This window comes from Streptosporangium sp. NPDC023825, assembly GCF_040639575.1.
Taxonomy (GTDB): Bacteria; Actinomycetota; Actinomycetes; order Streptosporangiales; family Streptosporangiaceae; genus Streptosporangium.
On the sequence record NZ_JBFAAE010000030.1, the window covers coordinates 57,672 to 102,881 of the forward strand.

The 45,210-nt window shown below is 71.1% G+C and carries 39 protein-coding genes and 2 pseudogenes (1 of these 41 cut by a window edge); 26 read left to right on the forward strand and 15 right to left on the reverse strand.

Annotated elements, in window-relative coordinates; all coding sequences use genetic code 11:
• On the forward strand, nt 1–1,254 hold the 3' portion of the coding sequence (locus tag AB0G15_RS24820; protein ID WP_362844023.1) for a serine hydrolase. 177 nt of this gene lie to the left of the window's left edge; only the last 1,254 of its 1,431 coding nucleotides appear in the window; its start codon lies beyond the left edge, outside the window; its stop codon occupies nt 1,252–1,254.
• Between the two features lie 104 nt (nt 1,255–1,358).
• Nucleotides 1,359–2,480: a hypothetical protein gene (locus AB0G15_RS24825; RefSeq protein ID WP_362844026.1), complete on the forward strand. Its 1,122-nt coding sequence runs from the start codon at nt 1,359–1,361 to the stop codon at nt 2,478–2,480.
• Nucleotides 2,481–2,625: 145 nt separating this feature from the next.
• Here AB0G15_RS24825 and AB0G15_RS24830 read toward each other — a convergent pair whose 3' ends face one another.
• Nucleotides 2,626–2,985 (reverse strand): HD domain-containing protein, encoded by a 360-nt coding sequence (locus AB0G15_RS24830; protein ID WP_362844118.1) that lies wholly within the window; start codon nt 2,983–2,985, stop codon nt 2,626–2,628.
• A 50-nt stretch (nt 2,986–3,035) separates the two neighbouring features.
• On the opposite strand from AB0G15_RS24830, the gene AB0G15_RS24835 reads away from it, so the two are divergent.
• The 6 genes and pseudogenes from AB0G15_RS24835 (at nt 3,036) to AB0G15_RS24860 (ending at nt 9,530) form a co-directional block, all read left to right on the forward strand.
• Nucleotides 3,036–3,644, forward strand: a complete 609-nt coding sequence (locus AB0G15_RS24835; protein WP_362844033.1) for an aminoglycoside adenylyltransferase domain-containing protein — start codon at nt 3,036–3,038, stop codon at nt 3,642–3,644.
• A 462-nt stretch (nt 3,645–4,106) separates the two neighbouring features.
• Entirely contained in the window at nt 4,107–5,615 is a 1,509-nt protein-coding gene (locus tag AB0G15_RS24840; RefSeq protein ID WP_362844036.1) for an alpha-N-arabinofuranosidase, read from the forward strand.
• 65 nt (nt 5,616–5,680) lie between these two features.
• Nucleotides 5,681–7,042, forward strand: coding sequence for an extracellular solute-binding protein (locus tag AB0G15_RS24845; RefSeq protein WP_362844039.1), 1,362 nt, complete (start codon nt 5,681–5,683; stop codon nt 7,040–7,042).
• Nucleotides 7,043–7,281: 239 nt separating this feature from the next.
• A pseudogene (locus AB0G15_RS24850) lies at nt 7,282–7,926 on the forward strand (sugar ABC transporter permease); the annotation flags it as partial.
• Between the two features lie 32 nt (nt 7,927–7,958).
• Nucleotides 7,959–8,801, forward strand: a complete 843-nt coding sequence (locus AB0G15_RS24855; protein WP_362684277.1) for a carbohydrate ABC transporter permease — start codon at nt 7,959–7,961, stop codon at nt 8,799–8,801.
• Between the two features lie 237 nt (nt 8,802–9,038).
• Nucleotides 9,039–9,530, forward strand: coding sequence for a DUF5946 family protein (locus tag AB0G15_RS24860; RefSeq protein WP_362844043.1), 492 nt, complete (start codon nt 9,039–9,041; stop codon nt 9,528–9,530).
• Nucleotides 9,531–9,785: 255 nt separating this feature from the next.
• On the opposite strand, the gene AB0G15_RS24865 is transcribed toward AB0G15_RS24860, so the two are convergent.
• From AB0G15_RS24865 to AB0G15_RS24875, 3 genes are read right to left on the reverse strand one after another with little or no spacing between them, the layout of a single operon-like run.
• Entirely contained in the window at nt 9,786–10,715 is a 930-nt protein-coding gene (locus AB0G15_RS24865; protein WP_362844046.1) for a carbohydrate ABC transporter permease, read from the reverse strand.
• A 1-nt stretch (nt 10,716) separates the two neighbouring features.
• Nucleotides 10,717–11,643: a sugar ABC transporter permease gene (locus AB0G15_RS24870; RefSeq protein ID WP_362844049.1), complete on the reverse strand. Its 927-nt coding sequence runs from the start codon at nt 11,641–11,643 to the stop codon at nt 10,717–10,719.
• The gene (locus tag AB0G15_RS24875) at nt 11,640–12,995 is read right to left on the reverse strand and encodes an extracellular solute-binding protein (RefSeq protein ID WP_362844052.1); all 1,356 of its coding nucleotides are present in this window, start codon (nt 12,993–12,995) and stop codon (nt 11,640–11,642) included. The genes AB0G15_RS24870 and AB0G15_RS24875 overlap by 4 nt, the downstream gene beginning before the upstream one ends.
• A 350-nt stretch (nt 12,996–13,345) precedes the next feature.
• Here AB0G15_RS24875 and AB0G15_RS24880 point away from each other — a divergent pair, with 350 nt between their 5' ends.
• Nucleotides 13,346–15,802: a glycoside hydrolase family 3 N-terminal domain-containing protein gene (locus AB0G15_RS24880; RefSeq protein WP_362844055.1), complete on the forward strand. Its 2,457-nt coding sequence runs from the start codon at nt 13,346–13,348 to the stop codon at nt 15,800–15,802.
• Nucleotides 15,786–16,835 (forward strand): LacI family DNA-binding transcriptional regulator, encoded by a 1,050-nt coding sequence (locus AB0G15_RS24885; RefSeq protein ID WP_362844058.1) that lies wholly within the window; start codon nt 15,786–15,788, stop codon nt 16,833–16,835. Before AB0G15_RS24880 ends, AB0G15_RS24885 begins: the two co-directional genes overlap by 17 nt.
• Here the strand turns inward: AB0G15_RS24885 and AB0G15_RS24890 are convergent.
• The 3 genes from AB0G15_RS24890 to AB0G15_RS24900 form a co-directional block, all read right to left on the reverse strand.
• Nucleotides 16,818–18,008 (reverse strand): N(5)-(carboxyethyl)ornithine synthase, encoded by a 1,191-nt coding sequence (locus AB0G15_RS24890; RefSeq protein WP_362844060.1) that lies wholly within the window; start codon nt 18,006–18,008, stop codon nt 16,818–16,820. The genes AB0G15_RS24885 and AB0G15_RS24890 overlap by 18 nt on opposite strands.
• Before the next feature lie 111 nt (nt 18,009–18,119).
• Complete coding sequence (locus AB0G15_RS24895) at nt 18,120–18,680, reverse strand: DUF4142 domain-containing protein (RefSeq protein WP_362844063.1); 561 nt, start codon at nt 18,678–18,680, stop codon at nt 18,120–18,122.
• A 201-nt stretch (nt 18,681–18,881) separates the two neighbouring features.
• Entirely contained in the window at nt 18,882–20,024 is a 1,143-nt protein-coding gene (locus AB0G15_RS24900; protein WP_362844066.1) for an ROK family protein, read from the reverse strand.
• 105 nt (nt 20,025–20,129) lie between these two features.
• Between AB0G15_RS24900 and AB0G15_RS24905 the strand changes: the two genes are divergently transcribed.
• From AB0G15_RS24905 to AB0G15_RS24945, 9 genes are all read left to right on the forward strand, one after another.
• A complete protein-coding gene (locus AB0G15_RS24905) occupies nt 20,130–20,858 on the forward strand; it encodes an amino acid ABC transporter ATP-binding protein (protein ID WP_362684246.1) in 729 nt (242 codons plus the stop codon).
• Between the two features lie 30 nt (nt 20,859–20,888).
• Nucleotides 20,889–21,806, forward strand: a complete 918-nt coding sequence (locus AB0G15_RS24910) for a glutamate ABC transporter substrate-binding protein (RefSeq protein WP_362684243.1) — start codon at nt 20,889–20,891, stop codon at nt 21,804–21,806.
• Nucleotides 21,806–22,450: an amino acid ABC transporter permease gene (locus tag AB0G15_RS24915; RefSeq protein ID WP_362684240.1), complete on the forward strand. Its 645-nt coding sequence runs from the start codon at nt 21,806–21,808 to the stop codon at nt 22,448–22,450. Before AB0G15_RS24910 ends, AB0G15_RS24915 begins: the two co-directional genes overlap by 1 nt.
• Before the next feature lie 40 nt (nt 22,451–22,490).
• On the forward strand, nt 22,491–23,318 hold the full coding sequence (locus tag AB0G15_RS24920; RefSeq protein ID WP_362844068.1) for an amino acid ABC transporter permease: 828 nt from the start codon (nt 22,491–22,493) through the stop codon (nt 23,316–23,318).
• Nucleotides 23,311–24,261: an asparaginase gene (locus tag AB0G15_RS24925; RefSeq protein WP_362844071.1), complete on the forward strand. Its 951-nt coding sequence runs from the start codon at nt 23,311–23,313 to the stop codon at nt 24,259–24,261. The genes AB0G15_RS24920 and AB0G15_RS24925 overlap by 8 nt, the downstream gene beginning before the upstream one ends.
• Nucleotides 24,258–25,004, forward strand: a complete 747-nt coding sequence (locus AB0G15_RS24930; RefSeq protein ID WP_362844074.1) for a copper homeostasis protein CutC — start codon at nt 24,258–24,260, stop codon at nt 25,002–25,004. Before AB0G15_RS24925 ends, AB0G15_RS24930 begins: the two co-directional genes overlap by 4 nt.
• A 149-nt stretch (nt 25,005–25,153) precedes the next feature.
• Nucleotides 25,154–25,753, forward strand: a complete 600-nt coding sequence (locus tag AB0G15_RS24935) for a sulfite oxidase-like oxidoreductase (RefSeq protein WP_362844121.1) — start codon at nt 25,154–25,156, stop codon at nt 25,751–25,753.
• Complete coding sequence (locus tag AB0G15_RS24940; RefSeq protein WP_362844076.1) at nt 25,723–26,481, forward strand: ferredoxin reductase; 759 nt, start codon at nt 25,723–25,725, stop codon at nt 26,479–26,481. The genes AB0G15_RS24935 and AB0G15_RS24940 overlap by 31 nt, the downstream gene beginning before the upstream one ends.
• A complete protein-coding gene (locus AB0G15_RS24945; RefSeq protein WP_362844079.1) occupies nt 26,478–26,750 on the forward strand; it encodes a DUF6510 family protein in 273 nt (90 codons plus the stop codon). Before AB0G15_RS24940 ends, AB0G15_RS24945 begins: the two co-directional genes overlap by 4 nt.
• A 175-nt stretch (nt 26,751–26,925) precedes the next feature.
• Here the strand turns inward: AB0G15_RS24945 and AB0G15_RS24950 are convergent, their stop codons facing one another.
• Nucleotides 26,926–27,900 carry an aldo/keto reductase gene (locus AB0G15_RS24950; protein WP_362844082.1) on the reverse strand — a complete coding sequence of 325 codons (975 nt, stop codon included), beginning with the start codon at nt 27,898–27,900 and terminating at the stop codon, nt 26,926–26,928.
• A gap of 984 nt (nt 27,901–28,884) precedes the next feature.
• On the opposite strand from AB0G15_RS24950, the gene AB0G15_RS24955 reads away from it, so the two are divergent.
• Complete coding sequence (locus AB0G15_RS24955) at nt 28,885–30,498, forward strand: SpoIIE family protein phosphatase (RefSeq protein ID WP_362844084.1); 1,614 nt, start codon at nt 28,885–28,887, stop codon at nt 30,496–30,498.
• Between the two features lie 504 nt (nt 30,499–31,002).
• Here the strand turns inward: AB0G15_RS24955 and AB0G15_RS24960 are convergent.
• Nucleotides 31,003–31,782 carry an aminotransferase class IV family protein gene (locus tag AB0G15_RS24960; RefSeq protein ID WP_362844087.1) on the reverse strand — a complete coding sequence of 260 codons (780 nt, stop codon included), beginning with the start codon at nt 31,780–31,782 and terminating at the stop codon, nt 31,003–31,005.
• A gap of 260 nt (nt 31,783–32,042) precedes the next feature.
• Between AB0G15_RS24960 and AB0G15_RS24965 the strand changes: the two genes are divergently transcribed.
• The 3 genes from AB0G15_RS24965 to AB0G15_RS24975 all read left to right on the forward strand — a co-directional run bounded on the left by AB0G15_RS24965 (nt 32,043) and on the right by AB0G15_RS24975 (nt 34,105).
• Entirely contained in the window at nt 32,043–32,543 is a 501-nt protein-coding gene (locus AB0G15_RS24965; protein WP_362844089.1) for a hypothetical protein, read from the forward strand.
• Between the two features lie 268 nt (nt 32,544–32,811).
• Entirely contained in the window at nt 32,812–33,003 is a 192-nt protein-coding gene (locus AB0G15_RS24970) for a hypothetical protein (RefSeq protein WP_362844091.1), read from the forward strand.
• A 163-nt stretch (nt 33,004–33,166) separates the two neighbouring features.
• A complete protein-coding gene (locus AB0G15_RS24975) occupies nt 33,167–34,105 on the forward strand; it encodes an MBL fold metallo-hydrolase (protein WP_362844094.1) in 939 nt (312 codons plus the stop codon).
• Between the two features lie 96 nt (nt 34,106–34,201).
• On the opposite strand, the gene AB0G15_RS24980 is transcribed toward AB0G15_RS24975, so the two are convergent.
• Complete coding sequence (locus AB0G15_RS24980; RefSeq protein WP_362844097.1) at nt 34,202–36,136, reverse strand: S9 family peptidase; 1,935 nt, start codon at nt 36,134–36,136, stop codon at nt 34,202–34,204.
• Between the two features lie 239 nt (nt 36,137–36,375).
• Here AB0G15_RS24980 and AB0G15_RS24985 point away from each other — a divergent pair, with 239 nt between their 5' ends.
• Nucleotides 36,376–37,449, forward strand: a complete 1,074-nt coding sequence (locus AB0G15_RS24985; protein ID WP_362844099.1) for a class I SAM-dependent methyltransferase — start codon at nt 36,376–36,378, stop codon at nt 37,447–37,449.
• Between the two features lie 32 nt (nt 37,450–37,481).
• Here the strand turns inward: AB0G15_RS24985 and AB0G15_RS24990 are convergent, their stop codons facing one another.
• Nucleotides 37,482–38,519 (reverse strand): alcohol dehydrogenase catalytic domain-containing protein, encoded by a 1,038-nt coding sequence (locus tag AB0G15_RS24990; RefSeq protein WP_362844102.1) that lies wholly within the window; start codon nt 38,517–38,519, stop codon nt 37,482–37,484.
• A 433-nt stretch (nt 38,520–38,952) separates the two neighbouring features.
• Between AB0G15_RS24990 and AB0G15_RS24995 the strand changes: the two genes are divergently transcribed.
• On the forward strand, nt 38,953–40,386 hold the full coding sequence (locus tag AB0G15_RS24995) for a glutamate--cysteine ligase (RefSeq protein WP_362844105.1): 1,434 nt from the start codon (nt 38,953–38,955) through the stop codon (nt 40,384–40,386).
• Nucleotides 40,387–40,475: 89 nt separating this feature from the next.
• Nucleotides 40,476–41,522: a hypothetical protein gene (locus AB0G15_RS25000; protein WP_362844108.1), complete on the forward strand. Its 1,047-nt coding sequence runs from the start codon at nt 40,476–40,478 to the stop codon at nt 41,520–41,522.
• A gap of 147 nt (nt 41,523–41,669) precedes the next feature.
• Here the strand turns inward: AB0G15_RS25000 and pcp are convergent, their stop codons facing one another.
• The 4 genes and pseudogenes from pcp to AB0G15_RS25020 all read right to left on the reverse strand — a co-directional run.
• On the reverse strand, nt 41,670–42,296 hold the full coding sequence (gene pcp, locus AB0G15_RS25005) for a pyroglutamyl-peptidase I (RefSeq protein WP_362683702.1): 627 nt from the start codon (nt 42,294–42,296) through the stop codon (nt 41,670–41,672).
• The gene (locus tag AB0G15_RS25010) at nt 42,293–42,754 is read right to left on the reverse strand and encodes a DUF393 domain-containing protein (protein ID WP_362844110.1); all 462 of its coding nucleotides are present in this window, start codon (nt 42,752–42,754) and stop codon (nt 42,293–42,295) included. Before AB0G15_RS25010 ends, pcp begins: the two co-directional genes overlap by 4 nt.
• A gap of 28 nt (nt 42,755–42,782) precedes the next feature.
• A complete protein-coding gene (locus AB0G15_RS25015) occupies nt 42,783–44,636 on the reverse strand; it encodes an endonuclease/exonuclease/phosphatase family protein (protein ID WP_362844112.1) in 1,854 nt (617 codons plus the stop codon).
• 106 nt (nt 44,637–44,742) lie between these two features.
• Nucleotides 44,743–45,210 (reverse strand): annotated as a pseudogene (locus tag AB0G15_RS25020) (hypothetical protein); the annotation flags it as partial.

Consider the following 45,210-nt stretch of genomic DNA (forward strand, 5'->3'; position numbering starts at 1 on the left):
GAGCGCCCGCACCTTCTCTACTCGCTGACCAAGTCGTTCACCTCGGTCGCCGTGGGGCTCGCGATCGCCGACGGGCTGCTCTCGCTGGACGATCGGGTGGTGGACGTGTTGCCCGACCACGTTCCGGCCGGCATCTCGGAGCGGGGACGCCGCCTCACCGTTCACCACCTGCTGTCCATGACGACCGGACACCGCACGGACAGCCTCGCCGAGGCCTGGCGCCTGGAACCGGGCGACCTGGTGAAGGGCTTTTTGCGCGTCCCGTTTCCCGAGGCCGAGGGAACACGGCACGCCTACGACAATCCGACCACCTTCGTCCTGGCCCGGATGGTGGAACGGGTCACGGGCCGCGGCCTGCCGGAACTGCTCGACGAGCGCCTCTTCACGCCGATGGGCGTCGACCACGCCGAATGGGACCGGGTGGCGAGCGGCGCCGCCTTCGGATTCCACGGACTGCACCTCACGACCGAGGCCGTCGCCGCCTTCGGCGAACTGCTGCTGCGCGGCGGCCTGTGGGGCGACCGGCGGCTCGTCCCGCGCGAATGGGTGCGGCTCGCGACCGGACGGCACATCGAGACCCTGCCACTCGAGGACGGATCCGCGGGCGCCGACTACCTCTGCGGTTACGGCTACCAGTTCTGGATGTCGCGCCACGGCTACCACGGCAACGGCGCCTTCGGCCAGCATTGCGTGGTCGTCCCCTCGCACGATCTCGTGGTCGCCGTGACCAGCGCCAACACGCGGGAACAGTCGATGCTCGACGCGATGTGGGAGTGCCTGCTGCCCGGCGTGGACCGCGCGGACAGCCCCCGGGACGACGAGATCCTCGCCGATCGGCTGCGGCGGCTGTCGTTGGCGCCGGTGCGGGGTTCGGCCGCCCCGGAGCGTTCCGCCAAGGCGAGACTCGACGCCTCCGCCGAGGATTCGGCCCTGCCCGACGGAACCACGGTGATCGTCGATCCCGTGGACGGCGGATGGCTGCTGCGACTCGGGTCGTCCCTCGACGTCGAGGCCGGCCACGGCGAATGGCGGGAAGGCTCACCGCTCGGCCGCCCCGTCGTCGCGGCCGGCGCCTGGCGGGGCGACACGTTCGTCGCCGACCTTCACGTCATCACCACCCCGCACCGGGTCCGGCTGGTGGTCGACGCCGGCGCGGGGACAGCGGTGGCGACGTGGAACCTCGTGCCCCTGACCGGCCCCAGCCTGGTGTCGCATCTGCGGTCGCCGCTGATGACACGGCCCGACGTCGCCTAGGCGACGTCGGCCGGGCCCGCAGGGGACGTGAGCCGAGCGGCCTGCGGTCGCCGGCCGTGCGGCGTCTTTCCCGCCCTCCCGGGAGCATCATGTAGCTTCTGCCCATGACGCGGAGCCTGGCCGGGACGATCGGGAGATCTCTGGTGCCGGTCCTGGCGTGCCTGGTGGGCTGCACCGCCACACCCCGGGCCGGGTGGCCCGCCGCGGAGGCCCCGCGGGTCACGGCGAGCCCCGCGCGAAGCGGCCACGGCCCCCTCTCCGGACAGCCGCTCGGCCCCGGTAGCGGGATTCGCCTGCTCGTCGGCGGCGACGGTCAGACCGGCCTGGCCCCGGCGGTACTGGACGTCGACACCGGCGCCTCGACGCCCGTCTCGGGCCTGCCGGATCCGGACCCGCGCCTCACCCTCTCGGCCTTCGTCCACGGCAGGCACACCGTGATCGCGGTGAGCGGACCGGCGGTCGACCAGGGGCGGCTGTACCTGCTCGAGGGCGGCGAGGCGCGCAAGCTGGCCACCGGCTGGAACGCGTTCCCCGCCTTCGACGACTCCGGCTTCTGGATCACGGACCGGCCGGCCCGCGACGGTCCGTGCACGGTACGGAAGCAGGCGGAGGACGGGAGGACCCTGCACCGTCCCCGCTGGAGCCACTGCGGCGCGCTGCCGTTCCTCGACACGCCGTACGGCCTGCACGCCAGGCACGGGGACGAGTCGATCCTCCTGGCTCATGACAGCCTGCGGAAGACCGGCAGACACCCCGGGATCGTCGCGGCGACGTCCCGGGAGTTGCTGGTGAGGCGGCGGGACGAGAATTTCGCCCTGGTGATCCCCGGCACCGGGAAGGAGCGGCCGATCGGCAGGCCGGCCGGAGCGGGCGAGGTCAGGGACGGCGAGGTCAGCCCCGACGGCAGGTACATCGCCGTCCCGTTCCTCGCCCCCACCACGGGGCCGCACGAACGTCTCGACGTCTGGGTGCTGGACACGAAGACCCTGCGATGGGCGCACCTGCCGTCGACGCCCGTGCCCGTCGACGTCAAGACCCGCAGGATGCGCTGGACACCGAACGGGCGGCTGGTGCTCGCGGGCGCCTTTGTCACGACCGCGGACGCCTATCCGCGGGAGAGCGACCACGCCAGCATGATCGCCACCTGGAGGCCCGGCGAGCAGGCGCTGTCCGTCAGGCGGCTCCCCGTGGAGTGGCAGACCAACCTGGAGATCGTCGTTTCGTAGGAAACGGGGCCGGTGGGCGGGAGGCGCCGGACAGCGACCCCTTCCTCGGCACGGGGGCGCACGGCGGACCGTGGCGCCTCCTTCCTCGTCGCGGGGGGCGGGGGCGCACGGCGGACCGTCCGGCGACGCTCCCGCGTGTCCGGCGTCAGGTGTCCGGGTCCTCGTCGAGGAGACGGGTCACCCACTCCAGCGACCCCGTGCCGAGCGCCTCGTCCGCGAGGCGCCTGGCGGACGGTGTCCTCAGCGCCGCGAGTGAACCGTCGATCCACGGTTGCATGTTCCGGTAACCCTGCTCGCGGTACTCGATGGCCTGGATCAGGCATTCGAGCTTGTCGGCGTCGCGGGCGCAGACGGCCTCGAGGCTGGCCTTCTCCTCGTACTCGCCGACCGCGCCGCTCACCATCCGCGCCACCGGCCCGGGGAGGCCGCGTACCTGGTCGGCGGTGACCTCCTCGTTGGAGGGCGCGATGAGATAGCGCCTGGCGAGGTGGTGGATGTCGGTGATGCGGGTCTCCTGGGTTCGGCGCTCCCCCTGACGCGCGGATCCTGCGCAGGGTGCATGCCGAGTTGAAGAGCCGGTACGCGAAACCGTACTTCGACGGTCTCTACGTCACGTGGGACGACCTGCGCCGCGACCCCGAGCCGGCCCCGGCGAGGCCGTCCGTGCACAAATGGCGTCTTGAGGAGGAGAGCAGGTTCGAGCGGCACCTGGTGACCTGGCACGTGCTGGCCCAGGGCGGGGTGGCGGTGCGAGGGCCCGCGGTCGCGGAGCTGGGGATCCACACCGACTGGGACACCCTGGCCCAGCGGACGCGGGAGAACCTGGCCGGCTACTGGACGCGCTGGGTCGAGCGCGGCTCCCGGTCGGCGTCGCTGTGGGGGCTGGCCGCTCTCACCGGCTACCAGACCACGTGGGGGGTGCTCGGCGTCACCCGGCTCCACCACACTCTCGCGGCGGGCGAGGTGACCTCCAAGACGGCCGCGGGCGAGTACGCGCTGAAGGTGTTCGACGAACGCCGGCACCGGATCATCCGGGAGGGGCTGCGCCTGAGGGCCGGCGGCCCGCCGCTGTACCGCGATCCGTTCCGCCGCCGTGCCGACCTGCTGGCCTACATGTCCATGGTGCTGGAATCGGTGCTGGAATCGGTGCTGGAATCGCGGTGAATCCTCGCGGGCCGGCGCGCGGTGCCGGGCGCGATGAGGGCCGGGTCACGCGGTGTGCCGTTGTCCGGTGCCTGTCAGCCAAGTGGACTCCCGGTCGATAGCGCTGTCAACAGCCACCTATGGATTTCCTTAATCTGCTGGTAAGCGCTTGCCTCCACTCGGGTACAAGAGGTTCGGGACGGGTTCCGGTCACTTCACGTGTCCGGGAACGAGCGGATCGGCCGTGGCGCGCGGAGATGAAAGCAGCAGTTCGGACCGCGTGTGTGATGAGCTGGGAATCTGTCGTAGTTACCGGATCGTGATTTGACCCGCGACGATGGGAACGTTAACACTCACTCCATGTAACGGTTGGCCCTTTTTGGTGTTAACGCTCACAAATGGAGTCGCTCAATTTCCCGGTAATCCACGAGCCTGGCGATCTCGCGCCGGAAGCCGGCGCGGGCCGCGTGTGAGGAGACCTTCGTGCTGTCCGCGCACCTCACCCTTGACCCCGCGTTCAGGGTGGCCCCCGTCCACCGGCGCACCTTCGGGACGTTCGTCGAGCACCTCGGCCGGTGCGTCTACACCGGCCTCTACGAACCCGGTCACCCCACCGCCGACGAGGAGGGCCTCCGGCGCGACGTGCTGGAGCTCACCCGCGAGCTGGGCGTCACCACGGCCCGCTACCCCGGCGGGAACTTCGTGTCCGGATACCGCTGGGAGGACGGCGTCGGCCCCCGGGCCGGGCGGCCCCGGCGGCTCGACCTGGCCTGGCACAGCACGGAGACCAACGAGTTCGGCCTGGACGAGTTCGTCGCCTGGACGCGCAAGGCCGGGGTGGAACCGATGATGGCCGTCAACCTCGGCACCCGGGGCATCGCCGAGGCGCTGGACCTGCTGGAGTACTGCAACATCGAGTCCGGGACCCACCTGTCGGACCTGCGGGTCGCCCACGGCGCCAAGAGACCGCACGACGTCCGGATGTGGTGCCTGGGCAACGAGATGGACGGCCCGTGGCAGATCGGCCACATGACCGCCCGCGAGTACGGGCGGCTCGCCGCCGGGACCGCCCGTGCCATGCGCATGATCGACCCGAACCTGGAGCTCGTGGCCTGCGGGAGCTCAGGTTCCGCCATGCCGACCTTCGGCGCGTGGGAGGCCACCGTGCTGGAGGAGACCTACGACGTGGTGGACTTCATCTCCTGCCACGCCTACTACGAGGAGCACGACGGCGACCTGGCGAGCTTCCTCGCCTCGGCGGCGGACATGGACCACTTCGTCGACGCGGTGGTGGCGACGGCCGACAGCGTGGGCGCCCGGCTCAGGAGCAAGAAGAAGATCAACATCTCGTTCGACGAGTGGAACGTCTGGTACCTGTCCCGCTTCCAGAACGCCGAACCGCCGCGCGACTGGCCGGTCGCCCCGCCGCTGCTCGAGGACCACTACCACCTGGCCGACGCGGTGGCCTTCGGCGGGCTGCTGATCTCGCTGCTGCGGCACAGCGACAGGGTGACGTCCGCCTGCCTGGCCCAGCTGGTCAACGTCATCGCCCCCATCATGACCGAACCGGGCGGCAGGGCCTGGAGGCAGACCACCTTCCACCCGTTCGCCCAGGCCTCCCGGTACGCGGCGGGCCAGGTGCTGCGGGTCGAGCCGGACTCTCCCGCCCACGAGACCGCGAGGTTCGGCGAGGTCACCTCCCTCGACGCCGTCGCCACCCACGACGAGGAGACCGGCGCCACCACGCTGTTCGCCGTCAACCGCTCGACCGACCGGCCGCTCACCCTCACCGCCGACCTGCGCGCCCTCGGCCCGGTGGCGCTCGCCGGGGCCACGACGCTGTCCGGCCCCGACCCCTACGCCCGCAACACCGCCGACGCCCCGGACACGGTGACTCCCCGTACGAACACCGAGGCCCGCCTCGACGCCGGGACCCTGGAGATCACGCTGCCCGCCGTGTCGTGGAACGTGATCCGTCTCATCCGCCCGTAGGCCCATCCGGCCGCGCTCGTCGAGGGGGGCGCGGCCGCGCCCCCTGGAGACACCTGGAGACAGCAGTGGACGACATTCCAGCGACCCCACCCCGGACTCCGCCGACCCCCTCCCGGATCACCCGGAGGAACCTGCTGGGCGGAGCCCTCGCCCTCGGGCTCCTCGGCTCCGGATGCTCCCTCCCCGTGGACCTGGGCTCCTCCCGGACCCGCATCAGATACTGGCACTTCCTCGGCGCGAGCGACGGGGTCGTCATGAACGAGATGGTCGGCGCGTTCGCCAAGGAGAACCCCGATCTGTTCGTCGAGGAGAACGTCCTCGAGTGGGGCGAGGCCTTCTACACCAAGGTCGCGATGGCGGGAGCAGGAGGCCGTTCCCCCGATCTCGCGACCTTCCACCTCGCCCGGCTGCCCGGCATCGGCCCCGGCCTGATCCTGGATCCGATCAACCTCGGCCTGCTCGCCGAGAACGGCCTGCGGCCCGAGGACTTCAGCCCTCCCATCTGGGAGCGCGCCCACGTCGACGGAGTGCTGTACGCGGTGCCGTTCGACGCCCACCCCATGGTCCAGTACTACAACACCGACGTCTGCGACCGTGCCGGGCTGCTCGGCGGCGACGGCAAGCTGCTGCCCACCAAGGGCACCGACCAGTTGCTGGAGTCACTGCGCAAGGCCAAGGAGGCACTCGGCGGCAAGCCCCCGCTGGCCTTCGACGCGCTCGGCCTCGGAACGGTGGGGCCGTGGCGGTTGTGGTGGTCGCTGTACCCCCAGAGCGGCGGCACCCTCCTGTCGGACGACGGCACCCAGATCACGATCGACGACGCCAAGGCGCTGGAGGCGCTCTCCTTCATGCGCACGCTGGGCGCGGAGGGACTGTGCGACCCCACCACCGACTACGCGTCGTCGGTCGCCGCCTTCCAGAGCGGTGACGCGGCCTTCCTGTGGAACGGTGACTGGGAGATCACGACCTTCAAGCAGGCGAAGACGCCGTTCAGCATGGCGCGCTTCCCCTCGATCTTCGGCGGCGCCTCGGCCCAGGCCGACTGCCACGTCTTCGTCGTGCCCCACCAGCGCGACCGCGATCCGCGGATCGAGCGGGAGACCTACCGGTTCATCGCCCACCTGGTCAAGAACAGCGCCGACTGGGCGGTGGCCGGTCACGTGCCCGCCTACCTTCCCGCACTGGAGGAGCCCGAGTACCTGGCGCTGAATCCGCAGTCGGAGTACCGCTCGGTCATCACCGAGGTGGCGCTCGACCCGCAGGTGTGGTTCACCGGATCGGCGTCGAGGCTGTGGATCGAGTTCGGTGAGGCGTTCTCCCCGGTCATCGCCGGAACGCGCACGCCCGAGCAGGGCCTGGCCCTGGCCAAGGCCGCCCTGCGCAGGCTCATGGAGACCCCCAACCCCTTCCCCGAGGAGCCCCGATGACGACCAGCGTCGAAGCCTCCGCCGCCACCGCCGCACCGGTCGCGAAGATCGGGGCGGGACGCCGCTGGACCCAGCACGGGCTGCTGTTCGTCGTGCCCTTCCTCGTGGTCTACGTGGCCTTCCTCGTCTGGCCGCTGCTGCTGGGCCTGAGGATGAGCCTGTCCAGCGTGAACATCGCCGGGACCAACGCCGGGTTCGTCGGCTTCGCCAACTACGCCGAGGCGTTCGCCGACCCCAGGATGTGGCGCTCTCTCTGGAACACCGTGCTGTTCACCGCGCTGAGCACCGTGCCCCTGGTCGTCCTGGGACTGGTGTTCGCCCTGCTGGTGCACAACCTGCGCTTCGTGCGCTGGCTGTGGCGGCTGTCGTTCTTCGCGCCGTTCCTGCTGCCCTCCGCCGTGGTCGCGCTGCTCTGGCGGCAGATGATCTACCAGCCCGGCTTCGGCCTGCTGAACGGGACGTTCGGGACCGACATCCTCTGGCTGGGCGATCCGGACCTGGCGATGTGGTCGGTCGTGATGACCACCGTCTGGTGGACGGTCGGCTTCAACTTCCTGCTCTACCTGGCCGCCCTGCAGAGCATCCCCGAGCAGCTCTACGAGGCCGCCTCGATCGACGGCGCCTCGGCCTGGCACAAGCTGCGCTCGATCACGCTGCCGCTGCTGCGCCGCACCACCGGCCTCATCGTGGTGCTGCAGCTGCTGGCCTCGCTGAAGGTCTTCGACCAGATCTACCTGATGACCGGCGGGGGCCCGGAGAACGCCACCCGCCCGATCATCGAGTACGCCTACGACATCGGTTTCATGGGGTACCGCGTCGGCTACGCCTCGGCCGTCTCCTACATCCTCTTCGTCCTGATCGTCGCTGTGTCCCTGGTGCAGTTGCGGCTGTTCCGCAAGCGTGAGGAGTCTCTCCGATGACCAAGAGGTCCAAGAGGTTCAGCCCCGGCCAGCTGGTCCTGCTCGCCGTCACCGGGGCGCTCGCCGTGGTCTGGCTCGCGCCCCTCGCCTGGGCGGTCGCCACCTCGCTCAAGCCCGAGGCCGACACCAACAAGATCCCGCTGCAGTGGATCGGCAGCGAGATCACCCTTGACGCCTACAGGCTGGTCCTGGGCACCGGCGGCATCGTCAAGTGGGCGATCAACTCCACCGTCACCGCGGTCATCGTGACGTTCATGACCGTGCTGTTCTCGGCGATGGCGGCGTACGGCTTCGCGCGCACCCGGTTCCGGGGGCGGCGCGTGCTGCTCGCCGTGATCCTCGCGGGGATCATCGTTCCCCCGCAGGTGCTGATCGCCCCGCTGTTCGCCGAGATGGTCGCGCTGGGCCTGGTCGACACCTGGTGGGGCATCATCCTGCCGCAGGTCGCCGCGCCCGTCATCGTGTACATCCTCTACAAGTTCTTCCAGGCCGTGCCGCCGGAGCTGGAACAGGCCGCGTTCGTCGACGGGGCCGGCCGCTGGCGGGTGTTCTTCACCATCGTGCTCCCGCTCTCGCGCCCGGTGATCGCCGCGGTGGCGATCTTCACGTTCATCACGACCTGGAACAACTTCCTCTGGCCGTTCCTGGTCTCCACCGACCCGAACACGATGACCCTGCCGGTGGGACTGGCCAACGTGGTGCAGGGCACCTTCGGCGTGCGCTACGCGCAGATCATGGCCTCCGTGGTCCTGGCCGGCCTGCCGCTGCTCGTCGTCTTCGTGTTCTTCCAGCGCCAGATCATTCGCGGCGTCGCCCACACCGGCCTGGCCGGGCAGTGACGGGGGCACGGCCACAAGGGGGAGGAGGGCCCCGCCGGTCCGCGAGATCCGCGCCGTGTCCCGCTTTCGGAGGGCATGCCGGTACCGGCATGCCCTCCGAAAGCGGGATGAACAGGCGGTGATGAGACCGCGCTGGGTTCGCGACCGCACCGGCCGGGCCGCCCTTGGCCGCGACCACGGCAGACGGCGCCGAAATCCCGTCGACAAGGCTGTTGCCGGCCACCTATGGTGCAGGCCATGGCAGACAGCCCCACCATGGGTCAGTGCGACTGCGGTGCGGTCGCCGGCCCGCTGGGTGTGTGCGTGGACTATTACCACGGAATCCTGGCCGAAGAGCAGGCCGATCCTCAGATGTACAGGTGGCACGCGCCTGTGGTGTGCGCGTATCTCCTGCAGCATCCTTCCAGGGCTCATGAGAAGTACCTTGACGGTCAGTTCCGCCAGTTGCAGCTCTACGTGGACAAGGGCCTCGACGCACTGCTTCGTGTGGCGGCTCATCAGGTGGCGCGGAACAGGCACGGGGCACGGTCGAGCTACGACATGGCGCCATTTGCGGCGTACGCGCCGCTCCCGCCGGGCGGATCTCCCAAGCACTTCCGCGCCACGTTCTGCGGTCTGCCGTTCGAGGGGGGCAGCTTCGTGTCCGATGGGCATCTGGCATACGGACGCCGCATCGAAACCATTGCCGAAGCGACCGTGGAGTCCTGGAGATCTGTCCAGGACCGATGATCGAGGGCCCGCGTGACGATATCCGCGCCTGCCGCTCCATCCGCGGTTATTGATCTTTGAGTTGTCGTCGCCGGCGCATGTCCCCATCCGTCTTCATGGGCGAGAGCCGTCCTGCGGGACTTCAGGGGGCGGAGATCCGGGCGACGGTCCTTTGACCGATATCCCGGCGACGCGCGCCTCTGCCGTTCCGGCGCCGCTCGCGGACTCGGGAGTCCGGGCGGACCGCGACGCGGTGCGCCGGACGGCAGGGCGTGGTCACTTGCTGAAACCGGCCGTCAGGCCGCTGAGCAGCTGGCGGCGGCCGATCACGTACAGCAGCAGGATGGGGAGCGTGGTCAGCACCACGGAGGCGAGCACCGCCGGCACGTTCACGCTGTACTGCCCCTGGAAGGTCCACAGCGCGAGCGGCAGCGTGCGCTTGTCGGGACTCTGGGTGAGGATCAGCGGCAGCAGGAACCCGTTCCAGATCGTCAGCGCGTTGTAGATCGTCACCGTCACCACGGCCGGCATGGTGAGCGGCAACGCCAGGCGCCAGAGTGTCGCCAGCTCGCCCGCGCCGTCCAGCCGCATCGACTCGAACAGCTCCTTGGGCACGTCACGGATGAAGTTGGTCAGGACCAGCACCGACAGCGGGATCGCGAAGGCGATCGACGGGAGGATCAGTCCCGTCAGCGAGTCGTACAGACGCAGCCGGATGATGATCAGATAGACGGGGATGATGGTCGCCTGCAGCGGGATGGCCAGGCCCATGAGGAAGAGCGCGTTCACCCCGCGCAGGAAGCGGAAGGCGGTGTTGCCCCGGACGATCGCGTACGCCGCCATGAACGCGACCGCGACCGACGGGACGACCGCGCCGACGGTGACGATGAGGCTGTTGAGGAAGTACAGCGGGAAGTCGGACTCGACGACCAGCCGGTAGTTGTCGAGGGTCGGCTCGGTGGGCGGCGCGAGCGGGTTGGTGGCGTAGTAGCTGCTCTGCGCCTTGAAGCTGGTGATGAAGATCCAGTAGATCGGCACGATCACGATCACCAGCCACAGCCAGCTCACGGCCCCGCCCAGCCAGTTGGGGCGCTCGCCGAGCGAGCGCCGCTCGCCGCGGGCGGGCGGGCGGCGCTGCCGGTGCCGGCGCGGTGGCGACCCGGGCGTCTCGGTCCGCTTGACCCCCGTCGTGTGGGTCGCGCTCATGTCAGGCCCCTTCCATCTGGCTGGCGCTGGCGTCGCGGCCGCCGAGCCGGCGCAGGAGCAAGGCGAGGGCGAGGCCCACCAGGACGAGGATGACGGCGATGGCGCTGGCCGGTCCCATGAGGTTGGCCTGGAACCCGCGTTTGTACATGTCCAGGGCGAGCACCCGGGTGGCGTCGCCGGGACCGCCCGCGGTGAGTACGAAGATCAGGTCGAAGAAGGTCAGCGACCCGACGACCATGAGGGTGGAGGACGTGATGATCGTGTACTTGAGCTGCGGCAGCGTGATGCTGAAGAACTTGCGGACGCGGCCCGCGCCGTCTATCTCGGCGGCCTCGTACATGGATTGCGGGATCTGCCGCACGCCGCCCTGGTAGATCAGCGAGTGGAAGGGGACGAACTGCCACGACACCACGAAGATCACGGTGCCGAAGGCGAGGACGGGCTCGCCGAGCCAGTCCTGCACGAGCAGGTCGATGCCCAGCCCGGCGCCGAGCCCGAAGTTCGGGTCGAGCAGGGCCTTGTAGGCGATCGCGATGGCGGCCTGGCTGAGCAGCAGCGGGATGAAGTAGATCACCGCCAGCAGCGAGCGGTAGCGCTGCCTCCCGGCCAGGAACACCCCGATCAGGATGCTGATCGGGGTCTGGACCGCCCAGGAGACGACCATCACCAGCAGCGTTATCCACAGCGCGTGCAGGAGGCCGGGGTCGGCGAGCACCGCCCGCCAGCTGGTGAACCCGGACAGCTGGATCTCGCCGAGTCCGTCCCAGGACGTGAAGCTGAGGAACAGGACCCCGACCAGCGGAACGACCCCGAAGGCAACGAAGATCACCAGGGCCGGCACGGCCAGCCAGGGCAGAAGGCGGCTGTGCGTCCTCTGCCTGGCGGCCGGCGGTCTCCCTGTCCGGGCGGGGGTGGCGAGCGCGCTCAACTGCCGATGACCGCGTTCATGTTGGACACGAACTGCTCCGGCGTGATCGACAGCTGGAACAGCTTGGCGATGTTGTCCAGCAGCACCTCGGCCGCGGTGGGGCTGAGCGCCTGGTCCCAGGACTGGGCGAAGGACTTGGCGTTGCTGGCGATGCCGTAGACGAAGTTCAGGAAGTCCGCGTCCTTGGCTCCGGCGAACGCGCTGTCGGCGCCGTTGACGATCGGCACCGCGCCGGTGCCCGCCCACTCCTTGACGTCCTCGTCGTTGAGCACGGCGGTCGCGAAGAACTTCTTCGCGATCTCCTTCTGCTCGGGGGTCGCCTTGGAGGAGATCGACAGGTACTGGCCGGGGTTGCCGACGGTGTTGCCGGGGTCGCCCTTGCCGCCCTCGACCGGCGGGAAGTTCATGTAACCGAGGTTGCCGCCGGAGACGAAGTCGCCGCCGTCGGTCGACATGCTGCCGTACGTCCAGCCGCCGTGCAGCATCATCGCGGCCTTGCCGGTGTAGAGCAGGGCCTGGTCGGCGTTGGAGTCGGCCGTGATCGAGGAGAAGCCCTTGATGAACCCGTCCGCCTTGACGAGTTCCTGCATCTTGGTCAGGGCCTCGATGGCGGCGGGGTGGGACCAGGCGTCCTTCTTGGCGTCGAACACGGCCTGGAACACCTCGGGGCCGCCGATGCGGTCGAAGAGGAACTCCAGCCACATCATGTTCGTCCAGCGCGACTGGCCGCCGAGGGAGAACGGGGCGATGCCGGCGGCGTTGAACTTGGGGACCAGGGCCATGATGTCGCCCCACGACTCCGGCGGCTCCACGCCGACCTTCTCGAAGACCTTCTTGTTGTAGAACAGGATGATGGGCTGCATGGTCTCGGCCGGCATCGCGTAGATCTTGCCGTCGATCGTGGCCGCCCCGAAGGAGGAGGCGAACAGCCGGTCCTTCACCGCCGGGTTCTGCTCGAACCACGGGGTGAGGTCCTCCACCTGGCCGGCCTGCACGTACGTGCGCAGCGTCCCGCCGCCCCAGCCCCAGATGATGGTGGGCGCCTGGCCCGCCCCGATCGCCGTCTTGATCTTCGTCTTGTAGGCGTCGTTCTGCATGGCCGTGAAGGTGATCTGCCCGTTGGGGTTGGCCTTGTTGAAGCGCTCCACGGCCCTGGTGCGCACGCCCTCCTGCGGCTGGGTCGACAGGAACCAGTAGCTGGCCTTGTTCGCGGCGTTCCCGCCGCTCCCGCCGCTCGCGCCCCCGCCCGCCGGGGCGGGGCCGGACGTGCCGCAGGCCGCCAGCGCGGCGCTGAGGGGAATGCCCATCGAAAGGGCGAGGAAGGTGCGGCGGGATGGTGTCGTTGACTCCACGCTGATCTCCGTATGTCGGTGCCGAGGCGGGGCGGGGCTTCAGGTGAAACATGTGGCGGTGGCCGTCGGTCGTGGATCGGCACCTCTGCTACCAGGCGTCCGTCCCCCCAAGCCCAGCATGTCGAAACATTTCCGAAACAGGCCGCGTGGCACGTCAATTTAGATTTCAGTTACCTGCCTGTCAAGGGGTGATCCCATGTCGGCATGAGCTTGGTATGCGAGGGACCTGGGGTACTCTCATCTGGGACTTTCCTGGTCACCTCGGGTGCGTCAGGATGTGAGCAGAGCTACCGCAACTCACCGAAATGTTTCGGACAGTTGCCGGGGCGGGTTTTTCTTGAGGAGAGCAGATGACGGCGCTAGATGGGACCCCCGCGGCCGGCCGGACCCTCCGGTCGTGGCAGGACCCGGCACTTCCCGTGGCCGAGCGGGTCGACGCCCTCCTCGCGGAGATGACCCTGGAGGAGAAGATCGGCCAGCTCGGCAGCCGGTGGCCGGGCAACGCCATGCAGGCCGGCCGGGACGGGGAGCCCGAGGAGAAGTCCGAGGGCACGGCGAACGTCGCCCCGCTGCAGGACGTCTTCGCGGCCTCGGGGCAGGTGCCCTTCGAGGAGACGATCCGCCACGGGCTCGGCCACCTGACGCGGGTTTTCGGCAGCGCTCCGGTGACGGCGGCGGAGGGCGCCGCGGAGGTGGTGCGGCTGCAGTCCGAGGTGGTGCGGCACTCCCGGCTCGGCATCCCGGCGCTGGTCCACGAGGAGTGCCTGACCGGTTTCACCACCTACGGCGCGACCGTCTACCCGGCGGCCATCGCCTGGGGCGCGACGTTCGACCCGGACCTGGTGGAGCGGATGGCCGCCGCCATCGGGCGGGACATGCGCGCCGTGGGCGTCCACCAGGGCCTGTCGCCGGTGCTGGACGTGGTGCGCGACTACCGCTGGGGCCGGGTCGAGGAGACCATGGGCGAGGATCCGTACCTCGTCGCGATGCTCGGCGCCGCCTACGTGCGCGGCCTGGAGGGCGCCGGGGTCATCGCCACGCTCAAGCACTTCGCCGGCTACTCCGCCTCCCGGGCGGCCCGCAACCACGGGCCGGTGCCGATGGGCCGGCGCGAGCTGATGGACATGATCCTGCCGCCGTTCGAGACCGCCCTCGTCGAGGGCGGCGCGCGTTCGGTGATGAACTCCTACTCCGACCTGGACGGCGTTCCCGCCGCGGCCGACTCGTGGCTGCTGAACGACCTGCTGCGCGACGAGTGGGGGTTCACCGGGACGGTGGTGTCGGACTACTGGGCGATCCCGTTCCTGACGACGATGCACCAGGTCGCCGCGGACACCGACGAGGCCGGGGCGCAGGCGCTGGCCGCGGGCATCGACGTCGAGCTGCCCGACACGCTCGGCTTCGGCCAGCACCTCGCCGGGCGGGTGCGGCGGGGCGAGCTGCCGGAGTCCCTGATCGACCGGGCCGCCCGGCGCCTGCTCACGCAGAAGGTGGAACTCGGGCTGCTGGACCCGGACTGGACGCCGGAGACGTCGGTGGCCGGGGCGCGGGCCGTGGACCTGGACTCGCCGGCCAACCGGGCCCTGGCCAGGGAACTGGCCGAGCGCTCGATCGTGCTGCTCGACGCGGGCACCGCGCTGCCGTTGCTCGGCGAGGGACGTCCCGAGCCGCGCAGGGTGGCCGTGGTCGGCCCCTGCGCCGACGACCCGCGCACGTTCATGGGCTGCTACGCCTTCCCCAACCACGTGCTGCCCCGCCATCCGGGACTCGGGCTCGGCGTGGCCGCGCCCAGCCTGCTCGACGCGCTGCGGGCCGAGCTGCCCGGCGCCGAGCTGGTCCACGAGCGGGGCTGCGACGTGCGGGGCGAGGACCGCTCCGGCTTCGCCGCCGCGCTCCGGGCGGCCCGCGAGGCCGACGTGTGCGTGGCGGTCGTCGGCGACCTGGCGGGGATGTTCGGGCTGGGCACCTCGGGCGAGGGCTGCGACGCCGAGGACCTGCGGCTGCCCGGCGCGCAGGAGGACCTGCTGGCCGAACTGGCCGCCACCGGCACGCCGGTCGTGGTGGTCGTCGTCTCGGGCCGCCCGTACGCGCTGGGCGGCGTGGCCGGGACCGCCGCCGCGCTCGTCCAGTCGTTCATGCCGGGCCAGGAGGGCGGGGCGGCCATCGCCGGGGTCCTGTCCGGCCGGGTGCAGCCCAGCGGGAAGCTGCCGGTGCAGATCCCGCGCGGCCCCGGCGGGCAGCCGGGCACCTACCTGCAGCCGCCGCTGGGCGCCGACAGCCACGGCATCAGCAACCTCGACCCGACCCCGCTGTTCCCGTTCGGGCACGGCGCCTCGTACACCACCTTCGCGATCGACTCCTTGAGGATCGGCGACGCCGAGGTGCCCACCGACGGCGAGTTCACCGTCTCGGTGCGCGTGCGCAACACCGGGGGCCGGGCGGGTGAGGAGGTCGTCCAGCTCTACCTGCACGACGTGCTCGCCCAGGTGACCCGGCCGGTGCGGCAGCTCACCGGGTTCGCCCGGGTCAGGCTGGAGCCCGGCGCGAGCGCCGTGGCGACCTTCACCGTGCCCGCCGACCGGACCGCGTTCACCGGGCGTGACCTGCGACGCGTCGTCGAACCGGGGGATCTTGAGGTGTTCGTCGGCGCGTCGGCGTCCGACCTGCCCTGCCGGGGCCGCATACGATTGACCGGCCCGCTGCGTCACGTCGGCGTGGGCCGGCGGCTGGTCACCCGCGTGGGCGTGGAACCGGTGCCGGGCTCTTCCGCCACACAGCAGGGAGGAACAGATGCCGGCCAGTCCTAGACGGGCCACGCTGGCCACGGTCGCGGCCTCGGCGGGCGTGTCGATCGCGACCGTGTCGAAGGTGCTCAACGGCCGGGACGACGTCTCCCCGGGCACCCGCTCCCTCGTGGAGTCGTTGCTGGAGCAGCACGACTACGTCGCGCCGCCGCAGCGCCGCCGGGGCGACCGGGGCGACACAGCCGTGCCGGCCACGATCGAGGTGGAGCTCGACGCCGACCTCAACCCGTACTCGACCGAGATCGTCCAGGGCGCGGTGCGGGCCGGGGCCGAGGTCGGCGCGGCGATCGTGGTGAGCATCCGGACGACCGCCGACCGCGCCGGATCCTGGGCCCGCGGCCTGGCCACGGCCGGCCGGCGGGCCGTGATCGCGATCACCAGCGATCTGACCGCCGGGCAGCTCGCCGCCCTGTCCCGCGCGGGCCTGCCCCTGGTCGTGATCGACCCGCTGAACCTGCCGCAGACCAGGGGGGTCACCAGCGTCGGCTCGACGAACTTCGCCGGGGGCCTGGCCGCGACGCAGCACCTGCTCGCGCTCGGACACCGGCGCATCGCCTACCTCGGCGGACCGGCCACCGCCGACTGCGAGCAGGCCCGGCTGCACGGCTACCGCGCCGCCATGGAGGCCGCGGGCGTTCCGGTCCCCCCGGGTCACGTACGGGAGGGGCCCTTCCAGTACCAGGAGGGGGTCGCGGGCGGCGCGGCCCTGTTCGACCTGCCCGAGGCCCCCACGGCCGTCTTCACCGGCTGCGACGACATCGCGCTCGGCGTGCTGGAGGCGGCCAGGGCGCGAGGGCTGCGCGTGCCCGAGGACCTCAGCATCGTCGGCTTCGACGACACCCAGGTCGCCCGGATGGCCTCGCCCCCGCTGACGACCGTACGCCAGCCGCTGCGGGAGATGGGCGGCGTCGCGGTACGTACGGCCCTGCGCCTGGCGGCGGGCGAACGGGTCGACTCCCATCACGTCGAACTCGCCACCGAGCTGGTGGTACGCGGGTCCACCGCCCCGCCCGGCGGCTCAGCCGGCCACGGCTGAGCCGCCGGCCGCGAGTGCCGGGGACGCGTCCTGCCCGCGCGGGTACGGATAGACCGGTGAGCGGTGCTGGAAGGCCAGGACGGCGGGGTTCTGCACGACGCCGTCGCGGATCTCGACGGCCCGCCGGATGGTGTCGTCCGCGTCCCACGCCGCCCGGCCGCCGAGCACCGTCCGCAGGTGCGGCAGCAGGGCCTCGCTGATCTCCCAGGTGGCCGAGTCCCACAGGTACGACGGGCTGTGGTCGACGCCGTAGTAGCGGACGTTGTCGCCCACCTCGAACATCGGGTCCGTGAACGTCGTGGGCCGCGCCCAGCTGAACCCCATCCCCTCGTCACAGGACACGTCGACGACGAGGGTGCCGGGCGCGAAGGCGGCCAGGTCCTCCTCGTCGGCGAACATCAGCGGGGCGCCGGTGTCCTGCAGCACGCAGTTGACGACGATGTCGTGGTCGGCGATGAAGGCCGCCAGCGGTATCCGCCCGCTCTCGGTGAGCGCGTAACTGCGGTTGGGGTCGCCGGCCTCGTGCTCGAAGCGCACGATGCGCGCCGAGTGGATCGGCGAGGCGACCGCGGTGACGTCCCGGAAGGTGAGGAGGTCGATGTCGTTCACGCCGTGCGCGTTGAGCGCCGTCACCGCGCCGCGTCCCGTCGCCCCGAAGCCGATGACGACCGCCCGCAGCCTCCGGCCGTAGACGCCCGTCGTCCCGATGAGCTCCAGGGCGTGCAGGACCGAGGAGTAGCCCGCCAGCTCGTTGTTCTTGTGGAAGACGTGCAGGTTGAACGCGCCCTCGCCGGTCCAGTGGTTCATCGCCTCGAAGGCGATCAGCGTCAGCCGCCGGTCGATCGCGAGCTGCGTGATCCTCTCGTCCTGGACGCAGTGCGGCCAGCCCCAGACGATCTGTCCCTCGCGCATCCCCTCCAGGTCCTCGGCCAGCGGCTTGGGGAGCAGGACGACGTCGCACTCCGCGAGGAGCCGCTCCCGGGGGAGCAGGCCGGCGACGTACGGTGCCAGTTGCCCGTCGGGGACGCCGAAGTGCTCGCCGTAGCCGCGTTCGAGGTAGACGCGCCCCCGGAGATCGGGGGCGATCCGCTCCAGGTGCAGCGGGTGGATCGCCAGCCGGTGCTCGTTCTCCTTGCGTGATCGTGACACGACTCCGAGGCTGAGCTGGTCCATGGGGGCTCCTATGATTGGCTCCCTGTCTAGCACAGGCCCCGATTCGAACAGGCGCCTCGGGCCCCGCCGGCCCTCGGATCCGGGCGGGCCGCGCACGGTTCCCCGCTCGCCTCAGCTCTTCGAGGGGCTGGGGACGGGGGACTCGTGAACATGGAGGAACATGTTCAGGTGGGTCCGCACGACCTGCTCGACGGCGAAGGCGAGTTTCCGCATCCTGGGGTCGGAACTGTTCTCCACCTGCTGCCTCACGAGGATGACCCCGTTGCGGTGGCTGGCGATCTCCATGTCGATCCAGGCCCTGTCGAACTCCGCTCCGCCCAGCGCCATCACCTCTTCGAGCTGCTTGCGCTGGGCCGCGCTGGGCTCGTCGGGAAGCTTGACGCCCATCTCGTCGGCCACCTGCCGGATGAGCCTGTCGAGTCTCATGTGGTCGACGATGAGCTGCTCTCCCAGCTCGCGGACGGCCCGGCCGACCTTCCCGTCCTGGCTCTGGGCCTTCCGCCTGACGGCCAGGCCCGCCTCGATCTCGGCCAGGCTGCCCTGGTGCGCCTTGACGAGGAATTCCCAGTCCTGCCGGCTGACAGGCTCGGGGGCGGGGGGAACGGCGGCACCGGCCGTTCCGGCCATCGCGGCCACGACGATGGTGAGCAGGATGAGCATCATTCGAACCATCGGATCCTCCGTCGGTCGATCCACGGGCAGAGCTGGCGCCTCCCTCCCTTTTATCTATTCACATATGGGTCGATGTGCCGCGATAGGTGGTAAACACTGACAAAAGGACACATTTGGCCCCGTTGGGTAAGAGGGCCCTGCCGTGCTTCCCCGTACCGCCGGTGGTTCCTCGCCCGGGCGGGGCGTGCCGCCCGTGACCCCTCAGCCGAGGACGGCGTCCAGCAGGAGGGAGCCCGCGCCGAGGAGGGCGGCGTCGGGGCCGCCCCGGGTGACGGCGATCTCCAGGTCGCGGGTGGCCAGGGGCAGGCAGCGCTCGTAGACGGCGGCGCGGATGGAGGAGATCAGCGGTTCGGCGGTGGAGAGACTGCCGCCGACGACGATGGCGTCGGGGTTGAGGAAGTTGACCAGGACGGTGAGCACCTCGCCGATGAGGCGGCCCGCGTTCCTGACCAGGGCGGTGGCCTCGGGCACGCCGTCCTCGACCAGGGCGACGACGTCGGCGGGGCGCCGCGTCGCGATGCCGAGCCCGGACAGGGCGTCCATGAGCGCGGCGCCGCTCGCGTAGGCCTCCAGGCAGTCGGGGTGGCCGCACGAACACATCGTGGAGGAGTCGGTCCTGACCCGGACGTGGCTGATGTCGCCGGCCGCGCCCCTGCCCCGGTGCAGGCGGCCGTCGACGATCACGCCGCACCCTATGCCGCTGCCGGCCTTGAGCACCATGAGGTTGCCGAACCCCGGCCACGAGCGGGCCTCGCCGACGGCCAGGAGGTTGGCGTCGTTCTCGACGAGCACCGGCAGGTCGTAGTGCGCGCCGAGATGCTCGGCGACGGGGAAGTTGTTCCAGCCGGGCATGCGCGAGGGGGACACCACCCGGCCGCTGCCCGGGTCGACGGGGCCGGGGACGCCGGTGGCGACGCCGCGCAGCGGGACGCCGGCCGGGCCGTGGGAGAGCAGCAGCTCGTCGAACGCGGCGGCCATCCAGTCGAGGGTCGCCTCGGGGCCGAGCGCTATGTCGCAGGCGCGCTCCTCGACGACGAGGGGGACGCCGCTGAGGTCGAGCAGGCCGAGGCGGGCGTGGTGCGCCCCCAGGTCGGCCACCGCGAGCAGGCCTGCGGTCGGGCTGACCCGCAGCCGCCGGGGCCGCCGCCCGCCGCTGGAGGTCCCCGAGCCCTCCTCGACGAGGAGCCCGGTGTCGATCAGCTCCTCGACGCGGAGGGAGACGCTCGACGCCGCCAGGCCGGAGACGCGGGCCAGCTGGGCGCGCGACTCGGCGTGACCGGTGGCGACGAGACGCAGAAGGTCACCCTGTGCTCCCCGCACCAGCAGCCGCTCTTTGCCTGACATGAACTAGAGGAATACCACGTCTGTACTTACTACGGCAACGTGTTGACTTGCGTGAGAATCATCCGTTACCTTCCGCTTTATCTTCGATTTCGAAGGAAGATGGCAATGATTCAGGTCAAAGGGTTGAACAAGTGGTTCGGTGACCACCACGTGTTGCGCGACATCGACCTTGAGGTGGCGCGCGGCGAGGTCGTCGTGGTGGTCGGCCCCTCCGGGTCGGGCAAATCCACGCTGTGCCGCTGCCTCAACCGGCTGGAGACCGCCGGGTCGGGGGACATCCTCGTCGACGGCGTACCCGCCCCGGTGGAGGGCCGCGAGCTGGCCCGGCTCCGGGCCGACGTCGGCATGGTGTTCCAGTCCTTCAACCTGTTCCAGCACAAGACCGTGCTGGAGAACATCGTGCTCGCGCCGATGAAGGTCCGCGGCGACGGCCGTGCCGAGGCCGAGGCGGCGGCGCGAAAGCTGCTGGAGCGCGTCGGCATCGCCGAGCAGGCCGGAAAACTGCCGGCCCAGCTGTCCGGCGGGCAGCAGCAGCGGGCCGCCATCGCCCGCGCGCTGGCCATGCGGCCCAAGGTGATGCTCTTCGACGAGCCCACCTCGGCGCTCGACCCGGAGATGGTCGGCGAGGTGCTGGACGTGATGGTCCGGCTCGCCGCCGACGGCATGACCATGGTCGTCGTCACCCACGAGATGGGCTTCGCCCGCAGGGCCGCCGACCGCGTGGTCTTCATGGACGCGGGCCAGATCGTCGAGACGGGCGAGCCCGGCGCCTTCTTCGAGGCTCCCAAGACAGACAGGGCCAGGGACTTCCTGGCCAAGGTTCTCACTCACTGATCAGATCGATCGAAAAGGATGGTGGGCCCGATGGTGTCCATGAAGCGGCTGGCCGCTGTCGCCGCTGTGTCCATGCTCGGCCTCTCGGCCTGTGCCGGTACGGATTCGGGAAGCCCGGCCGTACCGGGCGAGGCCAAGGGGAACGACCTGATCGCCTCGGCGCCGGTCGCCGCCGCCGCCGACATCCTGCCCGGCTCCACGATGGAGAAGATCAAGCAGCGCGGCGAGCTGATCGTCGGCGGGTCGCTCGACGCGCCGCTGCTGTCGCAGCAGAACCCGACGACCGGCGAGGTCGAGGGGTTCGACGCGGACATGGGCAAGGCGCTCGCCAAGTACATCATCGGCGAGCCCAAGGTGAAGATCGTCAACTCGGCCTCGGAGACCCGCGAGGCGCTGCTCTCCAACGGCACCGTGGACGTCGTCTTCCAGACCTATACGATCACCCCGGAGCGGGCCGAGCAGGTCGCCTTCGCCGGGCCGTACTACTCCTCCGGGCTGAGCCTCGCGGTCAGGAAGGGCACCACGGGCATCGCCAAGCCCGAGGACCTGAACGGCAAGACCGTCATCGCCGGCGCCAACACCCCGGCCGTCTCGGCGATCAAGAAGCTCGCCCCGCAGGCCAAGATCGTGACGTTCGGCAGCGACCCCGAGTGCATGCAGGCCCTCAAGCAGGAACGCGGCGACGCCTACGTCCAGGACGAGACGCTCCTGGTGGCCAACGCGCAGAAGGACCCCTCGGTCCAGGTCGTCGGCAGCCCGTTCACCGAGGACCCTTACGGCATCGGCCTCAAGCACGGTGACGACCAGTTCAAGAAGTTCGTCAACGACTGGCTGAAGAAGATCCAGGCCGACGGCCTCTGGCAGAAGACCTGGAAGAACTCTCTCGGCACGGTCGTACAGGGTGAGGCTCCCGCCCCGCCGCAGATCGGATCGGTGCCGGGGTCCTGATGTCCGCCCTCCTGGACCACCTGCCCGAGTTCTGGCAGGGACTGGTCGTGACCCTCCAGCTGACCGCGGCGTCCTTCGCCGGCGCCGCGGTCGTGGGGCTCGTGATCACCGCCATGCGGGTCAGCCCGGTCGGCGTCCTGCGCGGGATCGGCACGGCCTACGTGGAGACCTTCCAGAACCTGCCGCTGCTGGTGCTGCTGGTACTCGCCGTCTTCGGCCTGCCCGAGATCGGGCTCAAGGCCGACCTGCTGGTGACGGCCATGATCGTCATCGCGCTCTACGAGGCCGCCTACATCGCCGAGGCCCTGCGCTCCGGCGTCAACGCGGTCTCCGCCGGGCAGGGCGAGGCGGCCCGCGCGCTCGGGCTGACCTTCGGCCAGTCGCTGCGCCACGTGGTCCTGCCGCAGGCGCTGCGCACGGTGATCCAGCCGGTCGGCAACATCTTCATCGCGCTGACGATGAACACCTCGCTCGCCGCCGCGGTCGGCGTCGTCGACCTGACCGCGGCGGCCAACCGGGTGAACCTCGCGGAGGCGCAGCCCATCCCGATCTTCGTCGGGGCGGGCCTGGCCTACGCGCTGATCGCCGCCTGCGCCGGTTTCGTCACCGGGCGGCTCGAACGACGGCTGGTGGTGGTCCGGTGAGCGATCTTCCTCCCGAAGAACGACGGCTGGCGGTGCTCCGGTGAGCAATCTCCTGTTCGACCAGCCGGGGCCGCGCGCCCGCCGCAGGATAAGGATCGCGACCGCGGTGGGGGCGGTCGCGGTCCTCGCCCTGCTGGCGCTGGCTCTGCGCCAGTTCGCCGCCAACGGCCAGCTCGACGCCGACCGCTGGTCGCCGTACGCGACCTGGCCGATGTGGCGCTACCTGCTGAACGGGCTGTGGGCCACCGCGCTCGCCGCCGTCGTCTCGGCCGCGCTCGCGATGGCGGCCGGGCTCGCCCTCGCCCTCGGGCGGCTGTCGCGGCACAGGTGGGTCCGCGTGCCCGCCGCCGCGTACGTGGAGGTCGTGCGGACCATCCCGGCGCTGCTGCTGGTCTACGTCGTGCTGTTCGCGCTGCCCCGCTACGGGCTCGACCTGCCGCTGTTCTGGAAACTCGTGGTGCCGCTGGCGATCTCGAACGCCGCGGCGTTCGCGGAGATCTTCCGCGCCGGGATCCTGTCCGTGGAACGCGGTCAGGGCGAGGCCGGTCTCGCGGTCGGGCTCACCCAGGGCCAGACCATGCGCCTGATCGTGCTGCCGCAGGCGGCCCGGCGGGTGCTGCCCTCGATCGTGAGCCAGTCGGTCGGCCTGCTGAAGGACACCTCGCTGGGCTTCGTGGTCAGCTACGCCGAACTGCTCTACAGCGGCAAGGTCCTGGCGACCTTCAACGGCCTGCTCATCCAGACCTACATCGTCGTCGCGCTGATCTACCTGGTGGTCAACGCGTCACTGTCCAAACTCGCCCGTACCCTCGACGCCCGCGACACCCCGGGGGCCCGCCGGCTCAGAAGGAGACCCGCCCGTGCCTGAACTCGTCCCGCTCGCGGAGGTGGTGCGCTCCGGATTCGTGGAGAGCGTGCACTTCGGCAGCGCCGTCGCCCTGGCGCCCGACGGCGCCGTGGCCGTCGCCAGGGGAGCGGTCGACGCGCCGGTGCTGCCGCGCTCCTCGGCCAAACCGTTCCAGGCGCTGGCCTGCCTGCTGTCCGGGGCGGACCTGCGCGGTCCCGGCCTGGCGATCGCCGCCGGCAGCCACACCGGCGAGGACTTCCACGTACGGCTGGTCGCCGGCATCCTCGCCGGGGCCGGGCTCGGCTTCGAGGCCCTCGGCTGCCCCGAGGACTGGCCGGAGGACGAGGCCACCCGGCACACGCTGATCCGGGCGGGCCTGAAGGCCTCGCGCGAGCGGATGAACTGCTCGGGCAAGCACGCCGCGATGATCGCCGCGTCCGCCGCCTCGGGCTGGGAGACCGCCTCCTACCTGGACGCCGGCCACCCCCTGCAGCGGCGGGTGCGCGCGGTGACCGAGGAACTGTCGGGGGAGAGGGCGGCCCACGTCGCCGTCGACGGGTGCGGCGCCCCGCTGTTCGGGCTGTCGCTGACCGGGCTGGCGCGCGCCGTACGGGCCCTGGTCGTCGCCGAGCCGGGAACCCCGCCGCGCGCCGTCGCCGACGCGATGCGCGAGCACCCCGAGTACGTCGGCGGGACCGGGCACGTGAACACCTCGCTGATGCGGGCGCTGCCGGGGGCGGTGGCCAAGGGCGGGGCCGAGGGGGTCCTCGTCGTCGCGCTCGCCACCGGGCACGCAGCGGCCGTCAAGGTCATCGACGGGAGCCCGCGGGCCACGAGCGCGATCGCGCTGGCCGCGCTCAGGGCGGCCGGCGGGGACGTCGCGGGGGCGGCGGACTTCGCGACCGTTCCGGTACTGGGCGGGGGCCAACCAGTCGGTGAAATCCATGCTTTGGAGGAAAAATGAGTCTTAGCTATGAGATCTGCATTGAAAGCACCGCGGGCGCGCTCGCGGCCGAGCAGGCCGGGGCGCACCGCGTCGAGCTGTGCTCGGCGCTCTTCGAGGGGGGCCTGACCCCGACCCTCGGCACCGTCGAGGCGACCCTCGCGGCGGTCTCGGCGATCCGGGTCCACGTGATCGTCCGTCCCCGGGGCGGCGACTTCATCTACGACGAGTACGAGGTCGCGGCCATGGAGCGCGACGTGGCCACGATCAGGGACGCGGGCGCGCAGGGCGTGGTGATCGGGGTGCTGACACCGTCGGGCGAGGTGGACGTCGAGGTGGCCAAGCGCCTCATCGGCGCGGCCGGGGACCTGTCGGTCACCTTCCACCGGGCCTTCGACATGACCGCCGACCCGTTCGCCGCCCTGGACACCCTCGTCTCCCTGGGCGTCGACCGGGTCCTCACCTCCGGCCAGGACGTCACCGCCCTGGAGGGCGCGCCGCTGATCGCCTCCCTGGTCGAGCGGGCGGGCGACGACCTGATCGTCATGCCCGGCGGCGGCATCACGCCCCGCAACGTGCACCGCGTGGTCGAGGCGACCGGAGCCTCCGAGATCCACTTCGCCGCCCTGGTCGACGCGCCCAGCCCCGCCGTGCACCGCAACCCCCACCCGTTCATGGGCGGCGAGCTGCGCCAGCCCGAGTACAGCCGCCTGATCACCTCCCCGCGCCTGGTCTCCGAGGTGATCGCCGCCTCGGGCACCTGACCCCCGGGCAGCCGGACCCCGCCCCTGGTGACGTGAGACGCGACCGGATGTGATGAGATTCACCTAGTTCTCGTGACTCGCCGGCTCGTGATCGATTCGAGGGGCGGGTCGCGGCTGTCATGATCTGCCGGACAGTGGAGGTGAGCGTCATCGGTATCGTCTCGCCCGGATTCTTCGGCCGCCGCCGCGCCGGAAACCCGGACCTGCCGCCTGGGCAGTACCTCACCGAGGACTTCCCCGTCCTCTCGGCCGGGCCCACGCCCCTGGTCTCCACCGACGACTGGAACCTCGGCGTCACCACCGAGACCGGCGAGGTCGTCCGCTGGAACTGGGCGGAGCTCAACGCCCTGCCCGTGGAGCGGTTCACCGTCGACCTGCACTGCGTCACCAAGTGGTCCAAGCTCGGCACCACCTGGGAGGGCGTGTCGCTGGACACCCTCCTCGACGGCGTGGAGACGTCCGCCGAGTACGCCCTGGCGACCTCCTACGGCGGTTACACCACCAACCTCCCGCTGGAGGACCTTCTCGACGGCCGGGCCTGGATCGCCGTCCGCTACGAGGGCGAGCCCATCACCCCCGAGCACGGCGGGCCCGCCCGGCTGCTCGTACCGCACCTCTACCTCTGGAAGAGCGCCAAGTGGGTGCGCGGCCTCCGGCTCCTCGACGAGGACCAGCCGGGCTTCTGGGAGGGCGTCGGCTACCACAACTACGGGGACCCATGGCGCGAGCAACGGTACTGGGGCGACTGACCTGGAGGGTCGCCACGGTCACCGCCGTGCGCGACGAGACCCCCGGAGCACGCACGATCACCCTCGACGTCCCCGGCTGGCCCGGCCACCTCGCCGGCCAGCACGTCGACGTACGGCTCACCGCCCCCGACGGCTACTCCACCCAGCGCTCGTACTCCATCGCCTCGGCGTCCGACGGGGACCGCGTGGAGCTCACCGTCGAGCTGCTGCCCGACGGCGAGGTCTCCCCGTACCTCGCGCGGGTCCTCTCGCCGGGAGACCCGCTGGAGGTACGCGGCCCGATCGGCGGCTGGTTCGTCTGGCGGCCCGAGACCCCCGAGCCGGTGCAACTGGTCGCGGGCGGCTCGGGGGTCGTCCCGCTCATGGCGATGATCCGCGCCCGCGCCTCGGCCGGGATCGGCACGCCGTTCCGGCTCCTGTACTCGGCGCGCGGGCCGCGCTCCGCCCTCTACCGCGCCGAGCTGGACCGCCAGAGCGCCGACGGCTCCGGTCTGGACGTCACCTACGCCTACACGCGCGAGGTGCCCGACGGCTGGGGGCGCCCGCCCGCGCGGGTCGACGCCGCCCTGCTCGCCGAGGCCGCCTGGCCCGCCGAGCGGGGACCGGCCGTCTTCGTGTGCGGGCCCACCGGCTTCGTCGAGACCGCCGCGGGCCTGCTCGTCTCCGCCGGGCACGACCCCCGTCTGATCCGCACGGAACGCTTCGGCCCCAGTGGAGGACAACGATGAGCCAGGACCACCTCGACGGGAACGCGGCGGGCGGAGCCCTGCGCGACGTGTTCGCCGTCGACCTGACCGCCGCCACCGGCCGGTGCTCCGGCTGCGCGCGGAGCCTCGCGCTGGCCGAGGCGCTTCTCTACACCCACGCCCCGGGCCTGGTGGCCCGCTGCCCCGGGTGCGAGGAGGTCGTCTTCCGGCTCGTACGGGGGCAGGGGCGGGCGTGGCTGGACATGCGCGGCATGACCTGCGTCCAGTTCGAGCTGCCCGCCGGCTCCTGACCCCCGGCCGCCTTTCCCGGTTCCGGGACCGTCGGGCCCCGAAACCGTCGGGAGACGGGATCGCGGTACGCCGGGAGCGCCGCCGGGATCCCTCAGTGCCGGGGCCCGGGCCTTTCCCACCCGGCCGGAGACGTCACTGCCTGGACGTCACTGCCTGGACGTCACTGCTTGGACGTCAATGCTTGACGACCCGGGGGCGGTACGGCTCGGCGAGGAAGGCGAGCTCCTTCTCGGTGAGGGACAGATCCACCGCGGCGACCGCGTCGTCCACGTGCCGGTCCTTGGTCGCGCCCACGATGGGGGCCGACAGGCCGGGCTGGTGGAGCAGCCACGACAGCGCCACCCGCGCGGGGGCGACCTCGCGTTCCCTGGCCACCTGGGCGACCCGGTCGAGGATCAGGCGGTCGTTGTCGGCGTCGTCGTAGAGGGAGTCGATGCGGGGGTCACTGCCCGCCCGGGTGGTCTTCTCCTCGGATCCGGCGCGGGCCAGCAGGCCGCGTGCCAGCGGGCTCCACGGGATCAGCCCGACGCCCTGGTCGAGGCAGAGCGGGTTCATCTCCCGCTCTTCCTCTCGGTAAAGAAGATTGTAATGATTCTGCATCGACACGAACTTTGTCCAGCCGTGCCTCTCCGCGGTGTGCTGGGCCTTGGCGAACTGCCAGGCGTACATGCTGGAGGCGCCGATGTAACGGGCCTTGCCCGCGCGGACCACGTCGTGCAGGGCCTCCATGGTCTCCTCGATCGGCGTGTCGGGGTCCCAGCGGTGGATCTGGTAGAGGTCCACGTGGTCGGTGCCCAGGCGGCGCAGCGAGGCGTCGATCGCGGAGTGGATGTGCTTGCGCGACAGGCCGCCGGAATTGACGCTCTTGCCCATCGGCATGAACACCTTGGTGGCCAGCACGTAGTCGTCCCTGCGGGGGAAGATCCTGGCGAGCAGGCGGCCGGTGACCTCCTCGCTGGCGCCGAAGGAGTAGACGTCGGCGGTGTCGAAGAACGTCACCCCCGCGTCGGCGGCCCGGCGCACGATCGGCTCGGCGGCGGCCTCGTCCAGCACCCACTCGCCCCATTTGGCGGGGTCGCCGTAGCTCATCATGCCGAGGCAGACCCTCGACACCTTCATCCCGGTGGACCCCAGGCGCACGTACTCCATGTAAAACCTCCGGATCTTCAATGCCCTGGACTCCACCCTACGACCGCTGTCTTCAACCGGTTCGTCCTACCTTGAACCGCTCCGGGTCTGATGGAGTTCCCACTGATCTCGGAGCGGTCCACAATGAACGTCACCGGATGGCGTACGAGCTGGGAAGCCTCGGTCGCCTGGTCAACGACGCGTTGGACCGGCTACGACAGTCTGGGGACACATTATGGTCATCGATCCGCAGAAGATCGTTGACCATTACGTCAACGGCCCGATTTTCCTGATCATCACGTGTTATCTCGCCTGGACGTTTGTACCGGGTCGTGTTGCCAGGGGGCACGCACGAAGCGGCGGAGTGTCGCGGACCCCGAAAGTGCCGCGTCTGGCGGTGAAAGCTAGTGTGGATGTATGTAAGTGGTGACTTTCCACATTGTCGCGCTTATGTCAGGAGGTGAGGTGGCGGCCCGGAATGTTAGGTCCGAGGGCCACGCCGAGCAGCCGCAGGCGGAGCAGCTCGGCGTTATGGGGACCTCGGACGAAGGGCAGTGGAGCGCGCAGACGCTGACGCTGGCTCTCCAGCAGGCGACGACGGGACTGGGCGGCCTGGGCGCCCTCGTGCACAGGTGCGATTCCGCTACCGGTTGCCTGCGTCTGGCGGCGGCCAGGGGGCTTCTCCCGGAGGCCGCCGAGGCGTGGGCGGATCTTCGTACCGTGCAGGACGTGGCGCCCACACGCGCCGTGCGGCGTGGTGGCTACGTCTGGGTGGGCGGGGACAGCTTGGGGATCGGGGCAACCGGCACGGCGGCATTGCCCCTCCCGGGTGCCGATGGGCCGGTCGGGGTGTTGTCCGTGCTCACGGCAGGGCCCGCCGAGCCGGATGACGAACAGCGGTCCTTTCTCGGTGCGGTAGCAGCATGGGCCGCTGCGCGCCTGGAAGGCTTGCCCGGCACGGAGCCAGGCCTTACTTCGGCGGCCGGGTCCGAGCGGACGGTCCGGATGGGCGAGCTGACCGTGGCGCTCGCCGAGGCCGTCACCACCCGGGACGTCGTGCAGGCCGTCGCGGACCATGTCCTGCCTCCGTTCCGTGCCGACGGGCTCGTGGTCTGGCTGATCGAAGGCGGCCGGCTGGATGTGGTCGGCGCCGCCGGGTACCCACAGGAATTCCTCAGTCTTGTCGACCGGCTCCCGCTCACCGAAACCCTCCCGGTGACCGATGTGCTGGGGACCGGTACTCCCCGGTTCATCGGATCGGAAGCGGAGTATTGCCGGCGTTATCCAACGATGGAGAGCGTGGGGAAGGCGTCACCGAAGAACGCCTGGGCGTTCCTGCCCATGATCGCCTCCGGGCGGTCCATCGGCTCGTGTGTGGTGTCGTTCACCCGGGAGCGTGTCTTCAGCGACGAGGAGCGCACCCTGCTGACGGCCTTGAGCGGTCTGGTCGGCCAGGCGCTGGAACGGGCCCGGCTGTACGACGTGGAACACGCCCGCGCACAGGAACTGCAGCGCGGCTTGCTTCCCCGGGAGCTTCCCCGTCTCCCCGTCGCCTGCGCCGCCGCACGCTACCTGCCCGCGGGCCGGGGCGAGGAGGTGGGCGGCGACTGGTACGACCTGATCCCGCTGTCCGGTGACCGGGTCGCCATGGTGATCGGCGACGTCATGGGACACGGCATCACCGAAGCGGCCACCATGGGTCGCCTGCGCACCGCTGTACGCACCCTCGCCGACCTCGACCTGCCCCCCGACGAACTGCTCGGCCACCTCAACGATCTGGTCAGCGACCTCGGTGACGACTTCTACGCCACCTGCCTGTACGCCGTCTTCGATCCCACCACCCGGACCTGTACGTTCTGCCTGGCCGGCCATCCCCCACCGGTCATCGTCCATCCCGACGGCACCGTGCTGTGCCCCCACCTGGCCGCCGACCCGCCGCTGGGCGCCGCGGAACCGCCCTTCGAGATCCACGAATTGCACCTGCCCGAGGAGAGCCTGCTGGTGTTCTGCACCGACGGCCTCGTCGAATCCGCCACCCGCGACGTCGACAAGGGCCTGGCCCAGCTCCGCCGGATCGTGGCCCAGGCCGTGCCCCGCATTCCGCACCTCTGGTCAGGACGCCAGGGCGACGACGTCGGCTGCCTGGAGGATCTCTGCGACACGGTCGTCTCGGCGCTGCTGCCCGCCCGTGAACAGACCGACGATGACGCCGCCCTGTTCATCGTCCACACCCGCGGTACCGCCGCCGACGATGTCGCCACCTGCAGCCTCCCCGACGATCCCAGAGCAGCCGGACAGGCCCGCAAATATGTCCGCAAACAGCTGGCCGTCTGGGGACTGGACGATCTGACGATCACCACCGAACTTCTGGTCAGCGAGCTCATCGGCAACGTGATCCGGCACGCAAAGGGCCCCATATGCCTGCGCCTGCTGCGCAGCCGCTCCCTGATCTGCGAGGTCTACGACGGCAGCCTCAGCACCCCGCGCATCCGCCACGCCTCCTACACCGACGAAGGCGGCCGGGGCCTGCAGTTGGTGGCCGCCCTCTCCCGGCGCTGGGGCGCCCGCTACCTCCAAGACGGCAAATGCATCTGGACCGAGCAATCCCTCCCCTGCTGACGACAACGCGATAAGGCCCTTCGGGTGAGATGGACTCTCTCGGTGACCGGGGGCCGAGGCCGAACGAAGGCAAGCAAGGTCAAGAGAACGTGCGAAGCGGCTTCTGGCCCGGCGGCCCATCACTTCTCGCCTTCGGCCTGGCGCTGCTCCTTCACCGCCCTGATGGCATCACTCATCGCGTGTGGCGTCGCGCGGACTTGCTCGTGACCAACACCTATGCGGGCGTGGAAGTCCCGTCGTCGAGGTGAACGACCTTGCGGATCACGTTGAGGGTGTTGTTGATCGCGACGGCGTCGTCCAGCACCTACTCGCCCCATTTGGCGGGATCGCCGTAGCTCATCATGCCGAGGCAGACCCTCGACACCTTCATCCCGGTGGACCCCAGGCGCACGTACTCCATGTCAAACCTCCGGATCTTCAATGCCCTGGACTCCACCCTGCGACCGCTGTCTTCAACCGGTTCGTCCCGGTCTCCGCCGGTCCCGGTGGGGACGGGGACGGCTGTTACAGCCGTTCCGGCGGGATCTCCTCGTACTCCTTCCGGAGTGTCTCGAAAACAGGGTGGTCGTCGGCCAGGTTCGTGCCGTCGACGGCGCTGATCGCTCGCACGCCTATCGTCGTGTTCGTGGCGAACGCGGCCCGCATGGCGGGGACGTCGCGGATGTTCACCGGTGCGGTCGTCGTATTGTCGTGAACCTGGTCCAGCAGCCTCATCGTTATCCCCGGCAGCATTTCCGCGTCCGGCCAGACGACCCGCTCCCCGTCGAAGAAACCGATGTTCCACGTCGCCCCTTCGGATATGAAGGAGGCGTCGTCGACGAAGAGCGCGTCGTCGTATCCCCGCATCTGAACCTGCCGCCGGTGCCACAGCGATCCCATCAATCCGACGTGCTTCACCTCCGGCAGGTCACGCCGGTGGCCGACCGTTCGCACGCGAATCGGAGAAGGGGGCAACGGCATGGCCGGCCGGGTGGTGACCAGCACGCTCGGTTCCGCGGTGGACACGGGGTGCCCAAGATCAAGATCTGGGTCGAAAACGGTCACCCGGACCACGAACGCCCCGCGTTGCCCCCCGACCGCGTGCCGGACGAACTCGCGGACCCGTTCCCTGTCCAGGCTCACATCGAACAGGAGCCGGCAGTCGTTCGAGAGACGGTCCAGGTGGTGGGAGAATCCCCTTGTCCGCCGATCCTGAACACGCATGGACGTGAAATGGCCGTAGTTGAGGAGGGCCAGCGCCCGTAAGGCTTCCGAGGTCACCGGTGTCCCGTTGAGTTCCGCCATGTTTCGATTCTTACACCGGCGGCGATCGCGGGACATCCGCGAGTCCGGTGGGAGTCCGGTGCCGGGTCCGTACGGGGACGGGGGAAGGTCTTCGCCCTCCGGTTCTTTTGACGGTCCGGCTACGGCGCTCGTATGCCACCGCCGACCGGCCGCATGAGGCAGCCTTCGGTCCGCGGAAGGCTCACGTGGATTTCCCGGCACCGGCCGGGAAATGTCGGTTCACGATCGTAGGCTTGCCGCTCATGACCGATTCTCGCAGCGTGTCATTCGACGTGCGTGTCTCCTACCGGCAGGCGTACCTCGTCGACGAGACCGATGACGCCATGGGCCCGGAGGACCTGCTCGACGACCATCCCGCGCACCCTGTCGGGATCATACGGGTGGCGGACGGCTGCGCCTTTCTGCTCACCGGCCTGCACACGGGCACGGTCGGCTTCTCGGTGACGGTGGCCGCCCACGACCCGGGAGCGGACTCCGACGGCTACGAGGACATCGTGGAGATCGGCTTCGAGTCCGAGGCCGGGCGGGTCTCCTTGCACGAGTGGGGGGGAAAGCTCCACGAGCTTCCCGAACTGCCCGCGGGACCGGGGTGGTACCGGTTGCGCTACCACGCCCGGAACATGGACGAGGCCGCGGAGGTGGACACTTCGAGCGAGGTCATCGACCACTACCTGCTGCAGATCTGGCCTGAGAGCGAGTCCGTCCCGCGCGTGGTCAAGGCCACGAGCGGGTCGCTCGCCTACTGGCGCCGGCCAAGCTGACACCCAGGAGACCTCCGCCGCCCGAGAACGACCTTCGGTCCTCGTGGAGGTCTGACCTGAGGGGGCCGGGACGGCGGCGGTGCCGGTTTCCGGGAGCTCGTGCCACCCTCGATCGTGTGGGTCACAGGCTCGTTCCAGCGCTGGGAGGACGGAGGACGTCGATGGCCGGTTACGAGAACGCCCTGGACGCCGAGTACACCTGGGAGGATTTCTGGCACGGCCTCTCACCGTCGTGGCGGCGGGTGCTGTGCGGCTCCGACGCCCTCACGTGGGCCTGGAGTCCCTCGCTCTGGCGCACGGTGACTTCGGGGTGTTGCCGCCCCTTGCTCATCTCGCCGAGCTCGTCGTGTACGGCGATGCCGACGTCGACGTCGGCATCGCCGTCCAGCGGAATCCCGGCCTGCGGGTCACCCGCCCCGACGAGCCGTACTTCCCTCCCTTCGGCCCCGGCGACGTGTGAACGCCGAACCGGCCCGAGGGCCGGATCTGTCGCGCCCCGCCCGTAGGAAGATCGTGACGGCCGGGAGACGAGCGTGCACTTTTACCTGTGAAATAGGTCTAAAAACCTCAAAAGACCTCATTCGGTATGACTAGTGGTGGATGCAGGCCCGACAATCCCAGGTATGAGTTCATCGCGACACGACCATCCCCTGCCTCCGGCGCGCGTCCAGGAGGTCTCCGACGGGATCTACACCTACCTGCAGCCCGACGGAAGCTGGTGGATCAACAACACGGGCTTCCTCGTCGGCCGCCGCGGAGTGATCAGTGTGGACTCCTGCTCCACCGAACGCCGCACGCTCGCCTACCGCGAGGCCATCAGGTCGGTCACCGACCGGCCGATCACGACGCTGGTCAACACCCACCACCACGGTGACCACACCTTCGGCAACTCCGCCTTCCCCGAGGCGACGATCGTCGGGCACGAGCGGACCAGGGAGATGATCATCGCCGAGGGGATCCCCGACTACCTGAAGCTGGCCTGGACCGAGGTCGACTGGGGCAACCTGGAGGCCCGTCCGCCGTTCCTCACCTACACCGACGGGGTGACCGTCTACTCCGACGAGCTGCGCTGCGAGGTACGGCACATCGGCGTCCCGGCCCACACGACCAACGACTCGATCGTGTGGATCCCCGAGCGGTCGCTGCTGTTCGCCGGTGACCTGGTGTTCAACGGCGGCACGCCGTTCGTGATGATGGGTTCGGTGACCGGGGCCATCGCGGCGCTCGACGAGCTGCGGGCGCTGGGCGCGGAGACGATCGTCCCGGGACACGGCGAGGTGTGCGGCCCGGAGATCATCGACCACGTGCAGGGCTATCTGCGGTTCGTGCTCGCCACCGCCGAACGCGGCAGGCAGGCCGGGCTGTCCCCGCTGGAGACCGCGCGCGAGACCGACCTCGGGGAGTACGCGGGACTGCTCGACCCCGAGCGCATCGTCGGCAACCTGCACCGGGCCTACGCCGAGCTGGACGGGCTGCCCCCGGGCGGGCAGATCGACCTGGTCACCGCGATGCTGGAGATGATCGACTACAACGGGGGCAAGCCCCTGACCTGCCTGGCCTGACCCTGTCCGTCCCGGCCGGTGTCCGTCCTGGCCGGTGCCGGGACCCGAAGCCAGAGGCCCCGGCGCCCCGGTCTCACCGGGTCTCGTACGCCGGCGTCAGGACAGGTGGCGCGACCACCACTCCAGGACGGCCTCGAAGCGCTGCAGACGGTGCCTCGGACGGCCGCCGCGCGTGAGCTCGTGCCCCCCGGCGGGGAAGAGCAGGAGCTCGGCGGGGACGCCGTTGCGGCGCAGCGCGACGAACATCCGCTGCGCCTGCTCGACCGGGCAGCGGATGTCGTCCTCGGAGTGGACCACCGCGAACGGCAGGGTGATCCGGCCGGCCTGGTAGAGCGGGCTCATCGCCCGCTGGGCCTCCGGGTCGGGGCCGCAGTAGGCCTCGGCGAAGTACCAGCCGATGTCGGAGGAGCCGGTGAAGGAGTCCCAGGCGTTGACCGCGCGCTCGCTCCAGGCGGCCCTGAACCGGTCCCCGTGGCGGGCGGCCAGCCAGCTCGTCATGAAGCCGCCGTAGGAGCCGCCCATCACGCCCACCCGCCCGCCGTCGCACGCGGGGTCGGCCAGCGCCGCGTCCAGCAGGGCGAGCACGTCGTCGGCGTCCACGCCGCCCAGCGCGCCGACCACCGAGCGGCCGTGCGCCTGGCCGTACCCGCAGGAGCCGCGCGGGTTGGGCAGGACCACCGCGTACCCGGCTCCCGTGTAGACCTGGGTCTCGTCCAGGAACGCCCATCCGTGGTGGTGGAACGGGCCGCCGTGCACGTTCAGCAGGACCGGGTGCGGCCCGTCGCCCTCGGGCAGGGCCAGCCAGCCGTGGACCGGGTAGCCGTCGGCGGAGACGGCGGTGATCTCGCGCAGCGGCCTGATCCCGGGGAGAGGGCCCGAGAAGCCGGTCAGCGTCCCGTCGGGGGTGACCACCTCGCCGGGACTCGCGGGCGTGGACAGCACCGCGACGATCCGCTCCCCGCAGGTGGTGAACGCCTTGACGCGCGCCCGCTCACCCAGGACGAGGGCGAGCTTCTCCAGCGGCGCGCCGACGGCGCCGGAGGGGACCAGGCGCAGCTCGACCGCGCCGCGCACCCGCACCGCGACCAGGACGCCGTCCTCCCGGGGTACGGGGGGCAATGGCTCGCAGTCCACCGACTCCTCCTCGGTCAGCCGGGTCCCGGCCGCCACCTCGCCACCCTCGCCACCCTCGCCGCCCTCGCCGCTCTCGCCGATCCGCAGCGGCGCGCGGTAGAGGCCCGTGTTGCGGGCGACCGCGTCGATGCCGGAGAACTCCGTGCCGAGGTAGAGCACCTCCCCGCCCGGCAGGGCGACGGGATGCTCGGCGGAGCCGTCGCTGCGCACCGCGAGGACCGGGGCGCCCCCGCCGGACGGGACCGCGTACACGTCCGTGTGCAGGCTCTCGCCGTCGAGGTCGCGGGGGGCCGAGACCAGCACGTGCTCGCCGTCCCGCGTCCAGGCGGGAGACTCCACGTCGTAGGGTCCCTCGGTCAGCCGGACCGGCCGCGGGACGTCGGCGAGGGCGTTGACCACGAACAGGCTCTGCGGCCGGTCGAAGGTGAAGCCGACCCCCTCGGTCCGGTGGCGCAGTCCGGTGATCCGGCGGGGCGCCTCGGCTTCGGCGCCCACCCCCTCCTCGGTGCCGTACCGGCCGGGTTCGGCGACCCGGGCGACGAACGCGATCCGGCGCGAGTCCGGCGCCCAGGCCGGGACGCCCGCGCCCAGCGGCAGATCGGTGATCGGCCTCGCCTCGCCTCCGCCGGTGGGCATCACGTACAGCTGCGGGGCGCCGTCGCCGTCGCCGCCGGCGCGCAGGAAGGCGACCTGGGCGCCGTCGGGGGAGATGCGCGGCGCGCTGTCGCGCTCGCCGAAGGAGAACCGGACGGGCGGACCGTCCGGCGGCACCCGCCACAGGCTTCCCCGGTAGGCGTCGGCCTCCAGGTCGGGCCGGGCCACGTCGACGAGGAGGAGGTCACCGTGGAGCGTGACACTGCCGGGGACGTTGAGCAGGGCGAGGTCTTCTGGGCGCATGGTCAACTACGCTATCACCCCTTTAGTAGTTAATAAGGTTATTTAAAGTGCTATGTCGGCTTTGGTGGAGATGGCATCCATTTTGCTTTCTGTCCTTTTCCGGAAAGGGAATTTCCTGCCCGGCCTCTTGGAATACCTGAAGGCGCCGATACGAAACAGCGGTTGAGTCATTGATGGGGTCGTGTCACTTTTGATAGGAACCCTCCTTTTGGGAAGGTCCTGGTGAAGGGATGGCCGTGGTGTCCGTCAGACGAACGCTCTCGCGGGTCGTGTACGGCTCCCGCTACGACCGGGTCCCCTGGGGGCAGCGGGTTTATGTCCGCCCCGGGGAAAGGCTCGCCCGCGAGATCCAGTGGCGCCTGAGAGTTCGCCGGGCCCCGGTCATGAGGTTCCAGGACTACCGGGAACGGACGCTCCTGGGGGAGATCGAGGAGTTCGTCACCTGCCACCTGTGCGGGGAGACGCGCCAGCAGCCGATGTTCCAGCCGGCCGGCGACAGGCGGGGGTGGAGTTACCGGGTGGTGCGCTGCCCGACGTGCGGCTTCCTCTACCGCAACCCCAACATCCGGCCCGACCGGCTGGGCGACCTGTACGCCACCGGCTACAGCGGATTCCTGACCGGGAAGTACGCGGCCAACCGGCAGCGGCGCTACCGGCTGACGATGGACGCCTTCGGCCCTGTCTTCTCCTCGGGGCAGGGGCGCAGGCTGCTCGACTTCGGCTGCGGCACCGGTCTCTTCCTGCAGCTCGCCGAGCAGCGCGGCTTCGACGCGGTCGGGATCGACCTCTCACCCGACTCCGTGGCCGCCGCCAACGAGCGCCTCACCGGCGCGAGGGCCCACCTCGGGGCCCCCGAGGACGTCCCGGAGGTCGCCGCGGGGGGCTTCGACGTGATCACCCTCTGGTCGGTCCTGGCCCACCTGCCCCGCCCGCTCGACGACTTCAGGCGCTTCCGTGCCCTGCTCGCCCCCGGCGGGGTGCTGCTCGTCCTCACCGTGAACGCCGCCTCCCTGCAGCTCAAGGCATACGGCAGCGGCTGGAACGGCTTCACGAGGAACCACCTGATGTTCTACTCGGCCGAGACCGTACCGGCCCTGCTGCGCCGCACCGGATTCGCCGGGGTGGCCTTCGCCCCGTTCTACGGCGACACCGTCGAGGCGAACACCACCAGGCTGCCGGAGCCGCTGAACCGGCGCCTGCGCCGCAACGTCGAGATCAGCGACGGGGGGAACATGCTCAGGGCCCTGGCCTTCGCCGACGACGAGGCCGTCGGCAGGTGGGGCGCGAACCTCCAGGTCCGCCGCCTGACCTGATCCACCGGAGGACCGAGGGCCCGGCGGACCCGTCAGCGCCGGGACGGCAGGATCATCGTGACCCCGGGAACGGAGCCGATCGAGGCGAGCGCGGCTCCCGCCTCGTCCAGGCCGATGGAGCGGGTGACCAGCGCGTCCGGACTCAGGGTGCCGTCGGCGACGGCCTCCAGCATCGCCGGGTAGGCGTGGGCGGCCATGCCGTGGCTGCCGAGGAGTTCGAGCTCGTAACCGATCACCCGGCCCATCGGGAGCGGGGTGAGTCCGGGCAGCAGGCCGATCTGGACGTGGCGTCCCCGGCGGCGCAGGCTCTCGATCGACGCCACGCACGTCTCGGGACCGCCGAGGGCGTCGATGGAGACGTGGGCACCGCCCGAGGTCAGCTCCCTGACGCGCGCGGCGACATCGGCCTCGGGCGGTTCGGCGCCGACGCAGGCGACGGCGCCGAACCGCCGGGCCAGCTCCAGGGCGCCCGCCGAGACGTCCACGGCGATCACCCGGGCCCCGGCCGCGGCGGCGATCATTACGGCGGACAGCCCCACGCCGCCGCAGCCGTGCACGGCCACCCACTCGTCCGGCCGCACCCGGCCCACGGCGGTCACGGCACGGTACGAGGTGGCGAAGCGGCAGCCCAGGCCGGCGGCGGTGGAGAAGGCCATCTCCTCGGGGAGCCGCACCAGGTTCACGTCCGCGTGGTGGACGGCCACGTACTCGGCGAAGGAGCCCCAGTGGGTGAACCCCGGCTGGGTCTGGCGCTCGCAGACCTGCTGATCACCGGACAGGCAGGCCGCGCAGGACCCGCAGGCGCAGACGAACGGGACGGTCACGCGGTCGCCGGGCCGCCACGAGGCGACGCCGGAGCCCACCGCCTCCACGACCCCGGCGAGCTCGTGCCCCGGCACGTGAGGAAGGACCCGGATGTCGGGGTCGTGGCCCTGCCAGCCGTGCCAGTCGCTCCGGCACAGGCCGGTGGCCTCCACGCGGATCACCGCTCCGCCGGGCGGGGGCTCGGGGGCAGGCACCTCCCGGACCTCCGGCTCGGCCCCGAAGGCGTCGAAGACCACCGCTCGCATCCGCGCACACTCCCTCGCCCCGGCCTCCGGCCCTCTCCGCCGGCAGGCTCGTCTGGCCGGTGAGCCTATTCGGTCGGCGAGCCGGTCCGGCCGGTGAGCCGGTTTGTTCGGTGGGCCGGTTTGTCCGGCGAGCCGGTCCGTTCGGTGGGCCCGTTCGAGCGGTGGGCCGTTCCGGCCGCCCGGCCAAAGATCCGCGGACCCGCTCCTCCGGCCGGAAATCCCCTCATCCGGCCGGAATCCGCTCCTCCGGCGGGCGATCCGCAGGCCCGCTCGACCCGGTCGGGGACCCGCCCGGCCGGGCGGGTCCGGGCCGCCTCGGATGCCGTACGACCTCCGGCAACGCCGCGCGCGCCGCCGGTGGCGGTGCGTTCTGATTAGAACGGGCAACCTGGGAGAGAGGGAGGGCACAAGGGTCAACGGATCGGACGGTGTGATGGGGCAGAAAGTCGACAAGGACCGCTACTCCGAGGCGGAGTTCCTCCGTTTCCGGGCGAAATTGGCGGAGCAGCTCGACACCCTCCGCGAGGTGCTCGCGAGGCCGGGTTTCGGCGCCGGTCCCGCGACCATCGGAGCCGAGCTGGAGATGTTCCTGATAACCCCCGAGGGGCGGCCGCTTCCCCGTAACCACGAGGTGCGGGACGCCGCGGCCGACGACCGGCTCACGCTGGAGCTGGGCAGGTTCAACCTGGAGGCCAACCTGACCCCGCTGCCGATCGCCGGGCGGCCGTTCAGCGCCCTGGTGCGCGAGATGCGGGAGATCATGGCCGTGGTGGACGCGGCGGCCGCCACGCAGGGCGGGCAGGCGGTGGCGATCGGGATCCTGCCGTCGCTGAGCGAGTTCGACTTCACCCACGAGGCGCTGAGCGGCGAGGGCCGCTACCGGGCGCTGGCCAGGGGCATGCGGCGGCTGCGCACGGAGCCGTTCCGGGTGCGCGTCGAGGGCGTCGAGCTGCTGGAGCTGGAGGTCGAGGGGGTGATCCTGGAGAGCGCCAACACCTCCTGGCAGGTCCATCTCCGCACGACCCCCGCCGACTTCGCCCGCGTCTACAACGCCGCCCAGCTGGCCATCGGCCCGGTCCTCGCGGTCAGCGGGAACTCTCCCGGCTTCCTGGGCAGGCGGCTGTGGGAGGAGACGAGGATCGCGCTGTTCGAGGAGGCCGCCGACGACCGGGACGTGGAGCGGCTCGACCGCAGGGACCGCCGGGTGGGGTTCGGTTCCGGCTGGGTGCGGAGCATCGAGGAGATGTTCGAGACGTGCGTCCGCGACTACGAGCCGGTGCTGCCGATGACCTCGGCGGTGCGGGAGACGCCGGGCGGCGTCCCCGAGCTGGCCGAGCTCCGGCTGCACCAGGGCACCGTGTGGCAGTGGAACCGGCCGGTCTACGACCCCGGTGACGGAGGCCACCTGCGGGTGGAGATGCGCGCCCTGCCCGCGGGGCCGAGCGCGCCGGACATGGCGGCCAACAGCGCGTTCCTGCTCGGGCTGACCGCCGCCCTGGCCGTCCGGCCGGTGGAGGAGTTCCCCTTCGCCGGGGCCTACCGCAACTTCTACCGCGCCGCGATCCACGGCCTGGACGCGCCGATGAGCTGGCCGGGCCTGAGCGAGGAGATACCGGCCGAGCGGCTCGCCCTGGACCTGCTCCCGGTCGCCGAGGCCGGGCTCGACAGGATGGGCGTGGACCCGGACGAGACCAGATGGGCGCTGGACATCGTGCGGGAGCGCGTGACCCGCCGCCGTACCGGCGCGATCTGGCAGCGGGAGGCGCTGGCCCGCGAGGGCGGCGACCAGGCCGCGGCGGCGCGCGTGGTGAGCCGGTACCGGGAGCTGTCGCTGGCCGGGGAGCCCGTCCACACCTGGCCTTTTTAACTACAAAAGGGATTTGAGTACCGGCATACTCATGAACTCCGTATCTTGATCCGCCGATCCTGGCGGAACCGGACAGGGAGAGACCCCTCATGAGTCAGATGAAGGCCGTGTCGGCGGAGCCGTTCGGGCTGAAGCGGGACGGTGGCGGCCTCGCGGCCGGGATCAAGATCCTGGAGAAGGAGCTCAAGCGGGTATCCCTCGACACCGTCCTGGCCAAGGCCAACCGCGTCGCGGCCAGGAAGGGGTCGGCCGGCGCCGGGGCGTTCGCCACGATGAAGCCGAAACCGGTCGACTGGTACAGCTTCGACGCCGGGGACAACGCCACCAGGGAGTGGTACCCGCAGGGCCTGACCTGCGCCTCCGACGCCGGGATCGGCGGGAGCACGTTCGTGGTGAGCTGGTACCACACGCCGGCGTCGGGGGCCGAGCGGGGCGTGCGCCTGAGCTTCCTGAACACCGCGACGCTCCGCTACCGGCACGTCCTGCTCGTCCGCGCCGGCGCCGACGGGAACATCGCGCCGATCAACATCCACGCCGGCGGCGTCGCCTGGTACGGCAACCTGCTGTACGTCGCCGACACCACCCGGGGCCTGCGGGTCTTCGACACCCGGCAGATCTTCGAGATCGACGGGAACGGCACGGAGACCATCGGCAGGAAGGGCGACGTCTACGAGGCGTTCGGCTACCGGTACGTGATGCCGCAGACCGACGCCTGGACCACCACCAGCGGTACCGTCCGCTTCTCCTTCGCCGCCGTCGACCGCAGCACCGCCCCCGACACCCTGATCTCCGGCGAGTACGTCGACACCGCGGGCACGGTCGGACGGGTGGCCCGCTGGCCGCTGACCGAGGCGGGAATCCTGAACGCCCCCGGCGGCGGCGTCGTCAAGGCCGTGGACGCCTACGAGCTGCCGGCGGGCAAGATCCAGGGCGCGCTCTCCCACGAGGGCACCTGGTACCTCAGCCAGACCGCGGGCTCCACCGGGAACGGCACCCTGATCGTGGTCGGCGACACGGTGCGCAGGCGGCCCTACCCGGTGGGCCCGGAGGACCTGACCTGCGTCCGCGACAAGAGGACGCTGTGGAGCGTGAGCGAGTTCGCGGGCCGTCGCACGGTGTACGGCGTGCCGCTCTGAGGGGGCCGTACGGGGAGGGCGGACGGCCGCACCGGGCACCCCGCCGGCGGCTCCCGGCAGAAGAGCCGGCGATCGGGCTGAGGAACCGGCGATCGGGCTGAGGTCGCCCTCGGCGCGGACCCCGGAGCCGGCCACCACGAAGGGCCTTCAGTGCAGGGAGCCGCCGACCAGGCGGAGGTCGCCGCCCAAAGAGACCGAGACGGCGGTGGTCACGATCGCGGTGAGCGCCTGGGCGACCACCGTGACGGGCATGGAGGGCCTGGCGTCGTCCAGGACCTGTTCGGGGCTGAACGGCACGTGTACGAACCCCCCGCGGATCGCCGGCCTCTCGGTGGCGATCATGTGCATGAGGCCGTAGAAGAGGTGGTTGCACAGGAACGTCCCGGCGCTCTGCGAGACGCTCGCCGGGACCCCGACGGCTCGCGCCGCCGCCACGCACGCCTTCACCGGCAGGGTGGAGAAGTAGGCGGCAGGACCGCCGCGCACCACCGGCTCGTCGATCGGCCGGCGTCCCGCGCAGTCGGGGATGCGGGCGTCGTCGAGGTTGACGGCCACCCGCTCCACCGTCACGTCCGGCCGCCCTCCGGCCTGCCCGACGCACACGACCACCGCCGGATCGTGCTCCGCCACCGCCGCGCGCAGGTGCTCCAGCGCCCCGCCGAACGCGCAGGGAAGCAGCGCGGTACGCACCCCGGGCACGAGCCTGATCGCCTCCCACGACGGGTTGCCGGCGCCGTCGAGCGGCTCGAACCCGGTGAGCAGGACGCCCTTCATCGGCGCTCCGAAGGCGCGGGCGCCGGGATCGGCTCCGAAGGCACGGGCGCCGGGATCACGGGGGAGCCGGCGGGCCCGGAGCGCGAGGGCTGCGAGGGCAGGGCACAGGCGGGGGTGCCGCCCGGCAGGCGGTGACGGTTGGCGGCGACGAGCCGGTAGACCCCCCGGGCCGCCCACCGGAACGGCGGGATCCGCAGCACGAACCCCAGAGGGCTCCACGGGAGACCCGCGGAGATCAGCAGCCTGGCCACCGCCTGCGCCCCGCCGTACACCCGGCCGTTCTCGACCCAGAGGACCTCACGCTCGGCCCGCTCGCGGGTCACGCCCAGCGCCCGGAGGTCCGCGAGCTGCCAGGGGACGACCCGGGCGCGCACCCCGACGCGGCGCTCGGCGAACCGGACGCTCGTCGTGCAGAAACCGCAGTCGCCGTCGAAGACCAGTACAGGTTGTCCCGTCATGCGACTGACATTACCCAGCCGGACTCGATCAAGGCCCGGCGACCAGGGTGACCGCGACCGGGCGGTGGTCGGAGTACGGGACATCCGGGTTGGCCTGGTCCTTTCCGGTGAAACCCGGGGTGACGAGCACGTGGTCGATCTGCTCGGCCGGACCGCTCCGGGACGGGATGGTGTTGAACGGCCTCACCGGGGCGAGGGGGTCGGTCAGGCCCGCCCCGGTCAGCACCCGCCAGGCGGGGTCACCGGGCTGGAGGTTGAGGTCACCGGCCACGACCACCGGGGCGCCGCCCGCCGCGGCGTTCCTGACGATCCCCCCGAGCTGCTCGACCTGGTCGAGCTCGCGCCAGCCCGGCGGAGGCTGCAGGTGGGTGCCGATCACGGTGATGTCCCGGCCCTGCCACCGCAGCCCGACCTCCAGCGCCTGGGCGCCGGTCGGGCCGCCCTGGACCAGCACGTGGTTCCTCACCGTGGTGATCGGCAGCGTGGTGAGCAGGGCGTCGCCCCAGACCTCGTCGGTCGCCGGGGCCCAGATGTAGTGCATGTCCAGCCGCTCGGCGATCAGCCGCACCCCGTCGTGGCCGCCGTTGAGCAGCCAGCCCCTGTCGGCCTCGCTCAGCACCACCACGTGCGGCCGCAGCTCCCTGATCGCGTCGGCCTGCTGCTCCAGGGAGAGCCTGCCGGACTCGCCGTAGCCCATCCTGATGTTGTACGCCGCGATCCGCAGCCCGTCGCCCGGCCCCTCCCAGCGGGGCGGGGTGCCCTGCCACAGGGGAACGGCCGCCACCAGCGCGACCGCGGCCACGGCGGCGGCCGCGAACCGCCGGTCGTAGGAACGGCGCGGCAGGCCCGCGCTGCCCGCCACGCCCAGGAGCGCGACGACGAGCGCCGCGCAGACCGGCACCCACCCGTTGGGCAGGTAGAGGTCGTAGGCGGCGTAGTAGCCGAAGACGAACACGACGAACAGCAGCATCCCCCCGGCCGCGGCCAGGCCCCGCCGGGCCGGCCGGTCCCGGCCGAAGGTCGTCGCGGCGTGCGCCAGGCAGGCTCCCAGCGCGACCTGGCCGACGATCTGCGCGACGATCGTCCAGCCGGGCGCCACACCGTGGACGCCGTCCACGGTGGCCCTGCCCAGCGTGAACGCCACCGCCGAGGCCACCAGGGCGACCGCGGGCAGGAGCGGGCGGCGCAGCACCGGAAGCGCGGCGGGCGCCGCAGACACCACCGCGAACGCCGCCACGATCACGGCGGCGGCCTGCTGGGCGGAGTCGGTCGCAGCCTGGGCGTGCGCGGTGTTGCCGGTGTGGAGACCCCAGAGCAGCAGGGCGGGGCCGACCGCCAGCCAGGCGCGGGGAGCCCCGGAGTACTCCTCGTCCGGGGGTTCGGCCCGGACCGTGAACGCGCAGAAGAGCAGGAGCTCCACCAGCAGCAGCACCCACGGGACCGCTCCAGGCCGCCACATCAGGTCGATGCCGTCCAACGCCGCGTGGATCACCGTGGAGGCGGCCAGGCCGACGATCAACCCGCCCATCACGGGCCGGGCGTCGATGCTGCTCATCGCGATCGCCACCAGCCAGACCAGCCCGGCCAGCAGGCCCAGGCTCGCCACGTACAGCTGAACGTCCCCGCCGCCGGTCAGCTGGAGCGCGAGCCTGGCCAGGAGCAGCAGGCCCGCGGCGCCGAGGGCGATCAGCGGCGGCCGGACGGACCTGGCCAGCGGGACGGCGAGGAAGGCCAGCACGAACCAGGAGACGGCGTACAGGCCCATCATCTCCGCGGGGGTGCTTCCCGCCCGGCCGAAGAGCGTGATCAGCGACGGAAGGAAGACCCGGAGCACGTCGACGAGCACGACCACGCCGAGGGTCACGTCCAGGCGGATCCGCATGCTACCTCCAAAGAACGCGAGCTATCCTCGCCTTCTTCGCGATCCATGACAAGGGTGGGACCCGCCCGGACCGTCGCCGGGCCCCGAAAGGCTCCACCGCGACGTCTCAGCGGCCCGGGGACTCCTCCGCGTCTCCGGGAGAAGACGGATTCGCGGGGGACGGAGGCTCGCCGGAAGGATCGGCGGGCCCGCGGGGGGAGGGGGCGGGAGATCCGTCCCCCCGGCCTGGAGGCCGGCCGGAGGAGGCGGAAAACCCGCTCGCGAAGGACCCGGGACCGCCGGGGGAAGTGGCGGCAGGGCCGTCGAGGTGGCGGAACGCCTCGTGCGCCGAGCGGACGCTGTCGCGCAGCGCCTGCTCGAGATGACCGGCGTCCTCGGCCAGCCTCCCTATCTCCGGTACGGCGAAGGCGTCCGCCCCGGACTCCGCCAGCAGTTCCTCGTAGCGGGGAAGCCTCGCGCGAAGCGCCTCGATCTGGTCGTGGGCGCGCAGTGCCCGCTCGGCGTCGGCCACGTGGCCCGCGTAGCGTTCCAGGGCCTCCACCCGGGCGAGGACGGCGGCCTCGCTGGCGGCCAG

Bases quoted from the DNA above. Each gene is read 5' to 3' on its own strand.
- AB0G15_RS24890 (WP_362844060.1), bottom strand. From the start codon at position 18,008: ATGGACCAGCTCAGCCTCGGAGTCGTGTCACGATCACGCAAGGAGAAC.
- AB0G15_RS24990 (WP_362844102.1), bottom strand. From the start codon at position 38,519: ATGCGAGCGGTGGTCTTCGACGCCTTCGGGGCCGAGCCGGAGGTCCGG.
- AB0G15_RS24975 (WP_362844094.1), top strand. From the start codon at position 33,167: ATGAGTTCATCGCGACACGACCATCCCCTGCCTCCGGCGCGCGTCCAG.
- AB0G15_RS24950 (WP_362844082.1), bottom strand. From the start codon at position 27,900: ATGGAGTACGTGCGCCTGGGGTCCACCGGGATGAAGGTGTCGAGGGTC.
- AB0G15_RS24910 (WP_362684243.1), top strand. From the start codon at position 20,889: ATGGTGTCCATGAAGCGGCTGGCCGCTGTCGCCGCTGTGTCCATGCTC.
- AB0G15_RS24940 (WP_362844076.1), top strand. From the start codon at position 25,723: ATGGCGCGAGCAACGGTACTGGGGCGACTGACCTGGAGGGTCGCCACG.
- AB0G15_RS24930 (WP_362844074.1), top strand. From the start codon at position 24,258: ATGAGTCTTAGCTATGAGATCTGCATTGAAAGCACCGCGGGCGCGCTC.
- AB0G15_RS24895 (WP_362844063.1), bottom strand. From the start codon at position 18,680: ATGGTTCGAATGATGCTCATCCTGCTCACCATCGTCGTGGCCGCGATG.
- pcp (WP_362683702.1), bottom strand. From the start codon at position 42,296: ATGAAGGGCGTCCTGCTCACCGGGTTCGAGCCGCTCGACGGCGCCGGC.
- AB0G15_RS24915 (WP_362684240.1), top strand. From the start codon at position 21,806: ATGTCCGCCCTCCTGGACCACCTGCCCGAGTTCTGGCAGGGACTGGTC.
- AB0G15_RS24955 (WP_362844084.1), top strand. From the start codon at position 28,885: ATGGGCGAGCTGACCGTGGCGCTCGCCGAGGCCGTCACCACCCGGGAC.
- AB0G15_RS24860 (WP_362844043.1), top strand. From the start codon at position 9,039: ATGGCAGACAGCCCCACCATGGGTCAGTGCGACTGCGGTGCGGTCGCC.
- AB0G15_RS24825 (WP_362844026.1), top strand. From the start codon at position 1,359: ATGACGCGGAGCCTGGCCGGGACGATCGGGAGATCTCTGGTGCCGGTC.
- AB0G15_RS24855 (WP_362684277.1), top strand. From the start codon at position 7,959: ATGACCAAGAGGTCCAAGAGGTTCAGCCCCGGCCAGCTGGTCCTGCTC.
- AB0G15_RS24885 (WP_362844058.1), top strand. From the start codon at position 15,786: ATGCCGGCCAGTCCTAGACGGGCCACGCTGGCCACGGTCGCGGCCTCG.
- AB0G15_RS24900 (WP_362844066.1), bottom strand. From the start codon at position 20,024: ATGTCAGGCAAAGAGCGGCTGCTGGTGCGGGGAGCACAGGGTGACCTT.
- AB0G15_RS25010 (WP_362844110.1), bottom strand. From the start codon at position 42,754: ATGACGGGACAACCTGTACTGGTCTTCGACGGCGACTGCGGTTTCTGC.
- AB0G15_RS24865 (WP_362844046.1), bottom strand. From the start codon at position 10,715: ATGAGCGCGACCCACACGACGGGGGTCAAGCGGACCGAGACGCCCGGG.
- AB0G15_RS25000 (WP_362844108.1), top strand. From the start codon at position 40,476: ATGAGTCAGATGAAGGCCGTGTCGGCGGAGCCGTTCGGGCTGAAGCGG.
- AB0G15_RS24960 (WP_362844087.1), bottom strand. From the start codon at position 31,782: ATGGCGGAACTCAACGGGACACCGGTGACCTCGGAAGCCTTACGGGCG.
- AB0G15_RS24980 (WP_362844097.1), bottom strand. From the start codon at position 36,136: ATGCGCCCAGAAGACCTCGCCCTGCTCAACGTCCCCGGCAGTGTCACG.
- AB0G15_RS25015 (WP_362844112.1), bottom strand. From the start codon at position 44,636: ATGCGGATCCGCCTGGACGTGACCCTCGGCGTGGTCGTGCTCGTCGAC.
- AB0G15_RS24905 (WP_362684246.1), top strand. From the start codon at position 20,130: ATGATTCAGGTCAAAGGGTTGAACAAGTGGTTCGGTGACCACCACGTG.
- AB0G15_RS24945 (WP_362844079.1), top strand. From the start codon at position 26,478: ATGAGCCAGGACCACCTCGACGGGAACGCGGCGGGCGGAGCCCTGCGC.
- AB0G15_RS24995 (WP_362844105.1), top strand. From the start codon at position 38,953: ATGGGGCAGAAAGTCGACAAGGACCGCTACTCCGAGGCGGAGTTCCTC.
- AB0G15_RS24880 (WP_362844055.1), top strand. From the start codon at position 13,346: ATGACGGCGCTAGATGGGACCCCCGCGGCCGGCCGGACCCTCCGGTCG.